The organism is Enterobacter sp. UPMP2052 (assembly GCF_053709675.1).
In genome coordinates this window covers 1-57671 of the sequence record NZ_JBSKJR010000003.1, presented here as the reverse complement: position 1 = coordinate 57671, position 57671 = coordinate 1, and the positions used below count along the sequence as shown (strand labels likewise).

At 55.6% G+C, this 57671-nt stretch carries 51 protein-coding genes (1 of these 51 running past the window's edge); 35 read left to right on the top strand and 16 right to left on the bottom strand.

The genetic code is table 11. The annotated features are described in order from the left end of the window. From ACWKX3_RS12270 to fhuB, 5 genes are all read left to right on the top strand, one after another. On the top strand, positions 1-977 hold the 3' portion of the coding sequence (locus ACWKX3_RS12270) for a fimbrial protein (protein ID WP_454541875.1). The gene continues 4 nt to the left of window position 1, outside the view; the window shows 977 of its 981 coding nt (coding positions 5-981); its start codon lies off the left edge, out of view; it ends in the stop codon at positions 975-977. 206 nt (positions 978-1183) lie between these two features. Further along, positions 1184-3439 carry a ferrichrome porin FhuA gene (gene fhuA / locus ACWKX3_RS12265; RefSeq protein WP_006173651.1) on the top strand — a complete coding sequence of 752 codons (2256 nt, stop codon included), beginning with the start codon at positions 1184-1186 and terminating at the stop codon, positions 3437-3439. Between the two features lie 50 nt (positions 3440-3489). Continuing rightward, positions 3490-4287, top strand: coding sequence for a Fe3+-hydroxamate ABC transporter ATP-binding protein FhuC (gene fhuC, locus ACWKX3_RS12260; protein ID WP_006173646.1), 798 nt, complete (start codon positions 3490-3492; stop codon positions 4285-4287). After that, entirely contained in the window at positions 4287-5177 is an 891-nt protein-coding gene (gene fhuD, locus ACWKX3_RS12255; protein WP_101738208.1) for a Fe(3+)-hydroxamate ABC transporter substrate-binding protein FhuD, read from the top strand. Before fhuC ends, fhuD begins: the two co-directional genes overlap by 1 nt. Next, positions 5174-7156, top strand: coding sequence for a Fe(3+)-hydroxamate ABC transporter permease FhuB (gene fhuB / locus ACWKX3_RS12250; RefSeq protein WP_454541874.1), 1983 nt, complete (start codon positions 5174-5176; stop codon positions 7154-7156). The genes fhuD and fhuB overlap by 4 nt, the downstream gene beginning before the upstream one ends. A gap of 120 nt (positions 7157-7276) precedes the next feature. On the opposite strand, the gene hemL is transcribed toward fhuB, so the two are convergent. Then, the gene (gene hemL / locus ACWKX3_RS12245) at positions 7277-8557 is read right to left on the bottom strand and encodes a glutamate-1-semialdehyde 2,1-aminomutase (protein ID WP_006173639.1); all 1281 of its coding nucleotides are present in this window, start codon (positions 8555-8557) and stop codon (positions 7277-7279) included. Positions 8558-8735: 178 nt separating this feature from the next. On the opposite strand from hemL, the gene clcA reads away from it, so the two are divergent. Both clcA and erpA read left to right on the top strand, forming a co-directional pair. Continuing rightward, positions 8736-10136, top strand: coding sequence for a H(+)/Cl(-) exchange transporter ClcA (gene clcA, locus ACWKX3_RS12240; protein WP_042320453.1), 1401 nt, complete (start codon positions 8736-8738; stop codon positions 10134-10136). Positions 10137-10222: 86 nt separating this feature from the next. Then, complete coding sequence (gene erpA / locus ACWKX3_RS12235; RefSeq protein WP_006173633.1) at positions 10223-10567, top strand: iron-sulfur cluster insertion protein ErpA; 345 nt, start codon at positions 10223-10225, stop codon at positions 10565-10567. A 57-nt stretch (positions 10568-10624) separates the two neighbouring features. On the opposite strand, the gene ACWKX3_RS12230 is transcribed toward erpA, so the two are convergent. From ACWKX3_RS12230 to mtnN, 3 genes are read right to left on the bottom strand one after another with little or no spacing between them, the layout of a single operon-like run. After that, positions 10625-11248, bottom strand: coding sequence for a TRIC cation channel family protein (locus ACWKX3_RS12230; protein WP_006173631.1), 624 nt, complete (start codon positions 11246-11248; stop codon positions 10625-10627). A 33-nt stretch (positions 11249-11281) separates the two neighbouring features. After that, the gene (btuF, locus tag ACWKX3_RS12225) at positions 11282-12082 is read right to left on the bottom strand and encodes a vitamin B12 ABC transporter substrate-binding protein BtuF (RefSeq protein WP_153688934.1); all 801 of its coding nucleotides are present in this window, start codon (positions 12080-12082) and stop codon (positions 11282-11284) included. Further along, complete coding sequence (mtnN, locus tag ACWKX3_RS12220) at positions 12075-12773, bottom strand: 5'-methylthioadenosine/S-adenosylhomocysteine nucleosidase (RefSeq protein WP_058609716.1); 699 nt, start codon at positions 12771-12773, stop codon at positions 12075-12077. The genes btuF and mtnN overlap by 8 nt, the downstream gene beginning before the upstream one ends. Positions 12774-12855: 82 nt before the next feature. On the opposite strand from mtnN, the gene dgt reads away from it, so the two are divergent. From dgt to cdaR, 3 genes are all read left to right on the top strand, one after another. Further along, positions 12856-14370: a dGTPase gene (gene dgt / locus ACWKX3_RS12215; RefSeq protein ID WP_088208902.1), complete on the top strand. Its 1515-nt coding sequence runs from the start codon at positions 12856-12858 to the stop codon at positions 14368-14370. 131 nt (positions 14371-14501) lie between these two features. Next, positions 14502-15941 carry a serine endoprotease DegP gene (gene degP / locus ACWKX3_RS12210; protein WP_006173627.1) on the top strand — a complete coding sequence of 480 codons (1440 nt, stop codon included), beginning with the start codon at positions 14502-14504 and terminating at the stop codon, positions 15939-15941. Positions 15942-16095: 154 nt separating this feature from the next. Then, complete coding sequence (gene cdaR / locus ACWKX3_RS12205; protein WP_454541873.1) at positions 16096-17253, top strand: DNA-binding transcriptional regulator CdaR; 1158 nt, start codon at positions 16096-16098, stop codon at positions 17251-17253. 72 nt (positions 17254-17325) lie between these two features. Here cdaR and ACWKX3_RS12200 read toward each other — a convergent pair whose 3' ends face one another. Then, complete coding sequence (locus tag ACWKX3_RS12200; protein WP_006173625.1) at positions 17326-17715, bottom strand: DUF3461 family protein; 390 nt, start codon at positions 17713-17715, stop codon at positions 17326-17328. Positions 17716-18021: 306 nt separating this feature from the next. Here ACWKX3_RS12200 and ACWKX3_RS12195 point away from each other — a divergent pair, with 306 nt between their 5' ends. Continuing rightward, the gene (locus tag ACWKX3_RS12195) at positions 18022-20310 is read left to right on the top strand and encodes an FdhF/YdeP family oxidoreductase (RefSeq protein ID WP_454541872.1); all 2289 of its coding nucleotides are present in this window, start codon (positions 18022-18024) and stop codon (positions 20308-20310) included. Between the two features lie 57 nt (positions 20311-20367). Here the strand turns inward: ACWKX3_RS12195 and dapD are convergent, their stop codons facing one another. The 3 genes from dapD to map form a co-directional block, all read right to left on the bottom strand. Next, positions 20368-21192, bottom strand: coding sequence for a 2,3,4,5-tetrahydropyridine-2,6-dicarboxylate N-succinyltransferase (gene dapD, locus ACWKX3_RS12190; RefSeq protein WP_008501915.1), 825 nt, complete (start codon positions 21190-21192; stop codon positions 20368-20370). 32 nt (positions 21193-21224) lie between these two features. Further along, complete coding sequence (glnD, locus tag ACWKX3_RS12185) at positions 21225-23900, bottom strand: bifunctional uridylyltransferase/uridylyl-removing protein GlnD (protein WP_101738203.1); 2676 nt, start codon at positions 23898-23900, stop codon at positions 21225-21227. Positions 23901-23962: 62 nt separating this feature from the next. Beyond that, positions 23963-24757: a type I methionyl aminopeptidase gene (gene map / locus ACWKX3_RS12180; protein WP_006173616.1), complete on the bottom strand. Its 795-nt coding sequence runs from the start codon at positions 24755-24757 to the stop codon at positions 23963-23965. 320 nt (positions 24758-25077) lie between these two features. Here map and rpsB point away from each other — a divergent pair, with 320 nt between their 5' ends. The 20 genes from rpsB to tilS all read left to right on the top strand — a co-directional run bounded on the left by rpsB (position 25078) and on the right by tilS (position 48563). Next, positions 25078-25803, top strand: coding sequence for a 30S ribosomal protein S2 (gene rpsB / locus ACWKX3_RS12175; RefSeq protein ID WP_006173614.1), 726 nt, complete (start codon positions 25078-25080; stop codon positions 25801-25803). A gap of 117 nt (positions 25804-25920) precedes the next feature. Continuing rightward, the gene (tsf, locus tag ACWKX3_RS12170; protein ID WP_006173611.1) at positions 25921-26772 is read left to right on the top strand and encodes a translation elongation factor Ts; all 852 of its coding nucleotides are present in this window, start codon (positions 25921-25923) and stop codon (positions 26770-26772) included. 150 nt (positions 26773-26922) lie between these two features. After that, complete coding sequence (pyrH, locus tag ACWKX3_RS12165) at positions 26923-27648, top strand: UMP kinase (protein WP_006173609.1); 726 nt, start codon at positions 26923-26925, stop codon at positions 27646-27648. Between the two features lie 167 nt (positions 27649-27815). Further along, entirely contained in the window at positions 27816-28373 is a 558-nt protein-coding gene (gene frr, locus ACWKX3_RS12160; RefSeq protein WP_006173607.1) for a ribosome recycling factor, read from the top strand. A 97-nt stretch (positions 28374-28470) separates the two neighbouring features. Continuing rightward, positions 28471-29670 carry a 1-deoxy-D-xylulose-5-phosphate reductoisomerase gene (ispC, locus tag ACWKX3_RS12155; protein ID WP_006173606.1) on the top strand — a complete coding sequence of 400 codons (1200 nt, stop codon included), beginning with the start codon at positions 28471-28473 and terminating at the stop codon, positions 29668-29670. A gap of 186 nt (positions 29671-29856) precedes the next feature. Next, a complete protein-coding gene (gene ispU, locus ACWKX3_RS12150) occupies positions 29857-30615 on the top strand; it encodes a (2E,6E)-farnesyl-diphosphate-specific ditrans,polycis-undecaprenyl-diphosphate synthase (RefSeq protein WP_006173604.1) in 759 nt (252 codons plus the stop codon). 12 nt (positions 30616-30627) lie between these two features. Beyond that, positions 30628-31485 carry a phosphatidate cytidylyltransferase gene (gene cdsA, locus ACWKX3_RS12145; protein WP_006173603.1) on the top strand — a complete coding sequence of 286 codons (858 nt, stop codon included), beginning with the start codon at positions 30628-30630 and terminating at the stop codon, positions 31483-31485. A gap of 11 nt (positions 31486-31496) precedes the next feature. After that, the gene (rseP, locus tag ACWKX3_RS12140) at positions 31497-32849 is read left to right on the top strand and encodes a sigma E protease regulator RseP (RefSeq protein WP_006173602.1); all 1353 of its coding nucleotides are present in this window, start codon (positions 31497-31499) and stop codon (positions 32847-32849) included. Between the two features lie 31 nt (positions 32850-32880). Then, entirely contained in the window at positions 32881-35298 is a 2418-nt protein-coding gene (gene bamA / locus ACWKX3_RS12135; protein WP_006173601.1) for an outer membrane protein assembly factor BamA, read from the top strand. A gap of 122 nt (positions 35299-35420) precedes the next feature. Further along, on the top strand, positions 35421-35915 hold the full coding sequence (gene skp, locus ACWKX3_RS12130; RefSeq protein ID WP_042319211.1) for a molecular chaperone Skp: 495 nt from the start codon (positions 35421-35423) through the stop codon (positions 35913-35915). 3 nt (positions 35916-35918) lie between these two features. Next, positions 35919-36944, top strand: coding sequence for a UDP-3-O-(3-hydroxymyristoyl)glucosamine N-acyltransferase (gene lpxD / locus ACWKX3_RS12125; RefSeq protein ID WP_006173599.1), 1026 nt, complete (start codon positions 35919-35921; stop codon positions 36942-36944). Between the two features lie 103 nt (positions 36945-37047). Then, entirely contained in the window at positions 37048-37503 is a 456-nt protein-coding gene (gene fabZ, locus ACWKX3_RS12120; protein ID WP_006173598.1) for a 3-hydroxyacyl-ACP dehydratase FabZ, read from the top strand. Positions 37504-37506: 3 nt separating this feature from the next. Next, the gene (lpxA, locus tag ACWKX3_RS12115; RefSeq protein ID WP_042319209.1) at positions 37507-38295 is read left to right on the top strand and encodes an acyl-ACP--UDP-N-acetylglucosamine O-acyltransferase; all 789 of its coding nucleotides are present in this window, start codon (positions 37507-37509) and stop codon (positions 38293-38295) included. Then, entirely contained in the window at positions 38295-39443 is a 1149-nt protein-coding gene (gene lpxB, locus ACWKX3_RS12110) for a lipid-A-disaccharide synthase (RefSeq protein WP_454541871.1), read from the top strand. The genes lpxA and lpxB overlap by 1 nt, the downstream gene beginning before the upstream one ends. Next, complete coding sequence (rnhB, locus tag ACWKX3_RS12105; protein WP_006173594.1) at positions 39440-40036, top strand: ribonuclease HII; 597 nt, start codon at positions 39440-39442, stop codon at positions 40034-40036. Before lpxB ends, rnhB begins: the two co-directional genes overlap by 4 nt. A 38-nt stretch (positions 40037-40074) precedes the next feature. Then, positions 40075-43557 carry a DNA polymerase III subunit alpha gene (gene dnaE / locus ACWKX3_RS12100; protein WP_058609780.1) on the top strand — a complete coding sequence of 1161 codons (3483 nt, stop codon included), beginning with the start codon at positions 40075-40077 and terminating at the stop codon, positions 43555-43557. 12 nt (positions 43558-43569) lie between these two features. Continuing rightward, on the top strand, positions 43570-44529 hold the full coding sequence (gene accA / locus ACWKX3_RS12095) for an acetyl-CoA carboxylase carboxyl transferase subunit alpha (protein WP_006173590.1): 960 nt from the start codon (positions 43570-43572) through the stop codon (positions 44527-44529). A gap of 100 nt (positions 44530-44629) precedes the next feature. Further along, positions 44630-46762 (top strand): lysine decarboxylase LdcC, encoded by a 2133-nt coding sequence (locus ACWKX3_RS12090; RefSeq protein WP_337285391.1) that lies wholly within the window; start codon positions 44630-44632, stop codon positions 46760-46762. A 65-nt stretch (positions 46763-46827) separates the two neighbouring features. After that, a complete protein-coding gene (locus tag ACWKX3_RS12085; RefSeq protein WP_006173587.1) occupies positions 46828-47217 on the top strand; it encodes a VOC family protein in 390 nt (129 codons plus the stop codon). A gap of 59 nt (positions 47218-47276) precedes the next feature. After that, complete coding sequence (gene tilS / locus ACWKX3_RS12080) at positions 47277-48563, top strand: tRNA lysidine(34) synthetase TilS (RefSeq protein WP_454541870.1); 1287 nt, start codon at positions 47277-47279, stop codon at positions 48561-48563. Positions 48564-48592: 29 nt separating this feature from the next. Here the strand turns inward: tilS and rof are convergent, their stop codons facing one another. After that, positions 48593-48853: a Rho-binding antiterminator gene (gene rof, locus ACWKX3_RS12075; RefSeq protein ID WP_006173581.1), complete on the bottom strand. Its 261-nt coding sequence runs from the start codon at positions 48851-48853 to the stop codon at positions 48593-48595. Continuing rightward, on the bottom strand, positions 48840-49040 hold the full coding sequence (locus ACWKX3_RS12070; RefSeq protein WP_006173580.1) for a YaeP family protein: 201 nt from the start codon (positions 49038-49040) through the stop codon (positions 48840-48842). Before ACWKX3_RS12070 ends, rof begins: the two co-directional genes overlap by 14 nt. Before the next feature lie 196 nt (positions 49041-49236). On the opposite strand from ACWKX3_RS12070, the gene ACWKX3_RS12065 reads away from it, so the two are divergent. Genes ACWKX3_RS12065 through nlpE form a run of 3 tightly spaced genes read left to right on the top strand, consistent with a single transcriptional unit; the run spans position 49237 to position 50935 of the window. Further along, positions 49237-49782 (top strand): YaeQ family protein, encoded by a 546-nt coding sequence (locus ACWKX3_RS12065; protein ID WP_454541869.1) that lies wholly within the window; start codon positions 49237-49239, stop codon positions 49780-49782. Continuing rightward, positions 49779-50201, top strand: coding sequence for an alternative ribosome rescue aminoacyl-tRNA hydrolase ArfB (arfB, locus tag ACWKX3_RS12060; protein ID WP_006173578.1), 423 nt, complete (start codon positions 49779-49781; stop codon positions 50199-50201). The genes ACWKX3_RS12065 and arfB overlap by 4 nt, the downstream gene beginning before the upstream one ends. 35 nt (positions 50202-50236) lie before the next feature. After that, positions 50237-50935, top strand: coding sequence for an envelope stress response activation lipoprotein NlpE (gene nlpE / locus ACWKX3_RS12055; protein ID WP_042319204.1), 699 nt, complete (start codon positions 50237-50239; stop codon positions 50933-50935). Positions 50936-50984: 49 nt separating this feature from the next. Here nlpE and proS read toward each other — a convergent pair whose 3' ends face one another. The 6 genes from proS to metN all read right to left on the bottom strand — a co-directional run bounded on the left by proS (position 50985) and on the right by metN (position 56564). Beyond that, positions 50985-52703 carry a proline--tRNA ligase gene (gene proS, locus ACWKX3_RS12050; RefSeq protein ID WP_006173573.1) on the bottom strand — a complete coding sequence of 573 codons (1719 nt, stop codon included), beginning with the start codon at positions 52701-52703 and terminating at the stop codon, positions 50985-50987. Between the two features lie 112 nt (positions 52704-52815). After that, positions 52816-53523, bottom strand: coding sequence for a tRNA (N6-threonylcarbamoyladenosine(37)-N6)-methyltransferase TrmO (gene tsaA, locus ACWKX3_RS12045; RefSeq protein WP_042319201.1), 708 nt, complete (start codon positions 53521-53523; stop codon positions 52816-52818). After that, on the bottom strand, positions 53520-53924 hold the full coding sequence (rcsF, locus tag ACWKX3_RS12040) for an Rcs stress response system protein RcsF (protein WP_010426664.1): 405 nt from the start codon (positions 53922-53924) through the stop codon (positions 53520-53522). Before rcsF ends, tsaA begins: the two co-directional genes overlap by 4 nt. 106 nt (positions 53925-54030) lie before the next feature. After that, positions 54031-54846 (bottom strand): methionine ABC transporter substrate-binding lipoprotein MetQ, encoded by an 816-nt coding sequence (gene metQ / locus ACWKX3_RS12035; protein ID WP_042319200.1) that lies wholly within the window; start codon positions 54844-54846, stop codon positions 54031-54033. A gap of 40 nt (positions 54847-54886) precedes the next feature. After that, entirely contained in the window at positions 54887-55540 is a 654-nt protein-coding gene (locus tag ACWKX3_RS12030) for a methionine ABC transporter permease MetI (protein ID WP_008501881.1), read from the bottom strand. After that, on the bottom strand, positions 55533-56564 hold the full coding sequence (gene metN / locus ACWKX3_RS12025; protein WP_058609776.1) for a methionine ABC transporter ATP-binding protein MetN: 1032 nt from the start codon (positions 56562-56564) through the stop codon (positions 55533-55535). Before metN ends, ACWKX3_RS12030 begins: the two co-directional genes overlap by 8 nt. Positions 56565-56752: 188 nt before the next feature. On the opposite strand from metN, the gene gmhB reads away from it, so the two are divergent. Then, complete coding sequence (gene gmhB, locus ACWKX3_RS12020; protein ID WP_454541868.1) at positions 56753-57319, top strand: D-glycero-beta-D-manno-heptose 1,7-bisphosphate 7-phosphatase; 567 nt, start codon at positions 56753-56755, stop codon at positions 57317-57319. The last annotated feature ends 352 nt before the right edge of the window (positions 57320-57671 follow it).

The window sequence follows — 57671 nt, the reverse complement described above, 5'->3', positions numbered from 1 at the left end:
GCATAGGGTTGCTGGCTGCTGCGGGGGCGTTGTCGCCTGCGTATGCCAACACAACCTGTGTCGGCAACCAACTGGAGAATGGGGTACTCAATTTTCAACTTCCGGCCATTATCCGAGTGGACCCCGATCTATCGGTGGGCTCCATTATCTATGAAGACAGTATTGAGAGCGGTCGGGTTGAGATGGAGTGCCAGAGCACCGGCAATAAATACAAAGGCTACGTTGCGTTAACCGACAGCGATGCGCGCAACGGGGTTATGGAGGGCGTTTATCAGACTAACGTTCCGGGTATCGGCATCCGTATGGCACAAGCCCGGGACAGCACCGCTACCTTTACCTCTTCAGACATTATCACGCCGATGCATTTTGTCAGTTACGGCGGCAGCGGATGGAGCATCATTGATACTACCTTCCATGGCGCGCTTCAGCTGGTTGTCACGGGAGAGGTGAAAGAGGGGTATCTGGATACGTCCAGGCTGACAGCTGAAGAGAGGTGGGGAAAGGACGTGGTAGCACAGCTGCTGATCTCCCCCGGCAGTGTGCAAATCGTAACGGCATCGCATACCTGCAATCTGGTGGATAAAAATATCTATGTCCCACTGAAAACGGTGAATGCCGGGGATTTTGATAATAACTATTCCGATATTCTCACTGATGAGCGTTTCAAAATCTCCCTGACCGAGTGCTCGGCGGACACCCGTGTGGACTTCCGGTTCACCAGTAGCGGCTCCACCGGGGTAACCAATGGTCACACCCTGAACATTGCTGATAGCGCCCAGGCCGCCTCGGGGATCGGTATCCAGATTCTGGATAAGAACAATACACTGCTGACGTTCGACCAGGACTACACCGCCACCACCAGCACGGGCGATAAAGAGGCTGTGGATATCCCACTGAAGGCGCGGTACATCAAAACGGGGGACGTGAGACCTGGCAAAGTCGATGCCGTAGCCACATTTGATGTGTTCTACCGATAAATGCACCACACCCGCGCCAGCGGGTTAAGTGCGATCAATTTTCTAACCTCATTAACCCTCTCTTTTCATCTGGTTATTTCTTAAACCCTTAATTCTCGTAGGGCCGCTTACTGCTTGCTATGCCGCCAGCGTTTCGCATATTATTCTGCGGTCATAATAATAATTCTCGTTTACGTTATCATTCACTCTTTCATCAGAGAACCATCATGGCGCTTTCCAATACTGCTCAGCCAATTAATACGACGCTGCGTAAAATCGCAGTTGTTGTCGCCACAGCGGTTACCGGCATGTCTGCATATGCACAGGCGGCTGAAACCCCGAAAAAAGAAGACACCATCACCGTTACTGCCGCGCCGGCTGCACAGGAAAGTGCCTGGGGCCCTGCTGCGACGATTGCCGCAAGACAATCCGCTACCGGGACCAAAACGGATACTCCTATTCAAAAAGTTCCGCAGTCCATTTCAGTGGTCACTGCAGAAGAGATGGCGCTGCATCAGCCTAAATCCGTGAAAGAAGCCCTCAGCTATACCCCGGGCGTTGCGGTGGGCACGCGTGGTGCATCCAATACCTATGACTATCTGATCATCCGTGGTTTCGCTGCCGACGGCCAAAGCCAGAACAACTATCTGGATGGCCTGAAGATGCAGGGCAACTTCTATAACGACGCGGTGATCGACCCTTATATGCTGGAGCGCGCTGAAATCATGCGCGGTCCGGTTTCCGTTCTGTACGGAAAAAGCAGCCCTGGCGGCCTGCTGAACATGGTGAGCAAGCGCCCAACCACGGAGCAGCTGCGCGAGATCCAGTTCAAAATGGGCACCGACAACCTGTTCCAGACCGGCTTCGACTTCAGCGATGCGATCGATGACGACGGCGTTTACTCTTACCGTCTGACCGGCGTGGCGCGCTCCAACAATGCGCAGCAGGATGATAAAGGCGAGCAGCGTTACGCCATCGCGCCAGCGTTCTCCTGGCGTCCGGACGATAAAACCACCTTCACCTTCCTCTCTTACTTCCAGAACGAGCCGGAAACGGGCTACTACGGCTGGTTGCCAAAAGAGGGCACGGTTGATCCGCTGCCAAACGGCAGCCGTCTGCCGACCAATTTCAACGAAGGTGCGAAGAACAACACCTATTCCCGTAACCAGAAAATGGTGGGATATAGCTTCGATCACGCCTTCAACGATACCTTTACCGTGCGTCAGAACCTGCGTTATGCGCAGAATAAAACCTCGCAGAACAGCGTGTATGGCTACGGTATGTGCTCCGATCCGCTCTATTCGAGCAATCCGGCAACCAGCCCGTGTGCGAGCGTTCCACAGTCCCAGTGGGGTCATACGCTGACGCGTCAGTACGTCATTGATAATGAGAAGCTGGAAAACTTCTCTGTCGATACCCAACTGCAAAGCAAGTTCGCGACGGGTGCTGTCGATCATACCTTGCTGACCGGCGTTGATTTCATGCGTATGCGTAATGATATCGACTCCTGGTTCGGCTACGCCGGCTCCGTTGCGCCTTCGGATATCTACAACCTGGATCGCGGCGACTTCGATTTCGGTTCGCACCCTGGCCCATCCGGGGCTTATCAGGTGCTGAACAAGCAGAAGCAGACCGGGGTATACGCACAGGATCAGATCGAGTGGGATAAAGTTCTGGTGACGCTGGGCGGACGTTATGACTGGGCGAAACAGGATTCCCTGAATCGCGTTGCCGGCACGACGGATTCCCGTAATGACAAAGAGTTTACCTGGCGTGGCGGTGTTAACTACCTGTTCGATAACGGGGTAACGCCTTACTTCAGCTACAGCGAATCCTTTGAACCTTCTTCTCAGGCAGGTGAGGGCGGTAAGATCTTTGCACCGTCTAAAGGCAAACAGTACGAAGCGGGCGTGAAATACGTGCCAAGCGATCGTCCTGTCGTCGTGACCGGTGCGCTGTACCAGCTTACCAAATCTAACAACCTGATGGCCGATCCGGCGGGGGGCATTTTCTCCGTAGAAGGCGGCGAGATCCGTGCTCGCGGCGTCGAGCTTGAAGCGAAAGCGGCGTTGTCTGCCAGCGTGAACGTTGTCGGTTCTTACACCTACACCGACGCTGAATACACCACCGACACCAATTACAAAGGCAACACGCCGGCTCAGGTGCCAAAACACATGGCGTCAGTATGGGGCGATTACACCCTGTTTGACGGCGCGCTGTCCGGCCTGACCCTGGGAACAGGCGTACGTTACACCGGCTCCAGCAAAGGTGACCCGGCGAACAGCTTCACCGTGGGCAGCTACACCGTGGTGGATGCGCTGGTCCGTTACGATCTGGCGCGTGTTGGCCTGGCGGGTTCCAACGTGGCGCTGCACGTGAACAACCTGTTCGATCGTGAATACGTTGCCAGCTGCTTCAACACCTACGGTTGCTTCTGGGGTGCTGAACGTCAGGTTGTCGCGACTGCGACCTTCCGCTTCTAATCTCTCTTCGGGCACGGTTTTCCGTGCCCTTTTTATTAAAGTTGGCTGACATGCAGGACAATAAAACGCGCTCCGACACCACCTTTGCTCTCAACAACCTCTCCTTTCGCGTACCCGGGCGCACGCTGCTGCATCCGCTCTCTTTGACGTTCCCTGCCGGAAAAGTGACGGGCCTGATTGGTCATAACGGTTCAGGCAAATCAACGTTGCTCAAAATGCTGGGGCGTCATCAGCCGCCGTCGGAAGGCGAGATCCTGCTGGACGGTCAACCGCTGGAGAGCTGGAGCAGTAAAGCCTTTGCCCGCAAGGTGGCGTATCTGCCGCAGCAGTTACCGCAGGCAGAAGGGATGACGGTGCGCGAGCTGGTGGCGATTGGGCGTTATCCGTGGCATGGTGCGCTCGGTCGTTTTGGTGTCGCCGACAGAGAGAAAGTGGACGAGGCGATTGCGCTGGTAGGCTTAAAGCCGCTGGCGCACCGTCTGGTGGATAGCCTGTCCGGCGGCGAACGCCAGCGGGCGTGGATTGCGATGCTGGTGGCGCAGGACAGCCGTTGCCTGCTGCTTGATGAACCGACCTCGGCGCTGGATATCGCCCACCAGGTTGACGTTCTTGCGCTGGTGCATCGCTTAAGCCAGCAGCGTGGCCTGACGGTGATCGCGGTGCTGCATGATATTAATATGGCCGCGCGCTACTGCGACTATCTGGTGGCGCTGCGTGGCGGAGAGATGATTGCCCAGGGCACACCTTCTGAACTGATGCGCAGCGACACGCTGGAACACATTTACGGTATTCCAATGGGTATTTTGCCTCACCCTGCCGGGGCCGCACCGGTGAGCTTCGTCTACTGATGCAGGATCCTATCTCACTTAGCCGCCGCCGTCTGTTAACGGCGATGGCGCTCTCACCCCTGCTGTTCAACATGAACAGGGCTCAGGCGGCTGCGATCGATCCGCACCGCATCGTTGCCCTGGAGTGGCTGCCGGTCGAGCTGATGCTGGCGCTGGGCATCACGCCCTACGGTGTGGCCGATATTCCGAACTATACCCTGTGGGTGAACGAGCCAAAATTACCCGATTCGGTGATCGACATCGGTCTGCGCACCGAACCGAATCTTGAACTGCTCACGCAGATGAAACCATCATATCTGTTCTGGTCAGCGGGATATGGGCCGTCGGAAGAGACGCTGGCGCGTATCGCGCCTGGCCGGGGTTTTTCCTTTAGCGACGGGAAAAAACCGCTGACAATGGCGAAAAATTCCATTAACGAGATGGCGCAGTTCCTGAACCGCGAAGCGGCGGCGAAACGCCATCTTGACGAATTCGATGCCCTGATTGACTCCCTCAAACCGCGCTTTGCCCACCGTGGCGATCGGCCTTTGCTGATGGTCACGCTGCTGGACGCCCGTCATATGCTGGTCTTTGGTAAAAACTGCCTGTTCCAGGAAGTGCTCGATAGCTTTGGGATCCGCAATGCCTGGGAAGGAGAGATGACCTTCTGGGGCAGCACCACCGTGGGTATCGACCGTCTGGCGGCGTTTCGTGATGTTGACGTTCTGTGCTTCGACCACGGCAACGAGCGCGAGATGCAAACCCTGATGGCTACCCCGCTGTGGCAGGCGATGCCGTTTGTGCGTGCGCAGCGTTTCCTGCGTGCGCCAGCGGTGTGGTTCTACGGTGCAACGCTGTCGGCCATGCATTTCGCCCGCGTGCTGGACACGGCGCTGGGAGGCAAAGCATGAGTTCACGTATTGCACGTTTTCCGGCCCTGCTGCTGACGCTGATTTTTATCGCGGCGCTGGCGTTGACCGGGTTCAATCTGTCGACGGCTTTGCCCCGCAGCCAGTGGGGCGCAGCCCTCGCCGCGCCGGATATCGATAACATTCAACAGATGCTGTTCCACTACAGCCTGCTGCCGCGCCTGGCGATTTCGCTGCTGGTGGGGGCCGGGCTGGGGCTTGTCGGCGTCTTGTTCCAGCAGGTGCTGCGTAACCCGCTGGCAGAACCGACGACGCTCGGCGTCGCGACGGGCGCGCAGCTTGGGATCACCATCACGACGCTTTGGGCGCTGCCTGGGGCGTTAACCACGCAGTTTGCCGCGCTTGCCGGAGCATGTGTGGTCGGCGCGCTGGTGTTCGGCGTCGCCTGGGGTAAACGTCTCTCGCCGGTCACCTTGATTCTGGCCGGTCTGGTAGTGAGCCTCTACTGCGGGGCGATTAACCAGCTGCTGGTGCTGTTCCATCACGATCAGCTGCAAAGCATGTTCCTGTGGAGTACCGGCACGCTCACGCAAACCGACTGGAGCGTGGTGCAGCGTCTGTGGCCGCAGCTGATCGGCGGCGTGGTGTTGACGCTGCTGCTGTTACGTCCGCTGACGCTGATGGGGCTGGACGATGGCGTCGCGCGTAATCTCGGGCTGGCGCTGTCGCTGGCGCGTCTGGCCGCGCTGACCCTGGCGATTGTGCTCAGTGCGCTGCTGGTAAACGCGGTGGGCATTATCGGCTTTATCGGGCTATTTGCACCGCTGCTGGCGAAAATGCTCGGTGCGCGCCGTCTGCTGGCGCGCCTGATGCTGGCCCCGCTCATCGGGGCGCTGATCCTCTGGCTTTCCGATCAGCTTATCCTCTGGCTGGCGCGCGTGTGGATGGAAGTCTCGACCGGTTCGGTGACAGCGCTGATCGGCGCGCCGCTGCTGCTGTGGCTGCTGCCACGCCTGCGCAGCATCAGCGCACCGGCCATGGATGCCGGGGATAAAATACATGCAGAGCGTCAGTCGGTGCTGTGGTTTAGCCTGGCCGGGCTGGCGGTGCTGATTATCGCCGCCTTCGCGGCGCTTTCTCTGGGACGTGATGCGACAGGTTGGCACTGGGCGACGGGCGACCTGCTTCACGAACTGTTGCAATGGCGCTGGCCGCGGATCTTCTCCGCGCTGATTGCGGGTGTGATGCTGGCGGTTGCGGGCTGTATTATTCAGCGTCTGACCGGCAACCCGATGGCCAGCCCGGAAGTGCTGGGGATCAGCTCCGGCGCTGCGTTCGGTGTGGTGCTAATGCTGCTCCTCGTGCCGGGAGATGCCTTTGGCTGGCTGATGCCTGCCGGGAGTATCGGCGCGGCGGTGACGCTGCTGATCATTTTGATTGCCTCCGGTCGCGGCGGCTTCTCCCCGCACCGTATGCTGCTGGCCGGGATGGCGCTCAGTACGGCGTTTACGATGCTGCTGATGATGTTACAGGCCAGCGGCGATCCGCGTATGGCGCAGATCCTGACCTGGATCGCCGGCTCTACCTATGGTGCCACCGGCAGCCAGGTGATTCACACCGGGATCGTGATGATCGTGCTGCTGGCCATTGTGCCGCTGTGTCGACGCTGGATGACTATCCTGCCGCTTGGCGGTGAAACCGCGCGTGCGGTGGGGATGGCGCTGACGCCAACGCGGGTGGGGCTGCTGCTGCTGGCGGCATGTCTGACGGCCACGGCGACCATGACCATCGGCCCGCTGAGCTTTGTGGGGTTAATGGCGCCGCATATCGCCAGAATGATGGGGTTCCGCCGGACGATGCCGCACATCGTCATGTCTGCCCTGACGGGCGGCGTGATGCTGGTCTTTGCTGACTGGTGCGGAAGAATGGTGCTGTTCCCGTATCAGATCCCAGCCGGGCTGCTGTCGACCTTTATCGGTGCGCCGTACTTTATTTATCTGCTGAGAAAGCAGAGTCGGTAGGATTAACAGGGAAAGGGTGTAGACCTGAATTCTCCCTCTCCCTGTGGGAGAGGGTGTTTACCTACCTTCTCCCTCTCCCTGTGGGAGAGGGCCGGGGTGAGGGCATCAGGCCGCACATCATTACAGCTTCGCAAACACCTTACGCGCTGCGTCGATGGTCTTATTGATATCCTCTTTGCTGTGCGCCACGGACATAAAGCCCGCCTCAAACGCTGACGGTGCCAGATACACGCCTTCTTCCAGCATCAGGTGGAAGAAGCGCTTGAAGCGTTCCACGTCGCACTTCACCACGTCCTGATAGCAGGTCACGGTTTTCGCCTCGGTGAAGAAGATCCCGAACATGCCGCCAACGTGGTTTACCACCAGCGGAATACCCGCTTCTTCCGCCGCCTCCAGCAGGCCGTCGGCAAGCTGGGTGGTCAGGTCGGTGAGGGTGTTATGAATACCCGGCTGCGCGACCTCGGTCAGGCAGGCAAAGCCCGCCGCCATAGCTATCGGGTTACCGGAGAGCGTTCCCGCCTGGTACACCGGGCCGGTTGGCGCGAGCGCTTCCATTACCTCTTTGCGCCCGCCAAACGCACCTACCGGCATACCGCCGCCGATGATTTTGCCAAGGCAGGTCAGATCCGGGACGACGTCGTAGTAAGACTGCGCGCCCGCCAGCGCCACGCGGAAGCCGGTCATCACTTCATCGATAATCAGCAGCGCGCCAAATTCGTCGCACAGGGCGCGCAGGCCCGGCAGGAACTCGGGCTGAGGCGGAATACAGTTCATGTTGCCCGCGACCGGTTCAACGATAATGCAGGCGATCTCCTGTGGATACTGCTCGAACGCTTCGCGAACGGTGTTGAGATCGTTATAGGTGCAGGTCAGGGTGTGCTTAGCGAAGTCCGCAGGTACGCCCGGAGAGTTTGGCTGGCCGAGGGTCAGCGCGCCGGAGCCGGCTTTCACCAGCAGGCAGTCCGCGTGGCCGTGGTAGCAGCCTTCAAATTTGATGATCTTGTCGCGGCCGGTAAACCCGCGCGCCAGACGGATCGCGCTCATGGTCGCTTCGGTGCCCGAGTTCACCATGCGCACCATGTCCATCGTCGGCACCAGTTCGGTCACCAGCGCCGCCATTTTGACTTCCATCTCGGTCGGCGCGCCGAAGCTCAGACCGCGCTGGGCCGCTTCAATCACCGCGTTGCGGATAGCCGGGTGGTTATGCCCCAGCACCATCGGACCCCAGGAACCGACATAATCGATATAGGCTTTGCCATCGACATCAAACAGGTACGCGCCGTCAGCGCGTTCAATAAACAGCGGCGTTCCACCTACGCCGGTAAAGGCGCGAACCGGCGAGTTCACGCCGCCTGGAATAAGCTCGCGGGCTGCACTGTAGAGGTTTTCTGACTTGCTCATGGCGTGGTTCCTGGTTCGTATAAAATGATTAAGCACACTATTCTAAGTGATCCGCGGAGGGTTATGAAATGTTTGCCCTAATAACGCCTAAACAATTGTTAAGGATTATTCAGAGGACGATGGCGCAGTCTCTGGTAAAATCCTTGCGGCAATTTGTATGACGATAAAAGAACCGGACATGAAATCAGACTCTCCTTCTTTTGAAGAACAACAGTTTACGCGTGCACAGCGACGCATCAGCATTCGTCGATTGCTTAACCGCGATAAGACTCCGCTGGCTATTTTGCTGGCCGCCGCCGTGGTAGGCACCGTTGCGGGGCTGCTGGGCGTGGCGTTCGAAAGGGCGGTCAATAGCGTGCTCAACTGGCGTATCGGCACCATCGCCGGGTATGCGGATCGCGAGTGGCTGGTCTGGGTATGGGCGTTTGGCCTGTCGGCACTGCTGGCGATGGTGGGGTATTTTCTGGTGCGCAAATTCGCGCCGGAGGCGGGCGGATCCGGTATCCCGGAAATTGAGGGGGCGCTCGAAGAGATGCGTCCGGTGCGCTGGTGGCGCGTGATCCCGGTAAAATTCATCGGCGGCATGGGCACGCTCGGGGCGGGCATGGTTCTCGGCAGGGAAGGGCCGACGGTGCAACTCGGGGGTAACGTCGGGCGCATGATCGGCGATCTGTTCCGCATGCGCAGCGCCGAGGCGCGTCATACGCTTCTGGCAACCGGTGCGGCGGCGGGGCTTTCCGCGGCGTTTAATGCGCCGCTGGCGGGCATCCTGTTTATTATTGAGGAGATGCGCGCCCAGTTTCGCTATAACCTGATTTCGATTAAAGCGGTGTTCACCGGCGTAATCATGTCGAGCATTGTCTTTCGGATTTTCAATGGCGAAGGAGCCGTCATTGAAGTCGGCAAGCTGACCAATGCACCGGTCAATACCCTGTGGCTTTACCTGGTGCTCGGGATGATTTTTGGCGTCGTCGGCCCGCTTTTCAACACGCTTATTTTGCGCGCGCAGGATATGTTCCAGCGCATTCACGGCGGCAATACGACCAAATGGGTGCTGGTGGGCGGACTACTGGGTGGGGCCTGCGGCATCCTTGGGTTTATCGAGCCGAATGCGGTTGGCGGCGGGTTCGGGCTGATCCCCATCGCGGTGGCGGGCAATTTCAGCGTTGGGCTGCTGTTGTTTATGTTTATCTCGCGCGTTATTACCACGGTGCTGTGCTTTTCCTCCGGCGCGCCTGGCGGCATTTTCGCCCCCATGCTGGCGCTTGGCACGCTGCTGGGTACCGCGTTTGGCATGGCGGCGGCCTCGGGTTTTCCGGCGTATCATCTCGAGGCAGGGACCTTTGCGGTGGCGGGAATGGGGGCGCTGCTGGCGGCCTCGCTTCGCGCCCCGTTGACCGGGATCGTGCTGGTTCTTGAGATGACCGACAATTATCAGCTCATTTTGCCAATGATCATTACCTGCCTCGGCGCGACACTATTAGCCCAATTCCTCGGTGGAAAACCGCTATACTCCACCATTCTTGCCCGTACCCTGGCGAAACAGGAGGCTGAACAGGCCTCGACGCAGAATACTTGAATGAATTACCAGGGTATTAGATAATGAACAAAAGAATTGGGTGATTTTTACCCAATCGCAGTAAGCAGTATTCATGGGAGCATAAGATGAGTGATGACGTAGCGCTGCCGCTGCAATTTACCGAAGCAGCAGCCAACAAAGTGAAAACCCTGATTGCCGACGAAGACAATCCGGATCTGAAACTGCGTGTCTATATTACGGGCGGCGGCTGTAGCGGCTTCCAGTACGGTTTTACCTTTGACGACCAGGTGAACGATGGTGATATGACTATCGAGAAGCAGGGCGTCGCGCTGGTGGTTGACCCGATGAGCCTGCAATATCTGGTGGGCGGTGCGGTTGACTACACCGAAGGTCTGGAAGGTTCGCGTTTTGTGGTGACCAACCCAAATGCGACAAGCACCTGCGGGTGTGGTTCTTCGTTCAGCATCTAAAGCTGAATGCACATACAGGCCCGGTTAGCGTAGCGCCACCGGGCTTATCAACGACAGTTATCTGGCATTTTCATCCAGCGCAAACGTCGGCAGTTTCAGGTGCCAGCGTATCGCCGCTAAACGTATCACCAGCGTCACCACCATCCCCAGCATCGCCGCATTCTCCAGCGGAACGGCAAAGGTGTAATACGCCGTCGCATGAACGATCCCGCCGATAATACAGGCCGTCGCGTAGATTTCCGTTCGCAGGATCATCGGGACTTCACGCGCCAGAATATCGCGAATGATGCCGCCGCCTACGCCGGTTAACACCCCCATACAGATCGCCACCATCGGGCCGGTTCCGGCAAGGAATGCTTTGTTTACGCCGATGCCCACAAACACGGCCAGGCCGACGGCATCCAGCACCGGAAGCACCCATTTGGGTAGCCTGCGAGGCTGTCGCACCAGGACGATGGTTAACAGACAGGTGACCATCGCCACCACCATATCGGTTGGGTCTTTGACCCAAAATACCGGACCGTTGGCCAGCGCCATGTCGCGGATCGTCCCACCGCCAACCGCCGTGACCACGCCCAGGACTAACACGCCAAACGGATCCATGCGCAGTTTCCCGGCGAGTAACACGCCGGAGATAGCAAAAACGGCTGTGCCAAGTATATCCAGCCAATACACGAGCATCCTGAAATCCTCGAAAGGGGGCCTGTAACGATGTTAATGACTCTCTGCCAGCGCGGCACAGAGTTGTTTTGCGGCGAGGATAATACGCGGGCTGGCGCGTTCAAACCAGTCGCTGTTTAGGGCGATTACCGGAATTTTGAGCTGGCGTTGCCAGAATTGTTCTATTTTAGGAATCTCACTCGCATTTCCGACCACCACAATTGCCTGCGGCTGCCGGGCGAGTACCTGTTCCCGACTGACCTGCGGCCACGGCACGCGGCTTGCGGCAAAGATATTTTCGCCACCGCAGAGTTCAAGTACCTGGTTCTGAATGGAGCCTTTGCCGGTGGTGAACAGCGGCTGGCTGCCAAACTGCAGGAAGACCCGTTTTTTAGCGGGAGTGTCGTATCTGGCTTTCAGCGCCGCATAGTCGCTGAGCATCTGCTGTGCAGCCTGTTCGGCTTTTTTCGGCGTAGGGCTAAAAGGGGCGAGGGCGCGCAGCGCCTGGGCAACTTGCTCGATGCTCACCGCATCTACCCACATCACCTTGATCCCAAGCGACGCAAGCTGGTTAACCTGACGTTCGGCATTGCCGCCGCGCCAGGCCAGCACCAGATCCGGCTTTAGCGCCACAATGCGCTCCAGATTCATTCCCTGCCAGGTGGCGACCTGTTCGATGCCCGCGGCCTGCGCTGGGTAGTCTGAAAAGCTGCTGACGCCGACGGGGACGATCCCGGCCGCGAAGGCCAGTTCGGTATTTGCCGGCGAGAGGGTGATGACGCGCGGCGCAGCGAACAGCCAGGCCGGGGCGAGCAGAAGCAGGGCACTCAGCGCCCTTACGATCCCTTTACCCACGAGCCAGTTTCTGCACCAGGGTTTCCACCATCACCGTGGACTGTTTTGCCGCAACGGCCAGGAACTCGTCGAAGCTCAGGTGCGATTGCTGGTCGGCCACGTCAGAGATGGCGCGAACCACCACGAACGGCACGCTGAAGTTATGGCAAACGTGGGCGATAGCGGTGGCTTCCATCTCAACGGCCACGGCCTGCGGGAAGTTATGGCGAATTTTCGCCAGGCCTACAGAACCGTTGATAAAGGCATCACCGCTGACGATCAGCCCGCGAACCGCGTTGAGGTTCAGCTCAGCGATGCAGTTTTCCGCGGCGGCAACCAGTTTATCGTCGGCTTTAAAGCCTGCCGGGCAGCCCGGAAGCTGGCCGTACTCGTAGCCAAAGGCCGTCACGTCCGCATCGTGATAACGCGCTTCGTCAGACACGACGATATCACCCACTTTCAGCGTCGGCGCCAGACCGCCCGCAGAACCGGTATTAATGATGAGGTCCGGTTTGCAGCGTTCGAGCAGCAGCGTGGCGCCCAGCGCCGCAGCCACTTTACCGATGCCTGATTTCAGCAGAGCAACGTCAACGCCGTTCAGCTGGCCGGTATAGATCTCACAGCCACCCAGCGAAAGGGTCTGACGGTTCTCGATTTTGTCACGCAGCAGCGTAACTTCTTCTTCCATTGCACCAATAATGCCGATTTTCATAGATTTACTCGCGATGTGCCTTGTTAAGGGGCATAGTCTATCATGCGGTTAAGAGGAAACGCATTCTCACGCGGGGGAGCACATGTCACCAATCGATTTTCGAACCAAAATTAACTGGCACCGTCGTTTCCGTTCGCCGCAGGGCGAAAAGAGCGAACATGAGATTTTGCGCATCTTCGAAAGCGACCGTGGGCGCATCATTAACTCTCCGGCGATCCGCCGTCTGCAGCAAAAAACGCAGGTGTTCCCGCTGGAACGTAACGCGGCGGTGCGCACGCGCCTGACGCACTCTATGGAAGTTCAGCAGGTGGGGCGTTACATCGCCAAAGAAATTCTGAGCCGCCTCAAAGAGCAGCGGCTGCTGGAGACCTATCACCTTGACGAGCTGACCGGGCCTTTCGAAAGCATCGTCGAGATGGCCTGCCTGATGCACGATATCGGCAATCCACCGTTTGGTCATTTCGGCGAGGCGGCCATCAATGACTGGTTTAAACAGCGACTCTTCCCCACGGACGCGAGCAGCCAGCCGCTCAGCGACGACCGCTGCGTGGTGCGGGATTTACGCCTGCGCGAAGGGGAAGAGGGGCTAAACGATCTGCGGCGCAAGGTGCGTCAGGATCTGTGTCATTTCGAAGGGAATGCTCAGGGCATTCGTCTGGTGCACACCCTGATGCGCATGAACCTGACGTGGGCACAGGTGGGCTGCATCCTCAAATATACGCGGCCAGCCTGGTGGATGGGGGAAACGCCCGCCACCCACAGCTATCTGATGAAGAAACCGGGTTATTATTTATCCGAAGAAGAGTATATAGCGCGGCTGCGTAATGCGTTGTCATTGACCCCGAACGGGCGCTTTCCATTGACGTGGATTATGGAGGCTGCCGACGACATCTCCTATTGTGTGGCCGACCTCGAAGACGCCGTAGAGAAAAGAATATTTAGCGTCGAAGAACTTTATCAGCATCTTTATGACGCCTGGGGTAAACATGAAAAAGGGTCTTTGTTTGCGCAGGTCGTAGAAAATGCCTGGGAGAAATCGCGTGCGAATACGCTGAGCCGCAGTACGGAAGATCAGTTCTTTATGTATTTGCGGGTCAATACATTAAATAAACTGGTGCCGTATGCCGCCTCGCGTTTTATTGATAACCTGCCGATGGTCTACAGCGGCGAATTTAATCACGCGTTGCTGGAAGATGACAGCAGCTATAGCCAACTGCTTGAGCTCTATAAAAATGTCGCGGTGCGCCACGTTTTCAGCCACCCGGACGTGGAGCAACTGGAGCTGCAGGGGTACCGGGTGATCAGCGGTTTGCTCGACATTTATCAACCCCTGCTGCAATTATCCGTCGATGAATTTAGCGAGCTGGTGGAAAACGAGCGCGTGCGGCGAATTCCGATTGAATCCCGGCTGTATCAAAAACTGTCGACCCGCCATCGTCTGGCCTATGTCGAAGCCATCAGTAAACTGGACCGGAACGCTGCTCAATGGCCGGTGATGGAATATTATTATCGCTGCCGCCTTATTCAGGACTATATCAGCGGCATGACAGATTTGTATGCCTGGGATGAATACCGCAAGCTGATGGCGGTTGAATAAGCCCGGAGTTTTGTAAAGACGACCAATAAATTTTTACTTTTTCCATAAACTTAATCCCGGAACTAAGCGGTATAAAACGAATCTGAGTTACACAGCAATTTTGCGTTATCTGTAAATTGAGATTGAGAAACATGAAAAAAACCACGTTAGCAATGAGTGCACTGGCTCTGAGTTTAGGTTTAGCGCTGTCTCCTCTGTCTGCTACTGCAGCCGAGACCGCGTCTTCGGCAGCAACCGCGCAGCAGATGCCAAGCCTGGCACCGATGCTCGAGAAGGTGATGCCATCGGTGGTGAGTATCAACGTTGAGGGCAGCACCACCGTCAATACGCCGCGCATGCCGCGTAACTTCCAGCAGTTCTTTGGTGATAACTCACCGTTCTGCCAGGACGGTTCGCCATTCCAGAGCTCCCCATTCTGTCAGGGCGGTGGCCCAGGGGATGACGGTCAGGGCGGTGGCGGCCAGCAGCAGAAATTCATGGCGCTCGGTTCGGGCGTTATTATTGACGCCGCGAAAGGCTATGTCGTGACCAACAACCACGTTGTTGATAACGCCAGCACCATCAAAGTGCAGCTGAGCGATGGCCGTAAGTTCGACGCCAAAGTCGTCGGAAAAGATCCGCGCTCGGATATCGCGCTGATCCAGATTCAGGATCCGAAAAACCTGACGGCGATTAAGCTTGCTGACTCTGATGCCCTGCGCGTCGGTGACTACACGGTCGCTATCGGTAACCCGTTTGGTCTGGGTGAAACCGTGACCTCCGGAATCGTTTCTGCGCTGGGCCGTAGCGGCCTTAACGCGGAAAACTACGAAAACTTCATTCAGACGGATGCGGCCATCAACCGCGGTAACTCCGGCGGTGCGCTGGTGAACCTGAACGGCGAGCTGATTGGTATCAACACCGCGATCCTCGCCCCGGACGGCGGCAACATCGGGATCGGCTTTGCTATCCCAAGCAATATGGTGAAAAACCTGACCGCGCAGATGGTGCAGTATGGCCAGGTGAAACGCGGTGAGCTGGGGATTATGGGCACCGAACTGAACTCCGAACTGGCGAAAGCCATGAAAGTTGACGCTCAGCGCGGCGCATTCGTAAGCCAGGTCATGGCGAACTCGTCTGCGGCGAAAGCGGGCATCAAAGCGGGTGATGTGATCACTTCCCTGAACGGTAAGCCGATCAGCAGCTTTGCCGCTCTGCGCGCCGAAGTGGGTTCCATGCCTATCGGCAGCAAAGTGACCCTTGGCCTGCTGCGTGACGGCAAGCCGGTTAACGTGAGCCTGGAGCTGCAGCAGAGCAGCCAGAATCAGGTAGATTCCAGCACCATCTTCAGCGGTATCGAAGGGGCTGAGATGAGCAACAAAGGCCAGGATAAAGGCGTGGTGGTGAATAACGTGAAGGCGAATTCACCGGCTGCCCGTATCGGCCTGAAAAAAGGCGATGTCATCATGGGTGCTAACCAGCAGCCGGTGAAAAACATTGCTGAACTGCGCAAAATTCTCGACAGCAAACCTTCCGTGCTGGCGCTGAATATTCAGCGTGGTGATACCTCTATCTATCTGCTGATGCAGTAATCCCCTCGAGCCCCTGCACACTGCGTGCAGGGGCTTTTCGCTTTTCTGTGACCCTTTCCACAAGTCCATACTTCTCTCCCTGAGTTTGTGCATCTGCACAATGCAGCGCTGTCGGTACTCCCCTATGCTTGAGCTCTGCTCACAGGAGGGTTACATGGCTGGCTGGCATCTCGATACCAAAATGGCGCAGGATATCGTGGCGCGCACCATGCGCATCATTGATACCAATATCAACGTAATGGATGCCCGCGGGCGCATTATTGGCAGCGGCGACCGTGAGCGGATTGGTGAATTGCACGAAAGGGCGCTGCTGGTGCTCTCCCAGGGCCGCGTGGTGGATATCGACGATGCGGTGGCGAAACACCTGCACGGCGTGCGCCAGGGGATCAACCTGCCGCTGCGTCTTGAAGGCGAAATCGTTGGCGTGATCGGCCTGACCGGCGAACCTGAATCGCTGCGTAAATACGGCGAATTGGTGTGCATGACCGCCGAGATGATGCTGGAACAGTCTCGCCTGATGCACCTGCTGGCTCAGGACAGCCGCCTGCGCGAAGAGCTGGTCATGAACCTGATTCAGGCGGAGGAGCACACCCCGGCGCTGAGCGAGTGGGCACAGCGGCTGGGTATCGATCTTAATCAGCCGCGCGTGGTAGCGGTTATTGAAGTGGACAGCGGCCAGCTTGGCGTGGACAGCGCGATGGCGGAGCTGCAACAGTTGCAAAATGCCCTGGCGACGCCGGAGCGCAATAACCTGGTGGCGATCGTCTCCCTGACCGAAATGGTGGTGCTGAAGCCCGCGCTGAACGCGTTTGGCCGCTGGGATGCGGAAGACCACCGCCGCCGCGTGGATCAGCTGATTGCGCGCATGAAAGAGAACGGTCAGCTGCGTTTTCGCGTGGCGTTGGGAAATTACTTCACCGGACCAGGAAGCATTGCCCGATCGTGGCGCACCGCGCGTACCACCATGATGGTGGGGAAGCAGCGTATGCCGGAGAGCCGGAGCTATTTCTATCAGGATCTGATGCTGCCGGTGCTGCTCGACAGCCTGCGCGGCGGCTGGCAGGCCAACGAGCTGGCGCGCCCGCTGGTGCGTCTGAAAGCGATGGATAATAACGGCCTGCTGCGCCGGACGTTGCAGGCGTGGTTCCGCCATAACGTGCAGCCCCTGGCGACGTCAAAAGCGCTGTTTATTCATCGTAATACGCTGGAGTATCGGCTTAATCGAATTTCGGAGCTGACGGGGTTGGATCTGGGGAATTTCGACGACCGGCTGCTGCTGTACGTGGCGCTTCAACTGGATGAGCAGAGATGATGCTGTGCGCGGTTTTCACCCCGGCCCTCTCCCTGTGGGAGAGGGCCGGGGTGAGGGCATCGGGCCGCACCGTTACTTATTGCGCGTAAGCTTCTCAAGATCCGCTTCAATCTCGCTGATCTTATGGGTGACAACGCTTTCCAGATGACGGAGGTCATCCAGGATCTTACGTTTGAGATCGACTTCAGTACGATCGCGCTGGCAGATCTGATCAAGTTCATCGATCACGTAGCGCAGGTTAGGGCTGATTTCCTGAACTTCTTTGTACCCCTGGCCGATCCCGTCGGCTACAACGGTCTTACGCTGGCGCGGGTATTTAAACTTCACGCTTTTGGCGAAAAACTCTCCTTTGTCCTTGTGAAAATAGATTTTCAAAATATCGTTGTTGGCTTCCTGGCGAAGGCTGTAACGATCAATTTCATCAGGATTGGTAATGCCCAGACTTTTCAGATTGTCGTACATAGCGGTACCCTTTATCTCAACATAACCTTTGAATAATTAACGAAAAAATCCCTTTTTGCCACTCTCCGATTCAAAATTCGCGGAGTCGATCCTGATTGCTTCCCGACTGCACGTAAAAGAGCAGGCCAGAAACGGGCGCATCTTTGAAAATCCATACTCAGTATTCGCCTGCCTGCGCTCAGGGAGGGAACAGTAATCTAACTCGTTTATTGTAGTTTTTGGCTACCTCGTCAAGAGGAAATCAATATGAGAGTGAAATTGCTACCGTAGCCGCCATCAGAAATTGTCGGTAAATAAGCAGTCGCAATGAAAAAAGGTGTTCAGGGGATCGGTGGCTATCAGGGCCCGGCAGGGGGTTGGGACGCGGTAAAAGCCGTCGCGGCGTCGGTGTTTTCACAGCGTGCCGTAGCCCGCGATATTATCGCCATGTTTAAGATGAACCAGGTCTCGGGCTTTGATTGTCCGGGGTGCGCATGGCCTGACCCAGGCCATCGGGCATCCATGGAGCTGTGTGAAAACGGCGTGAAGGCCGTTTCCTGGGAGACCACCAGCAAGAAAGCCTCGCCTGCGTTTTTTAGCCGCCATCCGGTTTCTGCCCTCTGGCATTACAGCGACTATGCGCTGGAAAACGTGGGGCGTCTGACCCATCCCATGAAGTATGACGCCGCGACGGACTGCTGGCAGGCGGTGGAATGGGACGTGGCGTTCCGGGAAATCGGCGAGCGCCTTCGCAGCTATGCTTCCCCGGAACAGGTAGAGTTTTATACCTCCGGGCGTACCTCTAACGAGGCGGCGTTCCTGTACCAGCTTTTTGCGCGCGAATACGGCAGCACTAACTTCCCGGATTGTTCCAACATGTGCCACGGCCCCACCAGCGCAGGCCTGACGCGCTCGATTGGCCTGGGAAAAGGGACGGTGGAACTGGACGACTTTGAGCACTGCGATCTGGTGATCTGCATCGGACACAACCCCGGGACCAACCATCCGAGAATGCTGACTACCCTGCGGGAGGTGGCTAAACGCGGCGCCAAAATTATCTCGATTAATCCGCTGACTGAGCGGGGGCTTGAGCGTTTCAGTTTCCCGCAAAGTCCGAAAGAGATGCTTACCGGGCAGGCAACGACGCTGAGCCATCGTTATTACCAGGTCAAAATGGGCGGCGATGCGGCGCTGCTCAAAGGGATAATGAAAGCCCTCATTGAGAGGGACGAAGCCCGGGCCTTGCTAAACCAGTCGCCCTGCCTTGACCATGCGTTTATCGCAGAACATACCGACGGCTATCCGGCGCTGTATCAGGATTTGCGCCAGTGCAAATGGGCTGAGCTGGAGCAGGCAAGCGGGCTGACGCGCAGCCAGATGGAAGACCTGGCGGAAAGCTACAACAAGTCGCGCGCGACGATCGTCTGCTACGGGCTTGGGATCACCCAGCATAAAAACGGCACGGAAAACGTCCAGCAGCTCGTTAACCTTTTGCTGCTCAAGGGCAACATAGGTAAACCCGGCGCGGGGATCTGCCCGCTGCGTGGTCACTCTAACGTGCAGGGTGACCGGTCGGTCGGGATCAACGAAGCCGCGCCGGAAGCGTTCCTGCAGCGTCTGGAAGAGCATTTTTCCATTCAGGTTTCGCGCAAGCACGGGCGTTCCAGCGTGGAGAGTATCCGGGCGATCGAGCGTGGCGATGCCAAAGCGCTTATCTGCATGGGCGGCAACCTGGCAGTGGCCATGCCGGAACCACAGCGCACCTTTGCGGCAATGAAAAAGCTGGATATGCAGGTCCACATAGCCACAAAGCTTAACCGCTCGCACCTGCTGCTGGCGAAGCATAACTACCTGTTACCTGCGCTGGGCAGAACCGAGCGGGATATGCAGGCGACGGGCATCCAGTCCGTGACCGTCGAAGATTCTATGTCGATGGTCCATGCTTCATGCGGCGGGTTAAAGCCAGCCTCGCGCGCGTTAAAGTCAGAGCCTGCTATCGTCGCCGGAATGGCACGCGCCACGCTGCCGAACTCCCCGTTGAACTGGGAGGCGATGTGCGGGAACTATGCGCTGATCCGCGAGGCCATTGAGGCCGTTATCCCGGCGTTTGCCGATTACAACGCGCGTATTGCCCGGCCCGGCGGTTTTCGTATGGACACGCCAGCGTCACGTCGGGAGTGGCACACGCCGAATGGCAAAGCAAACTTTGTTGTCGGGCGCCATGTCTGTGCTGAGCATCCGCATCGGCCTGACGATACGCTGATCCTGGCGACGCTGCGCAGCCACGATCAGTACAACACCACGATCTACGGGCTGAACGATAGGTATCGCGGGATCACCGGTCGCCGTGATGTCGTCTTCCTGAGCAAGGTCGAAGCTACGGCGCGCGGGCTGGTGGAGGGCGATGTCGTCAACGTTCAGGCGCTAAATGAAGAGGGTATGCCAGCAGAAGGGCGCGAAATGCGGGGGCTGACGGTGGTGATCTACAACATGGCAGCCGGATCGATAGGGGCGTATCTGCCGGAGGCGAATGTCCTGCTGTCGCTGGAGGCGGTCGATAAGGAAAGCCTGACGCCAGCCTACAAAAGCGTGCCGGTCGTTATCGCGAAAGCCTAGTAAAACAAAACCCGCCAGAAGGCGGGTTTTTTTACGTCTGGCGTATTGTCGAACGGATTAATCGATGGTGCGCAGCAGTTCGTTGATGCCCACTTTACCGCGCGTTTTCGCGTCCACTTTCTTCACGATAACCGCACAGTACAGGCTGTATTTGCCATCTTTTGACGGCAGGTTGCCGGAAACCACCACGGAGCCAGCCGGTACGCGGCCATAATGCACTTCGCCGGTTTCACGATCGTAAATACGGGTGCTCTGACCGATGTACACGCCCATGGAGATCACGGAGCCTTCTTCAACGATCACGCCTTCAACCACTTCAGAGCGTGCGCCGATGAAGCAGTTGTCTTCGATGATGGTTGGGTTAGCCTGCAGCGGCTCCAGAACGCCACCGATGCCGACGCCGCCGGAGAGGTGAACGTTTTTACCGATCTGCGCGCAAGAACCCACGGTCGCCCAGGTGTCCACCATGGTGCCTTCGTCAACGTAAGCACCAATGTTCACGTAGGAGGGCATCAGCACGGTATTGCGTGCGATGAACGCGCCCTGACGCACGGCCGCAGGTGGCACCACGCGGAAACCTTCTTTCTGGAAACGCGCTTCGTCGTAGTCCGCGAATTTCATGGGTACTTTGTCGAAGTAGCGGCTTTCTGCTCCGTCGATAACCTGGTTATCGTTGATACGGAAAGAGAGCAGCACGGCCTTCTTCAGCCATTGATGAGTCACCCACTGACCGTCAATTTTCTCTGCGACCCGCAGTGCGCCGGAATCCAGCAGAGAAATCACCTGGTTTACGGCTTCACGGGTAACGGTATCCACATTTGCCGGAGTGATCTCGGCGCGACGCTCAAAGGCGGACTCAATAACGTTCTGTAACTGCTGCATTGTTTACTCTTTCCATTTCACTAAAAAACACGTCACCCTTTATCGTTTGGATTGAGGGCCGCTGTCAACCGTTGTTGTACTTCAAGTTGCAGCTCATTATTAAGGGCACGCCGGTCGGCGGTGGCGATTATAAATAAATCTTCTACTCGCTCGCCAATGGTTGTAATTCGGGCGCCATGAAGCGAAATTCCCAGATCGGCAAAAACCTGGCCGACCCGTGCGAGCAGCCCTGGCTGATCGAGCGCAATGAGTTCGAGGAACGATTTACGGTCGGTATGGGTCGGCAGGAAATTGACCTCGGTATCGACGTTAAAGGGTCGCAGTTTGGCCGGTTGCCTGCGCGGCTGCGGCGGCTGCCAGCTGCGCTGGGTGATCGCCTGTTCCAGCCCAAAGCGTATCGCTTCATGCCTGTCCGACGACAGCGGGCTGCCGTCCGGCTCCAGTACGATAAAGGTATCCATCGCCATGCCGTCGCGGGTGGTGAAAATCTGTGCGTCGTGAACGCTCAGGTTTCGCCTGTCCAGTTCGGCGCAAACGGCGGCAAACAGATAGGGCCGGTCAGGGCTCCAGATGAAGATCTCCGTCCCGCCGCGCGTTGCCTGCGGGCTGAGCAAGATCATCGGCTCTGACAAATTATGTTTAAGCAGATGCCGCGCATGCCAGGCGAGCTGGTTTGGGCTGTGGCGCACAAAGTAGTTGGCGCGACAGCGCGCCCAAATCTGATGCAGCGCCTCTTCGTTAATATTTTCCATACGCAGCAACGCCAGCGCCTGAACCTGATGATGGCGCACGCGCTCGCGCATGTCCGGCGTGTTTTGCATCCCGCGGCGCAGCTGTTTTTCCGTGGCGAAATAGAGCTCGCGCAGCAGGCTTTGCTTCCAGCTGTTCCACAGCGTTTCGTTGGTGGCGCAGATATCAGCCACGGTCAGGCACACCAGATAGCGCAGCCTGTTCTCCGTCTGGACCGCTTCGGCGAACTGCTTAATGACTTCAGGATCCTGAATGTCACGACGCTGAGCGGTAACGGACATCAGCAGATGATGACGCACCAGCCAGGCGACGAGCTGCGTCTCGCGGGAGTTCAGCCCGTGCAGCTCGGCAAATTTGAGAATGTCCTGTGCGCCCAGCACCGAGTGATCGCCTCCGCGCCCTTTGGCGATGTCGTGGAACAGCGCGGCGATGAGGATCAGTTCCGGATGCGCCAGACGCGGCCACAGCTCGACGCACAGCGGATGGCGGGAGCGTGTCTCTTCCTGGGCAAAGCTCTCAAGCTTAAGCATCACGCGGATGGTGTGTTCATCCACCGTGTAGGCGTGGAACAGATCGAACTGCATCTGGCCGACGATATGCGACCACTGCGGCATATAGGCCCACAGCACGCTGTGACGGTGCATGGGCAGCAGGCCGCGGCTGACGGCTCCCGGGTGGCGCAGCATGCTCAGGAACAGGGCGCGTGCTTCCGGGATGTAACACAGCGGCTGGCGCAGGTGACGACGCGCATGGCGCAGGTGGCGCAAGGTCGTGGAGTAGATGCCGGTAATCGTGCTGTTGCGAACCATGGTATAGAACATGCGCAGGATCGCTTCCGGTTCGCGCATAAACAGCGTTTCGTCACGCAGATCGATAAGCGTGCCGCGCAGCTGGAATTCATCATCGATCGGGCGCGGTTTTTCGTCAGCCGTCAGCGCCAGGATCGCTTCATCGAAAAGCTGGAGCAGCATCTGGTTCAGCTCGCTGACGCGGCGGGTGACGCGGAAGAAATCCTTCATCATCTGCTCAACCGGCTCGTTGCCTTCACCACGGTAGTTCAGGCGCTGGGCGACGCTGAGCTGACGATCGAACAGCAGGCGGTTATCGTAGCGGGTGAGTTCCAGATGGAGCGCAAAACGGATGCGCCAGAGCAGGTGTAAACACTCGTTCAGTTCGTTGCGCTCGGCTTCGGTCAAAAAGCCAAAACCGACCATCTCGTCCATCGAGGTGGCGCCAAAATGCCGGCGGGCGACCCACTGCAGCGTATGGATATCGCGCAGGCCGCCAGGGCTGCTTTTGACATCCGGCTCAAGATTGTAGCTGGTGCCGTGGTAGCGCTGGTGGCGCTGATTCTGCTCCTCGACCTTGGCCGCAAAGAATTTTTCCGAGGGCCAGAAACCGTCGCTGAAGACGTGTTTTTGCAGTTCGAGGAACAGCGCAACGTCGCCAATCAGCAGGCGGGTTTCAATCAGGTTGGTCGCGACGGTGAGGTCCGATAGCCCTTCGAGCAGACACTCTTCCAGCGTGCGTACGCTGTGGCCCACTTCGAGCTTCACGTCCCACAGCAGGGTCAGCAGTTCACCCACTTTTTGAGCCTGGTCGTCCGGCAGCCTTTTGCGGCTTAAGATCAGTAAGTCGATATCCGAAAGCGGATGCAGTTCACCGCGGCCATAGCCCCCCACGGCAACCAGTGCCAGGTCGCCAATCTGCCCGAAACCATAGTCGATCCACAGGCGCTGCAGAAGCTGGTCAATAAATTCGGTGCGCGCTTCGATCAGCTGCTCGGCAGAGATACCCGCGTCGAACGCGCTGCCCAGCCAGCGATGGAACACCTCCATGTGGGCTTTGATGTGGGCGCAGGTCAGTTCGTGCGGCGGCCAGACGCCCGGGTTATCAGGCTGGTCGGGGAGGGTGGGAAGGGCTGTGTTAGCATACTGTTCGGGTAAAAGATTACTCATCGTGCGCCACCCATAAGAAAAAACTATCGCCATTAAAAAAGCCGGCAATCGCCGGCTTTTTATCACTCAATATTCGTCAGTATCGCCGGGATGGTGTCATCCTTGCGCAACGTCATAATTTCGCAGCCGTTGTCTGTTACCACAATAGTATGCTCGTACTGTGCAGACAAGCTTCTGTCTTTGGTTTTCACCGTCCAGCCGTCTTTCATGGTGCGGATGCGGTAATCGCCTGAGTTGACCATTGGCTCAATGGTGAAGGTCATGCCTTTTTGCAGTACCACGCCGCCGTCATCCGCATCGTAGTGCAGCACCTGTGGCTCTTCGTGGAAGACGCGGCCAATGCCGTGACCACAGTATTCGCGAACCACGGAGAAACCTTCCGCCTCAACGAATTTCTGAATGGCCGCGCCAAGCGTGCGCAGGCGAATGCCCGGCTTGACCATCTTCAGCGCCAGGTAGAGGCTCTCTTGCGTCACTTTGCACAGACGCTCGCCAAGAATGGTTGGCTTGCCGACAATAAACATCTTCGAGGTGTCGCCGTGGTATTCGTCTTTAATGACGGTCACGTCGATGTTGACGATGTCGCCATCTTTCAGCAGTTTTTCGTCATCCGGGATACCGTGGCACACCACTTCATTAATAGAGATGCAGACGGATTTCGGGAAACCGTGGTAGCCGAGGCAGGCGGAGACCGCGTGCTGCTCATTCACGATGTAATCATTACAGATGCGGTCCAGTTCGCCCGTGCTCACGCCCGGTTTGACGAACGGCTCGATCATTTCAAGCACTTCCGCGGCCAGACGACCGGCGACGCGCATCTTTTCAATTTCTTCAGGGGTCTTAATAGAGATAGCCATGTAATCTGTCCATCGGTGTCGATTTTTTCGACAATACTAGTCTGAGTAGGGTCAATGGTATCAGCCCGGCGCGTCCCGTGCCAAATTGAGAATCATTAACAGCACACTCAGCCAACAACTGTTGGTTTCTGGTCGTGTTTTGTGGTATAAAGCGCGCCGGACTTCCGATCCATTTCAGATACACAGTCTGGACGGAAGCGATAATCTCACTATGTGTAACAACACACACGTATCGGCACATATTCCGGGGTGCCCTTCGGGGTCGGTAATATGGGATACGTGGAGGCATAACCCCAACTTTTACTATAGAGGTTTTAAACATGGCAACTGTTTCCATGCGCGACATGCTCAAGGCTGGTGTTCACTTTGGTCACCAGACCCGTTACTGGAACCCGAAAATGAAGCCTTTCATCTTCGGCGCACGTAACAAAGTTCACATCATCAACCTTGAGAAAACTGTACCAATGTTCAACGAAGCCCTGGCTGAGCTGAGCAAGATCTCTTCCCGTAAAGGTAAGATTCTGATGGTTGGTACTAAACGCGCTGCAAGCGAAGCTGTGAAAGAAGCTGCTAACAGCTGCGATCAGTTCTTCGTGAACCATCGCTGGTTGGGCGGCATGCTGACCAACTGGAAAACCGTTCGTCAGTCAATCAAACGCCTGAAAGATCTGGAAACTCAGTCTCAGGACGGTACTTTCGACAAGCTGACCAAGAAAGAAGCGCTGATGCGTACTCGTGAACTGGACAAGCTGGAAAACAGCCTGGGCGGTATCAAAGATATGGGCGGCCTGCCAGACGCGCTGTTCGTTATCGATGCAGACCACGAGCACATCGCAATCAAAGAAGCTAACAACCTGGGTATCCCGGTATTTGCTATCGTTGATACCAACTCCGATCCGGACGGTGTTGACTTCGTTATCCCGGGTAACGACGATGCAATCCGTGCTATCAGCCTGTACCTGGGCGCTGTAGCTGCTACCGTTCGTGAAGGCCGTTCTCAGGATCTGGCTACTCAGGCGGAAGAAAGCTTCGTAGAAGCTGAATAATAAGGTTTTACCCCTTATTAGTACCGTGTATGAATAGGGGCCAATTCTCGGCCCCTTTTTTCAATTTATACTGTTTGGCTTCTGGCCGGGCAGTTCACATCTCCCGAGGATTTAAGAATGGCTGAAATTACCGCATCCCTGGTAAAAGAGCTGCGTGAGCGTACAGGCGCAGGCATGATGGATTGCAAAAAAGCGCTGACCGAAGCGAACGGCGACATCGAGCTAGCAATCGAAAACATGCGTAAATCCGGTGCGATCAAAGCAGCTAAAAAAGCAGGCAACGTGGCTGCTGACGGCGTGATCATCACCAAAATCGACGGCACCTACGGCATCATTCTGGAAGTTAACTGCCAGACTGACTTCGTTGCTAAAGATGGCGGTTTCCAGGCATTTGCGAACAAAGTACTGGACGCAGCTGTTGCGGGCAAAATCACCGACGTTGAAGTGCTGAAAGCACAGTTCGAAGAAGAGCGTGTTGCGCTGGTTGCTAAAATCGGTGAGAACATCAACATCCGTCGCGTATCTTCCCTGGAAGGCGACGTGCTGGGTTCTTACCAGCACGGTGCACGTATCGGTGTTCTGGTTGCGGCTAAAGGCGCTGACGAAGAGCTGGTTAAACAGCTGGCAATGCACATCGCTGCAAGCAAACCAGAATTCGTTAAGCCAGAAGACGTGTCTGCTGAAGTGGTAGAGAAAGAGTACCAGGTTCAGCTGGACATCGCGATGCAGTCTGGTAAGCCAAAAGAAATCGCAGAGAAAATGGTTGAAGGCCGCATGAAGAAATTCACCGGCGAAGTTTCTCTGACTGGCCAGCCTTTCGTAATGGACCCAAGCAAGTCTGTTGCTCAGCTGCTGAAAGAGCACAACGCTGACGTAACTGGCTTCATCCGCTTCGAAGTGGGCGAAGGCATCGAGAAAGTTGAGACTGACTTCGCAGCAGAAGTTGCTGCAATGTCCAAGCAGTCTTAATGATTGAAAAGGAGCCGCCTGAGGGCGGCTTCTTTTTGTCACCCGTCATACAAAATCAGACAGGCTCTACTACCGCTGTGCTGGTTTGCGACATAACATGTCGCCAGAATTAACCCCCATCTTAATCGTTGACAGTCTCAGGAAAGAAACATGGCTACCAATGCAAAACCCGTGTACAAACGCATTCTGCTTAAGCTGAGTGGCGAAGCGCTGCAGGGAACGGAAGGCTTCGGTATTGACGCAAGCATCCTTGACCGCATGGCACAGGAAATCAAAGAACTTGTCGAACTGGGCATTCAGGTTGGCGTGGTCATTGGCGGTGGCAACCTTTTCCGTGGTGCTGGTCTGGCGAAAGCGGGGATGAACCGCGTTGTGGGCGACCACATGGGGATGCTGGCAACCGTCATGAATGGCCTGGCAATGCGTGATGCGCTTCATCGTGCCTATGTGAACGCTCGCCTGATGTCCGCTATTCCGCTGAATGGCGTATGCGATAACTACAGCTGGGCAGAAGCTATCAGCCTGCTGCGCAACAACCGCGTGGTGATCCTCTCCGCCGGTACGGGCAACCCGTTCTTTACCACCGATTCCGCTGCCTGCCTGCGCGGTATCGAGATCGAAGCCGATGTGGTGCTGAAAGCGACCAAAGTGGATGGCGTATTTACCGCCGATCCGGCAAAAGATCCGTCTGCGACCATGTACGATCAGTTGTCTTACAGCGAAGTGCTGGATAAAGAGCTGAAAGTAATGGATCTTGCCGCCTTCACGCTGGCTCGTGACCACAAACTGCCGATCCGTGTCTTCAACATGAATAAGCCTGGCGCGCTCCGTCGCGTCGTCATGGGCGAAAAAGAAGGCACTTTGATCACGGAATAATTTCCGTCGGCGATAAATACAGGTAAGATTCCGCTTTATTTTGTAGTGGTATCTTACCCGGGCGCGCCTTTGGCGTTGTCATGAATTAAACGCGACTATACTTAGCACACCTGTAGCGCTGTGCTGGCGGATAGTCTGCCTGAGACAAGTTTTCAAGGATTCGTAACGTGATTAACGACATCAGAAAAGATGCTGAAGTACGCATGGACAAATGCGTAGAAGCGTTCAAAAACCAAATCAGCAAAATCCGTACTGGCCGTGCTTCTCCAAGCCTGCTGGATGGCATCATCGTAGAATATTACGGTACGCCAACCCCACTGCGTCAGCTGGCGAGCGTCACGGTAGAAGACACCCGTACGCTGAAAATCAACGTATTCGACCGTTCAATGAGCCCGGCGATCGAGAAAGCGATCATGGCCTCTGACCTAGGTCTGAACCCAAGCTCTGCGGGCGCCGACATTCGCGTTCCACTGCCAGCGCTGACCGAAGAACGTCGTAAAGACCTGATCAAAGTGGTGCGTGGCGAAGCTGAGCAGGGTCGTGTTTCTGTGCGTAACGTACGCCGTGATGCGAATGACAAAGTGAAAGCACTGCTGAAAGAAAAAGAGATCAGTGAAGATGATGACCGTCGTTCTCAGGACGACGTGCAGAAAATGACTGACGCAGCGATCAAGAAAATTGATGCGGCGCTGGCAGATAAAGAAGCGGAACTGATGCAGTTCTGATTTCTGTCGTACACTGATAAAACGCCGTTCAGAGAGGCCTTGTGTCTTGCTGGCGGCGTTTTGCTTTTATCGGGTCTAACTTTTTTTCGGGCATCTCATGAAGCATTTAACACTCCTTGGCTCGACCGGCTCTATCGGTTGCAGCACTCTCGACGTCGTTCGCCATAACCCTGAACACTACACCGTGACCGCGCTCGTGGCGGGCAAGAACGTGCAGCGTATGGTCGAGCAGTGCCTGGAGTTTACGCCCCGCTTTGCGGTGATGGATGACGAGGAGAGCGCTCGCCAGGTAAAAGCCCAGCTGCTGGAAAAGGGCAGCCGCACCGAGGTGCTGAGCGGACAACAGGCGGCCTGTGATATGGCGGCGCTGGATGAGGTCGATCAGGTTATGGCGGCTATCGTCGGGGCGGCAGGGCTGTTGCCGACGCTTTCCGCGATTGATGCCGGTAAAGATGTTCTGCTGGCCAATAAAGAGTCGCTGGTCACCTGTGGACGCCTGTTCATGGAGGCGGTAAAAGCGCGTGGCGCACGCCTTTTGCCGGTCGACAGCGAGCACAACGCGATTTTTCAGAGTTTGCCGCAACCTTTTCAACAGAACCTGGGGTACGCTGACCTGGAGCAGAATGGCGTTGTGTCGATTCTGCTTACCGGGTCTGGTGGCCCGTTCCGCGAGACGCCGCTGTCTGAACTGAGCGCAATGACGCCGGATCAGGCATGCCGTCATCCGAACTGGTCGATGGGACGTAAGATCTCTGTCGACTCCGCCACCATGATGAACAAAGGTCTGGAATACATTGAAGCTCGCTGGCTGTTCAATGCGTCAGCGAAACAGATGGAAGTGCTGATCCACCCGCAGTCGGTGATTCACTCCATGGTGCGCTATCAGGATGGCAGTGTGCTGGCACAGTTGGGCGAACCGGATATGCGCACACCGATTGCACACGCCATGGCGTGGCCAGAGCGCGTTAAATCCGGGGTTAAACCGCTCGATTTTTGCAAGCTGAGCGCACTGACCTTTAGCGAGCCTGACTATGAGCGTTATCCCTGCCTCAGGCTGGCGATGACGGCCTTCGATCAAGGGCAAGCTGCGACAACGGCGCTCAATGCGGCCAATGAAATTACCGTTGATGCCTTCCTCAATCAGCAGATTCGTTTTACCGACATCGCCTCGCTTAATTTGACGGTGCTGGAGATGATGGATTTGCGCGAGCCACAAAGCGTGGAGGAGGTGCTGGCGGTCGATGCACAAGCGCGTATTATTGCGCGTAAACAGGTGACACGTCTCGCAAGCTGGTGATAAAGCAAGCGGTAGTGGCTGTGCCATTTGTTAGCGTTGGGCTTCAGTGATATAGTCAGCGCCACCTGATCGCAGGCATTTGACTTTATGTGGTCAGGTAAGCCGTGGTTTGACACGGCTTTTTTATGTACAGGCTTCAGTATTCCTGAGTACCGTTACATCCTTTTCAGGGACTAAAAACGCGTTATGTTGTCTGCGAACCAACCAATAAGCGAGAACTTGCCAGCGCATGGCTGTCGCCATGTTGCAATCATTATGGATGGCAATGGCCGCTGGGCGAAAAGACAAGGGAAGATACGAGCCTTTGGGCATAAAGCCGGGGCGAAATCTGTTCGCCGCGCCGTTTCTTTTGCCGCCAACAACGGCATTGATGCGTTAACGCTCTATGCTTTTAGCAGTGAAAACTGGAATCGACCCGCGCAGGAAGTGACTGCGTTGATGGAACTGTTCGTGTGGGCGCTCGACAGCGAAGTAAAAAGCCTGCACCGCCACAACGTCCGTCTGCGGATTATCGGTGAGACCAGTCGTTTTAACTCACGTTTGCAAGAACGGATTCGCAAAGCAGAAGCGCTGACGGAAAATAACACCGGCCTGACGCTCAACATCGCGGCGAATTACGGCGGACGCTGGGATATTATCCAGGGCGTTCGGCATTTGGCCGAACAGGTTCAGGAAGGGTTACTGAGACCGGACCAAATTGATGAAGAGGCGCTGAATAAGCAAATCTGCATGAATGAACTGGCACCTGTAGATTTAGTAATTAGGACAGGGGGAGAACATCGCATAAGTAACTTTTTGCTTTGGCAAATAGCCTACGCCGAACTTTACTTTACTGATGTTCTTTGGCCCGATTTTGATGAACAAGACTTTGAAGGTGCGCTGCATGCCTTTGCCAATCGTGAGCGTCGCTTCGGCGGCACCGAGCCTGGTGGCGACAAAGCCTGATGGGGGTAGCTTTTGCTGAAGTATCGCCTGATTTCCGCTTTTGTATTAATACCCATTGTCATTGCGGCACTGTTTTTACTGCCACCGGTGGGATTTGCTATTGTGACGCTGGTCGTGTGCATGCTGGCCGCGTGGGAATGGGGACAGCTTAGCGGCTTTACCTCGCGCACTCAGCGAGTCTGGCTGGCGGTGCTCTGTGGCTTTGTGCTGGCTCTGATGCTGTTTACGTTGCCTGAGTATCACCATGATATTCATCAGCCGCTGGTGGCCGGATCCCTGTGGATATCGCTGGCCTGGTGGGTGGCTGCGCTGTTACTGGTGCTTTTCTATCCCGGTTCGGCGGCCATATGGCGTCATTCTAAGGTGCTGCGCCTGATTTTTGGTCTGCTCACCATCGTGCCTTTTTTCTGGGGTATGATTGCCCTTCGCGCCTGGCACTACGACGAAAACCACTACAGCGGCGCGTTATGGCTGCTTTATGTGATGATTCTCGTGTGGGGGGCTGACTCTGGGGCCTATATGTTTGGTAAACTGTTCGGCAAACATAAGCTGGCACCGAAAGTGTCGCCGGGCAAAACCTGGCAGGGCTTTATTGGCGGTCTGTTTACCGCAGCAATCATCTCCTGGGGCTACGGCGTCTGGGCGAATCTTGAGGTTGCGCCGTCAACGCTGCTGGTGTGCTCTATTTTTGCTGCGCTGGCCTCGGTACTGGGCGATCTCACCGAAAGTATGTTCAAGCGTGAAGCAGGGATAAAAGACAGTGGTCACCTTATTCCAGGACACGGCGGTATACTGGACCGTATTGACAGCCTGACGGCAGCTGTTCCAGTGTTTGCTTGCCTGCTTTTACTGGTATTCGGGACGATTTAACGGAAGGTTTTATGCTGAGCATTCTCTGGAATCTGGCGGCGTTCATAGTTGCACTGGGTGTACTGATTACCGTGCATGAATTTGGCCATTTCTGGGTTGCTCGTCGCTGCGGAGTGCGGGTAGAGCGATTCTCGATCGGTTTCGGTAAGTCGCTCTGGAAGCGCACCGACCGGCATGGCACCGAGTTTGTCATTGCGCTTATTCCGCTGGGCGGCTATGTCAAAATGCTCGACGAACGTGTTGAGCCTGTTGCCCCGGAACTTCGCCACAGCGCGTTCAACAACAAGACGGTTGGGCAACGTGCTGCCATCATTGCTGCCGGTCCGGTAGCTAACTTCATCTTTGCTATCTTCGCGTATTGGCTGGTGTTTATCATCGGTGTGCCTGGCGTGCGTCCGGTTGTGGGGGAAATTGCCCCTCACTCCATCGCGGCAAATGCGCAAATTACGTCGGGGATGGAACTTAAAGCCATTGATGGTATCGAAACCCCTGATTGGGATGCTGTGCGACTGCAGCTGGTTTCCAAAATTGGCGATGAGCAGACAACGCTCAGCGTCTCGGATTTTGGATCTGACCAGCGGCAGAAAAAAGTGCTGGATTTACGCCACTGGAGTTTCGAGCCTGACAAAGAAGATCCGGTCGCTGCACTGGGGATTCGCCCGCGTGGCGCGCAGATCGAGCCGGTATTAGCCGAAGTACAAGCGCATTCGGCGGCAAGTAAAGCGGGTTTGCAAGCGGGTGACAGGATCGTTAAAGTCGATGGTCAGCCATTAACAGAGTGGATGACCTTTGTTACTCTGGTGCGCGATAATCCAGGTACATCGCTCGCGCTGGACGTGGAAAGGCAGGGGAGTCCGCTCTCACTGACGCTGATTCCGGATACCAAATCAGGTAGCGGAAAGGCGGAAGGGTTTGCTGGCGTCGTGCCGAAAGTGATCCCACTGCCAGACGAGTACAAGACAATACGCCAGTATGGGCCGTTTAGCGCCATCCTTGAAGCCACGGATAAAACATGGCAACTGATGAAGCTAACGGTCAACATGTTGGGGAAATTGATAACCGGTGATGTCAAACTGAACAACCTCAGTGGGCCTATTTCGATTGCTCAGGGGGCTGGAATGTCAGCGGAGTTCGGGGTGATTTACTATCTCATGTTTCTCGCGCTCATTAGCGTGAACCTCGGGATAATCAACCTGTTCCCGCTTCCCGTTTTAGACGGGGGCCATCTGCTGTTTTTAGCGATTGAAAAGCTAAAAGGCGGACCGGTATCCGAGCGAGTTCAAGACTTTAGTTATCGCATTGGCTCGATTTTGCTGGTGCTGTTAATGGGGCTTGCACTTTTCAATGATTTCTCTCGGTTGTAAGAGAGTTAGTTAGGAAGAACGCATAATAACGATGGCGATGAAAAAGTTGCTCATAGCGTCGCTGCTGTTTAGCAGCGCCACCGTATACGGTGCTGACGGGTTCGTAGTGAAAGATATTCATTTCGAAGGCCTTCAGCGTGTCGCCGTTGGTGCGGCCCTCCTCAGTATGCCTGTGCGCCCCGGCGATACGGTTAATGATGAAGACATCAGTAACACCATCCGCGCTCTGTTTGCCACTGGCAACTTTGAGGACGTCCGCGTCCTGCGCGATGGTGATACGCTGCTGGTTCAGGTAAAAGAACGTCCAACGATCGCCAGTATCACTTTCTCCGGCAACAAGTCGGTGAAAGATGACATGCTCAAGCAAAACCTTGAAGCATCCGGCGTTCGTGTGGGGGAATCTCTGGACCGCACAACCCTTTCAGACATTGAAAAAGGTCTGGAAGATTTCTATTACAGCGTGGGTAAATACAGCGCCAGCGTGAAAGCGGTTGTGACACCGCTGCCGCGTAACCGTGTTGACCTTAAGCTGGTCTTCCAGGAAGGTGTTTCTGCGAAGATCCAGCAGATCAACATTGTGGGCAACCACGCGTTCAGCACTGATGAACTGATCTCAACGTTCCAGTTGCGTGACGAAGTGCCGTGGTGGAACGTCGTTGGCGATCGTAAATACCAGAAGCAGAAGTTGGCGGGCGATCTCGAAACCCTGCGCAGCTACTACCTGGATCGCGGCTACGCGCGTTTCAACATTGATTCGACCCAGGTCAGTCTGACGCCGGACAAAAAAGGGATCTACATTACCATTAACATCACTGAAGGCGAGCAGTACAAGCTTTCAGGTGTTGAAGTCAGTGGTAACCTGGCGGGGCATTCTGCTGAAATCGAATCACTGACGAAGATTCAGCCAGGCGATCTGTACAGCGGGTCTAAAGTGACCAAGATGGAAGACAGCATTAAGAAGCTGCTCGGCCGTTATGGTTATGCTTATCCGCGCGTGCAGACTCAGCCAGAAATTAACGATGCTGAGAAAACCGTTAAGCTTCACGTCAACGTTGATGCGGGCAACCGTTTCTACGTGCGTAAGATCCGTTTTGAAGGGAACGACACCTCCAAAGATTCCGTTCTGCGTCGCGAAATGCGCCAGATGGAAGGGGCATGGCTGGGCAGCGACCTGGTCGACCAGGGGAAAGAGCGTCTGAACCGTCTGGGTTACTTCGAAACGGTTGATACCGATACGCAGCGTGTACCAGGCAGCCCGGACCAGGTGGATGTAGTTTATAAGGTTAAAGAGCGTAACACCGGTAGCTTCAACTTCGGTGTCGGCTACGGTACCGAAAGTGGCGTAAGCTTCCAGGTCGGTGTCCAGCAGGATAACTGGCTGGGTACAGGTTACTCTGTCGGCATCAACGGCACCAAAAACGACTACCAGACCTATTCCGAGTTCTCTGTTACTAACCCATACTTCACCGTTGACGGTGTGAGCCTGGGCGGTCGTATCTTCTATAACGACTTTAAAGCAGACGACGCGGATCTGTCCTCCTATACCAACAAAAGCTACGGTGTAGACGGTACGCTCGGCTTCCCGGTCAACGAATACAACACCCTGCGTGCGGGCTTAGGTTATGTGCATAACGACCTGTCCAATATGCAACCGCAGGTGGCGATGTGGCGTTATCTGGACTCCATCGGTCAGTCAGCGAGTAAGAGCAGCGATAACAACGGCTTTGCCGCCGATGACTTCACGTTCAACTATGGCTGGACGTACAACCGTCTGGACCGTGGCTTCTTCCCGACGCAGGGCTCGCGCGTAAACCTGAATGGTAAAGTGACCATTCCGGGTTCCGATAACGAGTTCTACAAGGTGACGCTGGATACCGCATCCTACTTCCCAATTGATGACGATCACAAATGGGTGGTTTTGGGTCGTACGCGCTGGGGCTACGGTGATGGCCTGGGCGGCAAAGAACTGCCGTTCTATGAAAACTTCTACGCCGGTGGTTCAAGCACCGTTCGTGGCTTCCAGTCCAATAATATTGGTCCGAAAGCGGTTTACTACGGTGGGAATGACAAGGATAACTGCTACAAATCATCTTCTTCCGAAGTGTGTAGCTCTGATGATGCAGTGGGCGGTAACGCCATGGGCGTCGCCAGCCTCGAGTTCATCACGCCGACGCCGTTCATCAGCGACAAGTATGCGAACTCTGTTCGTACCTCCATCTTCTGGGATGCCGGTACGGTGTGGGATACCAACTGGGAGAACACTGCCCAGATGCGTGCAGCAGGTGTTCCGGACTACAGCGATCCGAGCAATATTCGCATGTCTGCAGGTATCGCATTACAATGGATGTCACCGCTGGGGCCGTTGGTCTTCTCCTACGCCCAGCCGTTTAAGAAATATGATGGAGATAAAGCGGAACAGTTCCAGTTTAACATTGGTAAAACCTGGTAATAATCCGCTGCAATGGAATGCGTTGGCAGTGTAGCGCTGACAACCGGCGATCGGTAAAACGATCGCCTTGCCACGCAAAGAACGGTACCTTCGGGTGCCAATGGGATGGTAAGGAGTTAATTGTGAAAAAGTGGTTATTAGCTGCAGGTCTCGGTTTAGCGATGGCAACCTCTGCTCAGGCAGCAGACAAAATTGCAATCGTCAACATGGGTAATTTGTTCCAGCAGGTTGCACAGAAAACGGGTGTTTCTGCGACTCTGGAAAACGAATTTAAAGGCCGTGCTGGCGAACTGCAACGTATGGAAGGCGACCTCCAGACTAAAATGCAGCGTCTGCAGCGTGATGGTTCTACCATGAAAGCGAGCGAGCGCAGCAAGCTGGAAAAAGACGTAATGGCACAGCGCCAGACCTTCTCCCAGAAAGCGCAGGCTTTCGAGCAGGATCGTCAGCGTCGTTCTAACGAAGAGCGCGGTAAACTGGTTACCCGTATTCAGTCTGCTGTTAAAGCAGTAGCAGCCGATCAGAGCATCGATCTGGTTGTGGATGCGAATGCCGTCGCTTTCAACAGCAGCGATGTTAAAGACATCACCGCTGATGTTCTGAAACAGGTTAAATAAGTAATGCCTTCAATTCGACTGGCTGATTTAGCTCAGCAGTTGGATGCAGAATTACACGGTGATGGCGATATCGTCATCACCGCTGTTGCGTCCATGCAATCTGCTAAAGCGGGCAACATTACCTTTATAGTAAGCCCTAAGTACCGTGAACATCTGGCCCAGTGCCAGGCGTCCGCCGTTGTGATGACGCAGGACGATCTTCCGTTTGCCACAGGCGCTGCACTGGTAGTTAAAAATCCCTACCTGACTTACGCACGCATGGCCCAAATTCTTGATACCACGCCGCAGCCGGCGCAAAACATTGCTGCCAGCGCAGCGATCGACCCGACGGCTCAGCTGGGTAACAACGTGGCAGTTGGCGCAAATGCCGTTATCGAATCTGGCGTTGTGCTGGGCGATAACGTGGTCATTGGTCCGGGCTGCTTCGTTGGAAAAAATACCAAAATTGGCGCAGGCTCCCGTCTTTGGGCCAATGTGTCCATTTATCATGACGTTGAGATGGGCGAGAATTGCCTCGTTCAATCCAGCACGGTGATTGGCTCTGACGGTTTCGGCTATGCCAACGATCGTGGCAATTGGGTTAAGATCCCGCAGCTTGGTCGCGTTATTATCGGCGATCGTGTAGAGATCGGCGCATGTACGACCATCGACCGCGGCGCGCTGGACGACACCATCATTGGTAACGGTGTTATCATTGATAACCAGTGTCAGATTGCACATAACGTTGTGATTGGCGACAATACTGCCGTTGCGGGCGGCGTGATCATGGCAGGCAGCCTGAAAATTGGCCGCTACTGCATGATTGGCGGTGCCAGCGTGATCAATGGCCATATGGAAATATGCGACAAGGTGACGGTAACGGGAATGGGCATGGTGATGCGTCCTATTACTGAACCCGGCGTCTATTCCTCTGGCATTCCGCTGCAACCGAACAAGGTATGGCGTAAAACAGCTGCACTGGTGATGAATATTGATGATATGAGCAAGCGACTCAAAGCCATTGAGCGCAAGATCGATCAACAAGACTAAGCGTTCACCCGTTTAACGCTCATTTTCTCGGCCTGTCGGCTTTTTTATAAACCGGCAGGCCGTGTTATTATTGCTACTTAGTACATTTGACAGGAAGAGTATTTTGACTACTGACACTCATACTCTGCATATTGAAGAGATTTTAGAACTTCTGCCGCACCGCTACCCGTTTTTGCTGGTAGACCGTGTGCTGGATTTTGAAGAAGGTCGTTTTCTGCGCGCAGTGAAAAATGTCTCCGTTAACGAGCCGTTCTTCCAGGGGCACTTCCCTGGTAAGCCTATCTTCCCGGGTGTGTTGATCCTGGAAGCCATGGCGCAGGCTACCGGTATCCTTGCGTTTAAAAGCGTAGGTAAACTGGAGCCGGGTGAACTCTATTACTTCGCCGGCATCGACGAAGCGCGATTCAAGCGTCCGGTTGTGCCTGGCGATCAGATGATCATGGAAGTCACTTTTGAAAAAACGCGTCGTGGCCTGACTCGCTTTAAAGGCGTTGCAACGGTTGACGGCAAAGTTGTTTGTGAAGCGACTATGATGTGCGCGCGTAGCCGGGAGGCCTGATACGTGATTGATAAATCCGCCTTTATTCATCCTACCGCGATTGTGGAAACCGGCGCCATTATTGGTGCTAACGTTCACATTGGCCCGTTTTGTGTTGTTGGACCCCATGTTGAAATTGGTGAGGGTACAGTACTGAAATCTCATGTCGTGGTGAATGGTCATACGACTATTGGCTGCAACAACGAGATCTATCAGTTCGCCTCCATCGGCGAAGTTAACCAGGATCTTAAATATGCTGGTGAGCCGACCCGTGTGGAAATCGGCGATCGTAACCGTATTCGCGAAAGCGTCACCATTCATCGTGGAACAACTCAGGGCGGTGGATTGACGAAGGTGGGCAGCGACAACCTCTTTATGGTAAATGCACACATTGCGCATGACTGTACCGTGGGTAATCGCTGTATTCTCGCCAACAACGCAACGCTGGCGGGACACGTATCGGTTGATGATTTCGCAATCATTGGCGGCATGACGGCTGTCCATCAGTTCTGCATCATTGGTGCGCACGTGATGGTCGGCGGATGCTCCGGTGTGGCGCAGGACGTCCCACCTTACGTGATTGCGCAGGGCAACCATGCCACGCCGTTTGGCGTGAACATCGAAGGCCTCAAGCGTCGTGGCTTTAGCCGCGAAGCGATTACAGCGATCCGCAACGCGTACAAACAGTTGTACCGTAACGGTAAAACGCTGGAAGAGGCGAAGCCGGAAATTGCCGAGCTGGCGAATAAGCACCCGGAAGTGAACGCGTTCATGGAATTCTTTGACCGTTCAACAAGGGGTCTGATTCGTTAATGGTCGACAGTCGTCCGCTTACGATAGCCCTGGTCGCCGGAGAAACCTCCGGCGATATTCTTGGTGCAGGTCTCATCCGCGCCCTCAAGGCTCGTGTACCCAATGCGCGCTTTGTGGGTGTGGCAGGCCCGCTGATGCAGGCCGAAGGCTGCGAAGCCTGGTATGAGATGGAAGAGCTGGCCGTGATGGGCATCGTTGAGGTGCTGGGCCGCCTGCGTCGCCTGTTACACATTCGTGCCGATCTCACACGCCGTTTTACCGATCTCAAACCCGATGTGTTTGTCGGTATCGATGCGCCCGATTTCAATATTACCCTCGAAGGGAATCTGAAAAAACAGGGCATCAAAACCATTCACTACGTCAGTCCGTCCGTCTGGGCGTGGCGACAGAAACGCGTTTTCAAAATCGGACGGTCTACCAACCTGGTACTGGCTTTCCTGCCTTTCGAAAAGGCGTTTTACGACAGATTCAACGTGCCATGCCGTTTTATTGGTCACACCATGGCAGATGCCATGCCGCTGGACCCGGATAAAAACGCGGCGCGTGACGTGCTGGGCATCCCCCATGATACCCACTGTCTGGCTCTGCTGCCGGGCAGCCGTGGCGCAGAAGTTGAGATGCTGAGCGCCGATTTCCTGAAAACGGCGCAGATCCTACGCCAGACCTATCCCGATCTTGAAGTGGTGGTGCCGCTGGTTAATGCGAAACGCCGCGAGCAGTTTGAACGCATCAAAGCGGAGGTTGCGCCGGATCTGCACATTCATCTTCTGGATGGAAAGGGCCGTGAGGCGATGGTCGCGAGCGATGCCGCTCTGCTGGCCTCCGGTACGGCCGCGCTGGAGTGTATGCTGGCGAAATGCCCGATGGTAGTGGGTTACCGCATGAAGCCTTTCACCTTCTGGCTGGCGAAACGTCTGGTGAAAACCGACTATGTCTCCTTGCCTAATTTACTCGCCGGGCGCGAGCTGGTAAAAGAGCTGCTGCAGGAAGAGTGTCAGCCGCAGGCGTTAGCCGATGCGCTACTTCCGCTGCTGGCAAATGGCAAGACCAGCCATCTTATGCACGAGACGTTCCGTGAACTGCATCAGCAGATCCGCTGTAATGCCGATGAGCAAGCGGCTGAAGCGGTGCTGGAGTTAGCAAAATGATGGAATTTGTTTATCCACACACGCACCTTGTGGCGGGCGTGGATGAAGTGGGGCGGGGCCCGCTCGTCGGTGCTGTGGTTACTGCAGCGGTAATACTCGACCCTGCTCGCCCGATTGTTGGGCTGAATGATTCAAAAAAATTATCTGAAAAGCGCCGACTGGCGCTCTTTGACGAGATTCAGGAAAAGGCGCTGGCCTGGAGTCTTGGGCGCGCTGAGCCGCATGAAATTGACGAGCTGAACATTCTTCATGCCACCATGCTGGCGATGCAGCGGGCGGTGGCGGGGCTGAAAATAACCCCTGAATACGTCCTGATTGACGGCAACCGCTGTCCGGCACTGCCTGTGCCTTCAATGGCGGTAGTGAAAGGGGATAGCCGGGTCCCGGAAATTAGCGCGGCGTCAATCATTGCTAAAGTGACGCGCGATGCCGAAATGGCTGCGCTGGATCTCACTTATCCCCTGTACGGTTTCGCCCAGCACAAGGGATATCCTACGGCTTTCCATCTGGAAAAGCTGGCTGAACATGGCGCCACCGAACACCACCGTCGTAGTTTTGGTCCGGTAAAACGTGCGCTGGCACGGGTGTCCTGAATCAAGACGCAAGCAATTAAGTAACGCGGAATCTGAAGATGGCTGAACCACGTTTCGTACACCTGCGGGTGCATAGCGACTACTCCATGATCGATGGGCTGGCAAAGACCGGGCCGCTGGTAAAAAAGGCGGCCGCGCTTGGCATGCCTGCGCTGGCGATCACCGATTTTACCAACCTGTGTGGCCTGGTGAAGTTCTACGGAACGGCGCATGGCGTGGGGATGAAACCTATCGTCGGCGCGGATTTTCATGTGCAAAGCGAACTGCTTGGCGATGAGATGACGCAAATCTCCGTGCTGGCGATGAACAACACGGGTTATCAGAACCTTACCCTGCTTATCTCAAAAGCCTATCAGCGCGGCTATGGCGCGCTGGGGCCGTGGATCGACAGAGACTGGCTGGCCGAACTGAATGAAGGCCTGCTGCTGATCTCTGGCGGCCGCATGGGTGACGTCGGCAAATGCCTGCTGCGCGGCAACAGCGCGCTGGTGGACCAGTGCGTGTCGTTCTACGAAGAACATTTCCCGGATCGCTATTACCTTGAGTTGATCCGCACCGGTCGCGCGGATGAAGAGAACTATCTGCATGCCGCCGTAGCCCTGGCGGAACAGCGCGGGCTGCCCGTTGTGGCAACCAACGATGTGCGTTTCCTGGAATCAGGCGATTTTGACGCGCACGAGATCCGCGTCGCTATTCATGACGGCTTCACGCTCGACGATCCGAAACGTCCGCGAAATTACTCCTCGCAGCAGTACATGCGCACGGAAGAGGAGATGTGTGAACTCTTCTCTGATATCCCGGAAGCGCTGGAAAACAGCGTAGAGATTGCCAAGCGCTGTAACGTGACCGTGCGTCTCGGCGAGTATTTTCTGCCGCAGTTCCCGACGGGCGACATGACCACGGAAGATTTCCTGGTTGTGAAATCGAAAGAAGGGCTGGAAGAACGCCTGGAATTTCTCTTCCCGGATGAAGCGGAACGTAAAGAGAAGCGCCCACCCTACGACGAACGTCTGGATATTGAGCTGCAGGTTATCAACCAGATGGGGTTCCCCGGCTACTTCCTGATCGTGATGGAGTTTATCCAGTGGTCGAAGGATAACGGCGTGCCGGTAGGCCCGGGCCGTGGTTCCGGTGCTGGTTCGCTGGTGGCGTACGCGCTCAAAATCACCGACCTCGATCCGCTGGAGTTTGACCTGCTGTTCGAACGTTTCCTTAACCCTGAACGTGTCTCCATGCCCGACTTCGACGTCGACTTCTGCATGGAGAAACGTGACCAGGTGATTGAGCACGTTGCAGATATGTATGGCCGCGATGCGGTATCGCAGATTATTACCTTCGGTACGATGGCGGCGAAAGCGGTTATCCGCGACGTTGGCCGCGTGCTGGGGCATCCGTACGGCTTCGTCGATCGCATCTCCAAGCTGGTGCCGCCCGATCCCGGCATGACGCTGGCAAAAGCCTTTGAAGCCGAGCCGCAGCTGCCGGAAATCTACGAAGCAGACGAAGAAGTTAAAGCGCTGATCGACATGGCGCGTAAGCTCGAAGGCGTCACGCGTAACGCCGGTAAACATGCGGGCGGGGTGGTGATTGCCCCGACTAAAATTACCGATTTTGCGCCGCTCTATTGCGACGAGGCGGGTCATCACCCGGTCACACAGTTCGATAAAAACGACGTGGAATACGCCGGGCTGGTGAAGTTCGACTTCCTCGGCCTGCGCACCCTGACGATCATCGACTGGGCGCTGAAGATGATCAACCCGCGCCGCGAGAAGCAGGGTCTGGAGCCGATAGACATCGCCGCCATCCCGCTGGATGATAAAAAAAGTTTCGACATGCTGCAGCGCTCGGAGACCACCGCCGTCTTCCAGCTTGAATCCCGCGGCATGAAAGACCTGATTAAGCGCCTGCAGCCCGACTGCTTCGAAGATATGATCGCGCTGGTGGCGTTGTTCCGTCCGGGGCCGCTGCAGTCAGGGATGGTGGATAACTTTATCGACCGTAAGCACGGGCGCGAAGAGATTTCCTACCCCGACGTGCAGTGGCAGCATGAAAGCCTTAAACCGGTACTGGAGCCTACCTACGGCATCATCCTGTATCAGGAACAGGTCATGCAGATTGCCCAGGTCCTGTCAGGTTACACCCTTGGCGGCGCGGACATGCTGCGTCGTGCAATGGGTAAGAAAAAGCCTGAAGAGATGGCCAAGCAGCGTTCTATCTTTGAGGACGGGGCGAAAAAGAACGGCATTGACGGCGAACTGGCGATGAAAATCTTCGACCTGGTAGAGAAGTTCGCCGGGTACGGGTTTAACAAATCCCACTCCGCTGCCTATGCACTGGTCTCCTATCAGACGCTGTGGCTGAAGGCCCACTATCCGGCTGAGTTTATGGCGGCGGTGATGACGGCCGATATGGACAACACCGAGAAAGTGGTTGGCCTGGTCGACGAGTGCTGGCGCATGGGGCTTAAGATCCTGCCGCCGGATATCAATTCCGGGCTTTACCATTTCCACGTGAACGAGCACGGGGAGATTGTCTACGGGATCGGCGCGATCAAAGGTGTCGGTGAAGGTCCAATCGAGGCGATCATCGAGGCGCGTAACAATGGCGGCTATTTCCGCGAGCTGTTCGACCTCTGCGCCCGGACTGACACTAAAAAGCTTAACCGCCGCGTGCTCGAAAAACTGATAATGTCCGGGGCGTTCGACAGGCTGGGGCCGCACCGTGCCGCGCTGATGAACTCGCTGGGCGATGCGTTGAAAGCGGCCGATCAGCACGCGAAGGCAGAAGCGATAGGCCAGGCCGATATGTTTGGCGTTCTGGCGGAAGAGCCAGAGCAGATTGAGCAGTCGTATTCCAACTGCCAGCCCTGGCCAGAACAGGTGGTGCTGGATGGTGAGCGTGAAACGTTAGGCTTGTACCTGACGGGGCACCCGATCAACCAGTACATTAAAGAAATTGAGCGCTATGTCGGAGGCAACAGGCTAAAAGACATGCATCCGACAGATCGTGGTAAAATCACCACGGCTGCGGGGCTCGTGATTGCTGCAAGGGTAATGGTCACCAAGCGCGGCAATCGTATTGGCATCTGTACATTGGATGACCGTTCCGGGCGTCTGGAGGTGATGTTGTTCACCGACGCGCTGGATAAATACCAGCAATTGCTGGAAAAAGACCGCATACTTATCGTCAGCGGACAGGTCAGCTTTGATGACTTCAGTGGGGGGCTTAAAATGACCGCCCGCGAAGTGATGGATATTGACGAAGCCCGTGAAAAATATGCTCGCGGGCTTGCTATCTCGCTGACGGACAGGCAAATTGATGACCAGCTTTTAAACCGACTCCGTCAGTCTCTGGAACCCCACCGCTCGGGGACAATTCCAGTACATCTCTACTATCAGAGGGCGGATGCACGCGCGCGGTTGCGCTTTGGTGCAGCGTGGCGTGTCTCTCCGAGCGATCGTTTACTGAACGATCTCCGTGGCCTCATTGGTTCGGAGCAGGTGGAACTGGAGTTTGACTAATACAGGAATACTATGAGTCTGAATTTCCTTGATTTCGAACAGCCGATTGCAGAGCTGGAAGCGAAAATCGATTCTCTGACAGCCGTAAGCCGTCAGGATGAAAAACTGGATATAAACATCGACGAGGAAGTGCATCGTCTGCGCGAAAAAAGCGTAGAGCTGACGCGCAAAATCTTCGCCGATCTTGGCGCATGGCAGATTGCCCAGCTGGCGCGTCATCCTCAGCGCCCGTACACCCTGGATTATGTCCGCCTGGCGTTTGATGAATTTGACGAACTGGCAGGCGATCGCGCTTACGCAGACGATAAAGCTATCGTCGGCGGGATTGCGCGTCTCGACGGGCGTCCGGTGATGATCATTGGTCATCAGAAAGGTCGCGAAACCAAAGAGAAAATCCGTCGTAACTTTGGTATGCCTGCTCCAGAAGGCTACCGTAAGGCCCTGCGTCTGATGGAGATGGCTGAGCGTTTTAATATGCCTATCATCACCTTCATCGACACCCCGGGGGCATACCCGGGTGTTGGCGCGGAAGAGCGCGGTCAGTCTGAAGCCATCGCACGCAACCTGCGTGAGATGTCTCGCCTGCGCGTACCGGTCATCTGCACCGTTATCGGTGAAGGGGGTTCTGGTGGTGCGCTGGCGATTGGCGTGGGCGATAAAGTGAATATGCTGCAGTACAGCACCTATTCCGTTATCTCCCCGGAAGGCTGTGCGTCCATTCTGTGGAAAAGCGCCGATAAAGCGCCGCTGGCAGCAGAAGCGATGGGCATCATTGCCCCGCGTCTGAAAGAGCTGAAGCTTATCGACTCCGTGATCCCAGAGCCGTTGGGCGGTGCGCACCGTAAGCCTGAAGCGATGGCCGCGTCCCTGAAAGCACAGTTGCTGGCCGATCTGGCCGATCTGGACGTGCTGAGCAAAGAAGAGTTGCTCGACCGTCGTTACCAGCGTCTGATGACCTACGGTTACGCGTAAGCGCGACATTTATCTGAAAAGCCGCACAGTGTTGCGGCTTTTTTTATACCTGCGGTTTAGCCGGGCTATGCTTACCTAATGTTTTTCAAGGAGGTAGCCCGTGAATATCATTGCCATTATGGGGCCGCACGGCGTCTTTTATAAAGACGAGCCCATCAAGGAGCTGGAGCAAGCCCTGCAGTCCCGCGGATACCAGCTTATCTGGCCGCATAACAGTGCGGATTTGCTGAAGTTCATTGAACATAACCCGCGCATCTGCGGCGTCATTTTTGACTGGGACGAATACGACCTGGAGCTGTGCAGCGACATCAACAGGTTGAACGAGTATCTTCCGCTGTACGCTTTTATCAATACGCATTCGACAATGGACGTCAGCGCTCACGATATGCGCATGGCGCTGTGGTTCTTTGAATACTCGCTTGGCGTGGCGGAAGACATTGCCACCCGCATTCAGCAGTACACGGGAGAGTATCTCGATAACATCACCCCACCGTTTACCCGCGCGCTTTTTACCTACGTGAAAGAAGGCAAATATACCTTCTGTACGCCGGGGCATATGGCGGGCACGGCGTATCAGAAAAGCCCGGTCGGCTGCCTGTTCTATGATTTCTTCGGCGGCAACACGCTTAAAGCGGATGTATCGATTTCGGTCACCGAGCTGGGCTCTTTGCTCGACCACACCGGCCCGCATCTGGAAGCCGAAGAGTATATCGCCCGCACGTTTGGTGCCGAGCAGAGCTACATGGTGACCAATGGTACCTCGACATCAAATAAAATCGTCGGGATGTACGCGGCCCCAGCCGGAAGCACGCTGCTCATCGACCGTAACTGCCATAAATCTCTGGCGCATTTGCTGATGATGAGCGATGTGGTGCCGATCTGGCTGTCGCCGACGCGTAACGCGCTCGGCATTCTGGGTGGTATTCCGCGCCGTGAGTTTACGCATGCGGCGATTGAAACCAAGGTGGCGTCCGTCCCGCAGGCAAGCTGGCCGATCCACGCGGTGATCACCAACTCCACCTATGACGGTCTGCTCTACAACACCAACTGGATCAAGCAGACCCTGGACGTGCCGTCGATCCACTTTGACTCCGCGTGGGTGCCGTACACCAATTTCCACCCGATTTACGAAGGGAAAAGCGGGATGAGCGGCGAGCGGGTGCCGGGCAAAGTGTTTTTCGAAACGCAGTCGACGCACAAGATGCTGGCGGCGTTTTCTCAGGCCTCGCTGATCCACATTAAAGGCGAATACGACGAGGACACCTTCAACGAAGCCTTTATGATGCACACCACCACCTCGCCAAGTTATCCGCTGGTGGCCTCGATTGAAACGGCGGCGGCGATGCTGCGGGGTAATCCCGGCAAGCGTCTCATCAATCGTTCAGTGGAACGGGCGCTGCATTTCCGCAAAGAAGTTCAGCGGCTAAAAGATGAAGCGGACGGCTGGTTCTTCGACATCTGGCAGCCTGAAGAGATTGATGAGGCTGAGTGCTGGCAGGTCGCGCCCGGCGAAAGCTGGCACGGCTTTCGGGATGCCGACCCGGACCATATGTTCCTCGATCCGGTGAAAGTGACGATCCTGACGCCGGGCATGGACGAGCAAGGGGTGATGAGCGATGAAGGGATCCCCGCCGCGCTGGTGGCGAAGTTCCTCGATGAGCGTGGCGTCGTGGTGGAGAAAACCGGGCCGTACAACCTGCTGTTCCTGTTCAGCATCGGGATCGATAAAACCCGCGCAATGGGGCTGCTGCGTGGTCTGATGGAGTTTAAACGCGCCTACGATCTGAACCTGCGGGTGAAGAACATGCTGCCGGATCTCTACGCGGAAGATCCTGATTTCTATCGCAACATGCGCATTCAGGATCTGGCGCAGGGGATCCACAAATTGATCCGCCAGCACGATCTGCCGCGTCTGATGCTGCAGGCGTTCGACGTTCTGCCTGAGATGAAGCTGACGCCGCACAAGGCCTGGCAGCATCAGGTGAAAGGCGAGGTAGAGACCGTCGAGCTGGAAAACCTGGTCGGGCGCGTGTCGGCCAATATGATCCTGCCGTATCCGCCGGGCGTGCCGCTGCTGATGCCGGGTGAGATGATTGTCGAAGAGAGCCGGGCGGTTCTCGATTTCCTGCTGATGCTGTGTTCGGTTGGGCGACACTACCCTGGTTTTGAGACCGACATTCACGGTGCCAAACGGGATGAAAACGGCGTGTACTGGGTACGGGTCCTAAAATGAAGCTGGCCGCTTGCCAGGCGCAGGTTCCCGGTTGTAACGTTCAGGCATCATGAAAAGGAGAAGCTATGCTGGGTTTAAAACAGGTTCACCATATTGCGATCATTGCCACCGATTACGCGCAAAGTAAGGCTTTCTATTGTGACATTCTCGGCTTTGAGCTGTTAAGCGAGGCGTACCGTGAAGAGCGTGACTCCTGGAAAGGCGATTTGGCGTTAAACGGCCAGTATGTCATTGAGCTGTTCTCCTTTCCTTTCCCGCCTGCGCGTCCTTCTCGTCCGGAAGCCTGTGGCCTGCGCCATCTTGCTTTCAGCGTAGAGGACATTGATAGCGCGGTGAAGCATCTGGAGGCGCACGGCGTGGCATGCGAAGCCATACGTGTCGATCCGTTTACCGGTAAACGTTTCACCTTTTTCAACGACCCGGACGGTCTGCCGCTGGAGCTTTACCAGCAGTAAACGCCGGTATATGTGATAATGCCCGACCAGTTCGGGCATTTTTTTATGTGTAATTGCTTATGACCTCATCTGATATTGCGCAAGCCGTTTCGCCGTACCGCCAGCTGCTGGTGGGGTTTAGCGGTGGGCTGGATTCCACGGTGTTACTTCATCGCCTGATGCACTGGCGCGATCGAGAGCCCGACGTTCAGATTCGGGCTATTCATGTTCATCACGGGTTGAGTCCTTATGCAGATGAGTGGGTTGCGCACTGCGACGCCCTGTGCGCGGCGTGGGCGATCCCGCTGCACGTGGAGCGTGTCTTACTCGAAAATGAAGGGCTGGGCATTGAGGCGCAGGCGCGTAAAGCCCGCTATGCCGCGTTTGCCCGCACTTTAAAGCCCGGCGAGGCGCTGGTGACGGCGCAACACCTTGATGATCAGTGTGAGACATTCCTGCTGGCGCTCAAGCGGGGAAGTGGCCCGGCAGGGTTATCCGCCATGCCTGAGCGTACCGCGTTTGGCGGCACAGAATTACTACGTCCTCTGCTGGGCGAAACGCGCGCGTCTCTTGAAGCCTGGGCGCAGCAGCATCAGCTGAGCTGGATTGAAGATGAGAGCAATCAGGACGACAGCTACGATCGCAATTTCCTGCGTCTGCGCGTCTTGCCGCTGTTGACCCAGCGATGGGGGCACTTTGCTGAAGCGACCGCCCGCAGCGCCGCACTCTGCGCTGAGCAGGAAACGCTGCTGGATGAGTTGCTGAGCGACGCGCTATCCGACCTGACATCCGGTGACGGGGCGCTGGCGATTACGCCGCTTGAGACGATGACCCCGGTGCGGCGCGCGGCGCTTCTGCGCCGCTGGCTGGCCATGCACAATGCGGCTATGCCGTCGCGCGCCATGCTACACCGTATCTGGGAGGAGGTTGCTCAGGCGCGGGAAGATGCCGCCCCGTGTGTGTATCTCAATGGCTTTGAGGTCAGGCGCTACAAAGGCCGGCTGTGGTGGGTAAAATCCACCCCTTCGCTTACCGATGTGGTGCTGGCCTGGCCGTCACCCCATGACGTGCTGGAACTACCTTATCAGAGGGGAACCGTTTCGTTGACCACGCCGGGCCACGTGCGGCTACCCAATGCCGATGAACCTGTTACCGTGCGCTTTAAGGCCAGCGGTGTGCTGCACATTGTCGGGCGCAACGGCGGGCGTAAGCTGAAGAAAATCTGGCAGGAGAACAATGTGCCGCCCTGGCTGCGCGATACCACACCGCTACTGTTTTACGGCGAGACGTTGATTGCGGCGGCGGGCGTATTCGTGACGAAAGACGGGTGGGCAGAAGAGGGGGTTGGTTTTCAGTGGACGGTGTAACGGGCAGCGGGGCTGCCCGTTAATGTTCATCAGGATTCGCTCACCACAACGGTGCCGATTTCCGGGTGACTGAAGCTGGCGATTTTATCCAGGCGAAGCTCGCGCGTCGCGCCGGCATCTTCCACTACCAGGTATTCCACGTTCTTACGTGAAACCAGGTCGCTGGCTTTCGCCTTCAGCACTTCGCCATCTTTGAGTTCCAGCGTCAGTATTAAATGATGCTGGCAGGCGAGTTCGAGGTTGTCATAGTCATCACAATTGATGGGTTGATAAGTTTCATTCATCGACATAATCGCTCACCAGTAGATTCGCTGCAGCATACGCTGCTTTTTCCCTGACCGATTCTGAAAGACTCTCATCAGAGGCCACTTCATTTAGCACTTTGAGTACACAACCCAACGCATCCGGGATATAGCCCAGATCGCCGCTGGCGATTTCCGCATACCGTTTGCGAATTAGCTCACAATAATTGTTCACATCCCCTCCTGCCAGCGCACTGGCTTACTGTGAGATAACATTAAGCCTACGAAGATAAACTCGGTTTAGCAAGGTGACTATACCATACTCATTTAAGCAATATCAGAGCCTTGATAGCGGCCTGTTCATCACCTCGTAACAGCCTTTTGCCGCTATTTTCGCTACACTGTGCGCCTTATACGAAAGGAGTTCTCTCATGGCGCTGAAAGCGACAATTTATAAAGCTGTGGTTAATGTGGCGGATCTCGACCGCAACCAGTTTCTGGATGCGTCACTGACGCTGGCGCGTCATCCGTCTGAAACCCAGGAGCGCATGATGCTTCGCCTGCTGGCGTGGGTGAAGTATGCTGATGACCGTTTGCAATTTACCCGTGGCCTAAGCGCGGAAGATGAACCAGAAGCCTGGCTGCGCAACGATCATCTGGGCATTGATTTGTGGATCGAACTCGGTCTGCCGGATGAACGTCGGATAAAAAAAGCGTGTACGCAGTCAGCGGAAGTGGCGTTATTTGCGTATAATCAACGTGCTGCGGAGATTTGGTGGCAGCAGAACAAGAAAAAAAGTGCGCAGTTTACCAATCTCACCGTCTGGTATCTGGATGACGAGCAGCTGGCGCAGCTGAGCGCGTTCGCCAGCAGGACCATGGTGTTGCAGGCAACTATTCAGGATGGTGCGATCTGGCTCTCTGATTCTCAGAATAATCTGGAAATCCATTTAACCGCGTGGCAACCAGCGTCATGATTGATTTGTCCCGAAACGTCAGCATTCCTGATAACGAGCTGGAGATCACGGCGATCCGCGCGCAGGGCGCGGGCGGACAGCATGTTAACAAGGCTTCAACCGCTATCCATTTGCGCTTTGACATTCGGGCCTCCAGCCTGCCAGAGTATTACAAAGAACGTTTGCTTGCCGCCAGCCATCATCTGATTACCAGCGATGGCGTGATAATTATCAAAGCGCAGGAATATCGCAGTCAGGAACTGAACCGCGAAGCGGCGCTTTCCCGGCTGGTGGCCGTCATAAAAGAGTTAACCGCAGAGCAAAAAAGCCGTCGGGCTACGCGACCAACCCGCGCTTCGAAAGAGCGCCGGTTATCAACGAAGTCGCAAAAATCCTCGGTAAAAGCACTACGCGGAAAAGTTCGTCGCCCTGTGGAGTGACGAAAAGGAACACACTTTTTCATAAGGGATCCATCGTGAAAAAAGCACTATTTTCAGCATTAGCCGTCAGCACGCTGTTCGCACTCTTCGGGTGTAACAACCGTTCGGAAACGCAGGCCTTGCAGGCCGCGCCTACTGAAGCGTTAAAACCGATGCAGCAGAGCTGGCGCGGCGTACTGCCGTGTGCGGATTGCGAAGGAATCGAAACCACGCTCTTCCTGGAAAAAGATGGCACCTGGGTCATGAACCAGCGCTATCAGGGCGCAAAGGAGCCATCTTCTTTTGCGAGCTACGGAAAATGGGCACGTACCGCCGAGAAGCTGGTGCTGACCGATACCACGGGTGATAAAACCTATTTCCGCGCCAAAGGTGAGGGGATGGAGATGCTCGATCGCGAGGGCAACCCGATTGAGTCGCAATTTAATTACACGCTCGCGCCGGTGAAAGCGGCGCTGCCTGCTACGCCAATGGCGATGCGGGGAATGTACTTCTATATGGCGGATGCGGCGATCTTCACCGACTGTGCCACCGGTAAGAAAGTCAGCGTGGCAAACAATGCTCAGCTGGAGCGGGATTATGCCGTCGCGCGCGGGAATGACAGTAAGCCGGTCTTACTGACGGTTGACGGTCACTTTACGCTGGAGCCTAACCCGGATAGCGGTGAGATGGTGAAAACGCTGGTGGTTGATAAAGACGCGAGCTTTGCTGCGGGTAAAGACTGTAGCAGTAAATAGCGTCTTCGTGAGCCAATAAAAAACCCCGCCTGAGCGGGGTTTTTGTTTTTTAGCCTTTGATGGCTTTCATCAGGTAATCAAGAATGTCGCCGGTCTTGATCATCTGTTTCTCGCCGCTACGACGGTATTTGTATTCGATTTCGTCGCTGTCGAGGTTACGATCGCCAATAACGATGGTGTGCGGAATGCCGATCAGTTCCATATCGGCGAACATCACGCCCGGACGCTCTTTACGGTCGTCCATCAGCACGTCAACGCCCTGCGCGCGCAGTTCAGCGTACAGCTTCTCGGCCAGCTCCTGAACGCGGTAAGACTTGTGCATGTTCATTGGCAGGATGGCTACCTGGAACGGCGCAATGTTGTCCGGCCAGACGATACCGCGCTCGTCGAAGTTCTGCTCGATAGCGGCAGCAACCACGCGCGTGACCCCGATACCGTAGCAACCCATGGTCAGCACCTGGTTACGACCATCTTCGCCCTGAACCGCCGCATTCATGGCGCGGGAGTACTTATCGCCCAGCTGGAAGATATGGCCCACTTCGATACCGCGTTTAATCATCAGCGTACCCTGGCCGTCCGGGCTTGGATCGCCCGCCACCACGTTACGGATGTCCGCAACTTCTGGTGTCGCGACGTCACGATCCCAGTTAATGCCAAAGTAGTGCTTGCCGTCGATGTTGGCACCTGCAGAGAAGTCGCTCATTGCAGCAACCGTACGGTCAACAACCACGGGAACGGGCATATTTACTGGCCCCAGCGAGCCAGGACCGGCGTTCACGACGGCACGGATTTCTGCTTCCGTAGCAAACGTCAGCGGGCTGGCGACCTGCGGCAGTTTTTCTGCTTTCACTTCGTTCAGCTCGTGATCGCCGCGCACCAGCAGGGCAACCAGCGGGTATGCGCTGCCTTCGGCCGATTTAACCAGCAGCGTTTTAACCGTTTTCTCAATCGGCAGATTGAACTGCTCAACCAGCTCGGCGATGGTTTTGGCGTTCGGCGTATCAACCAGCGTCATCTCTTCGGTTGCGGCGGCGCGTGGCGCTTTTGGTGCCAGGGCTTCTGCAAACTCGATGTTAGCAGCGTAATCAGAGGAATCAGAGAAGATCACATCGTCTTCGCCGCTCTGCGCCAGAACCTGGAACTCGTGGGATGCGCTACCGCCGATTGAACCGGTATCAGCCTGTACAGCACGAAAATCCAGACCCATGCGGGAGAAGATTTTGCTGTAAGCCTCATACATTTTATCGTAGGTCTCCTGCAGAGATTCCTGAGAGGTATGGAAAGAGTAAGCATCTTTCATCAGGAATTCGCGGGAGCGCATAACGCCAAAACGTGGACGCACTTCGTCACGGAACTTGGTCTGGATCTGGAAGAAGTTCAACGGCAGCTGCTTGTAAGAGCTCAGCTCGTTGCGGATCAGATCGGTAATGACCTCTTCATGCGTTGGACCGAGAACAAACGGACGATCGCCGCGATCGGCAATACGCAGCAGTTCGGGACCGTACTGCTCCCAGCGACCACTCTCCTGCCACAGTTCAGAGGGCTGAACCACGGGCATTAACACCTCGATTGCACCGGCGTTGTTCATCTCTTCACGCACGATGTTTTCGACTTTTTTCAGGACGCGCACGCCGGTCGGCAACCAGGTGTACAACCCGGAGGCCAGCTTGCGGATCATCCCGGCGCGCAGCATCAGCTGGTGGCTGATCACCTCGGCGTCGGCAGGTGTCTCCTTCAGAGTGGAGAGCAGATATTGGCTAGTACGCATGTTGTTACGGTTCCATTTCGACTATTGGAACAGGCTGAAACGCCAGCCTGACACAAAAAAAGTGGTTTAGTTTACCAGTGTGGCAAAGATGCCAAAAGAGAGGAGATTAAAATTACCTGGGTTCCAGGGCAAACACTTCAAAACCGGCCTCGGTGACGCGCCAGCGAACGTTAAAATCCAGCAGCCAGACGGCGTACGTTTTCCCGGACTCCTCTTCTTTGCGGTAGGCGGGACGGGGGTCCTGAGCCAGCACTTCCGTGATAAAGTCCCGCAGACGAGGATAGCGTTTTTCAAGCTGATTGAGCGTGTCCGTCAACGCCGGTGTGAAAGAGACGGGCATGTCCGCATGAGGCGCGTCCTGTGCATAGCTCGCACGGGCCTCCGGCAGGGCCTCAGCAAAAGGCAGATACGGCTTGATGTCGATAACCGGTGTGCCATCCACCAGGTCGAGACTGCCTAACGCCAGTATCACCCGATCCTTTTCACAGCGTATGCCTTTCAGTTCGACCAGCGACATGCCAACCGGGTTTGGACGGAAGGTTGAGCGGGTCGCGAACACGCCCATTCTCGCATTTCCGCCCAGACGAGGAGGGCGAACGGTAGGACGCCAGCCGCCATCCATTGTCTGGTGAAAGACAAAGACAACCCACAGGTGGCTGAACGCCTCAAGTCCGCGTACCGCATCGGCCTGATTATAAGGCGCGATTAAGTGAAGCTCGCCGCTGCCGCTGGTCACCAGACCAGGCTGGCGTGGGACGGCGAACTTCTCTTTATAGGGGGAGCGGATAACGCCTATCTGCTCGAACTGAAACGAACTCATTTCGCCGTAATGTTCAGCGCAGAACCGATGCAAACCGCCTGACGGTAGCAGCCTGGCGTACCGCTGGTCACTTCACAGCTGTGCAGTAGCACCGCGTTGGCTTTCATTTTTGACGCGTTAATCTGCATACGTTTACGCGCTGTCGGGATATTCGGTGGAGAGTCCTGGTTCGTTGCCTGGCAGGATTCGCCGCTGACTTCACCCAGCTCACGGAATGGTTTTCCGACGAGATCGTCTGCTTTGGTAATAATGCGAACCGGGGCAGGTCGAGGGGCTTTTGGTTTCGCTGGCTCCGCTTTTGGCGGGGTTGCAGTGCTTTGAACAGGTTCAACAGGAGATCTGCTTAGCATAGAACAGCCGCTCAGCATGAGTGCTAAAAGACAGATCGGTAAAGCACGCATAATAGTTCCTCAGTGGATAATCAAAACGTCAGATATTGAATCAGTTGCCCGCACAAATGACAAGACGGGCATAAGCCCGTCTTGATGATATTACACTGAAGTCAGATTACCAGCCTTTAACAGCGCCGCCGTTAAACACTTTATTCGCTTCCTGGTAAACTTCTTCTGACTGGTATGCCTGCACGAATTTCTTCACGTTTTCCGCGTCTTTGTTATCTTCGCGGGTAACGATCAGGTTAACGTATGGGGAGTCTTTGTCTTCAACAAAGATACCGTCTTTCGCTGGCGTCAGGCCAATCTGGCTGGCGTAGGTGGTGTTGATCACGGCCAGCGCAATCTGCGCATCGTCCAGTGAACGCGGCAGCTGAGGGGCTTCCAGCTCAACCAGTTTCAGATTTTTCGGATTCTCGGTCACGTCCAGTACGGTCGGCAGCAGACCTACACCCTCTTTCAGTTTGATCAGACCCACTTTTTGCAGCAGCAGCAGGGAACGGCCAAGGTTGGTAGGATCGTTTGGAATGGCCACCTGCGAGCCTGGCTGTAGTTCGTCCAGCGATTTAATCTTCTTGGAGTAACCGGCAATCGGGTAAACAAAAGTATTGCCCGCCGCAACCAGCTTGTAGCCACGGTCTTTGATCTGCTGATCCAGGTACGGTTTGTGCTGGAAGGCGTTGGCGTCGATATCGCCTTTGCTCAGCGCTTCGTTTGGCAGAACGTAATCGTTGAAGGTCACCAGCTCAACGTCCAGGCCATATTTCTCTTTCGCCACTTTCTGGGCGGCTTCTGCAACCTGCTGCTCAGCACCGACAATAACGCCCACTTTAATGTGGTTTGGATCTTTTTCGTCCTGACCGCAACCCACCAGTGCCAGAGAGCCAATTAGCGCGCCAACCGCTGCAAAGGTCTTTAATTTAAACGCCATGTTTTATCCTTAACTCATCGAGTTTGTGTTGTGTGTAACGTTATTTATGCGTAACAGCCCGGACGATGCGATCGCCAGAGAACTGAATTAAATAAACCAGAACAACCAGCAATACCAGAACGGTATTCATTACGGTAGCGTTATAACCAATATAACCGTACTGGTAGCCAATCTGGCCTAAACCGCCGGCACCGACTGCACCACCCATCGCAGAATAGCCCACCAGGGTAATCAGCGTAATGGTGGCTGCGTTTACCAGGCCCGGCAATGCTTCAGGCAGCAGGACTTTACGTACGATCTGCATTGGCGTGGCACCCATTGCGCGGGACGCTTCAATCAGGCCCGTTGGGATTTCAAGCAGGGCGTTTTCCACCATTCGGGCGATAAACGGTGCCGCACCGACGGTCAATGGCACGATAGCCGCCTGCAGACCGATAGAGGTGCCGACGATCACGCGGGTAAACGGAATCATCCAGACCAGCAGAATGATGAACGGGATAGAACGGAAGATGTTCACCAGCGCAGAGAGCGTACGGTAGAGCTTCGCGTTCTCAATGATTTGCCCCGGGCGCGTCACGTACAGCAGCACGCCGACCGGCAGGCCAATCACAAAGCCAAAGAAACCCGATACGAAGGTCATTGCCAGCGTTTCCCAAACGCCGCGAACCAGCAGCCAAATCATCGGCTCAGACATAACCCAGTACCTCTACTTTTACATGATGTTCTTGCAGCCAGGCAATTGCCGCCTGGGTTTCTTCCTGTGTGCCGTGCATTTCCGTCAGCATGATGCCGAACTTCACGCCACCGGCGTAATCCATCTGCGCGCTGATAATGTTGTTATTCACGTTGAAGCGGCGCGCGGTTTCCGACAGCAGCGGCGCATCGACCGACTGGCCGGTAAACTCCATGCGCAGCATCGGGACGCTGTCAGGCGTTGCGTCTGTTTTCAAACGTTCCAGATAATCTTCGGGAATATCCAGATGCAGCGTTGACTGGATAAACTGCTGCGCCAGCGGCGTTTTCGGGTGAGAGAACACTTCGCTCACCGTATCCTGCTCAATCAATTCACCGTTGCTGATCACTGCCACACAATCACAGATGCGTTTCACCACATCCATCTCGTGCGTAATAAGAAGGATGGTCAGCCCCAGGCGACGGTTGATGTCTTTCAGGAGTTCGAGAATCGAACGGGTCGTGGCCGGGTCTAATGCGCTGGTGGCTTCATCGCACAGCAGCACTTTTGGGTTGCTTGCCAGGGCACGGGCAATGGCGACGCGCTGCTTTTGACCGCCGGACAGGTTAGCCGGATAGCTATCATGTTTATCGCCCAGACCTACGAGGTCGAGCAGCTCGGTCACGCGACGCTTCACTTCTTCTTTAGGCGTATTGTCCAGCTCTAGCGGCAATGCGACGTTGCCAAAAACGGTGCGGGAGGCCAACAGATTAAAGTGCTGGAAGATCATGCCGATCTGGCGACGCGCTTTAGTGAGTTCTTTCTCTGAGAGCGCGGTAAGTTCCTGACCGCCAACTTCTACATTGCCCTGGGTTGGGCGTTCAAGCAGGTTAACACAACGGATCAGCGTACTTTTACCTGCACCCGATGCGCCAATGACGCCATAAATTTGACCAGCAGGAACATGCAGGCTGACGTTGTTCAGCGCCTGAATGGTTCGGTTCCCCTGCTGGAACACTTTGGTGATATTGGAAAGTTTAATCATTAGATTATTTTTATCGTATGTAAGTTAGCCGTGGCATTTTGTTCTGCCAGATACGGGTGATGACCGTAAACAAAACGGATGTTAAGGCATCCAGACGTCTAAATCAATCCAACTCTGTGCGATGAGCACTTTATTGCGCTGCGATTCATGAGATACTAGCCGAACATGCCTTTTTCAGGAGCAAACCGGTGGCAAAATCAGTACCCGCAATTTTTCTCGATCGTGATGGCACCATTAATGTGGATCACGGTTACGTTCATGAGATTGATGAGTTCGAGTTTATCGAGGGCGTAATAGAGGCCATGCGCCAGCTGAAAGAGATGGGCTATGCGCTGGTGGTGGTCACCAACCAGTCTGGCATTGCGCGTGGAAAATTTACCGAAGCACAGTTCGAGACGTTAATAGAATGGATGGACTGGTCGCTGGCGGATCGGGGCGTTGACCTTGATGGTATCTACTATTGTCCGCATCATCCCCAGGGAACAGTAGAAGAGTATCGCCAGACGTGTGATTGCCGTAAGCCGCACCCGGGGATGTTTATCTCTGCGCAGGAATTTCTGAATATCGATATGGCCGCCTCTTATATGGTGGGCGACAAGCTGGAAGATATGCAGGCGGCAACGGCGGCGGGTGTGGGGACCAAAATATTAGTGCGCACTGGCAAACCGGTGACCCCCGAAGCAGAAAACGCAGCTGACTGGGTGATTAATAGTCTGGCCGAGCTACCAAAAGAGATAAAAAAGCATCAGAAATAGGCTTTTTGGCGAAAAGGTGAGCGGTTGAAATAAAAATGCATTTTTCCGCTTGTCATTCCTCGGTGGCTCCCTATAATGCGCCTCCATCGACACGGCGGATGTGAATCACTTCACAGACAACCCGGTCGGTTGAAGAGAAAAAATCCTGAAATTCAGGGTTGACTCTGAAAGAGGAAAGCGTAATATACGCCACCTCGCGACAGAGCGCTAAAGCGCGTCGCAACTGCTCTTTAACAATTTATCAGACAATCTGTGTGGGCACTCAAAGTGACATGGATTCTTAATGTCTTCGGACAATAAATGAATACCAAGTCTCTGAGTGAACATACGTAATTCATTACGAAGTTTAATT

Excerpts from the sequence above, each read along its gene's own strand:
- metQ (WP_042319200.1), bottom strand. The coding sequence starts at position 54,846 with ATGGCGTTTAAATTAAAGACCTTTGCAGCGGTTGGCGCGCTAATTGGC.
- arfB (WP_006173578.1), top strand. The coding sequence starts at position 49,779 with ATGATTGATTTGTCCCGAAACGTCAGCATTCCTGATAACGAGCTGGAG.
- ACWKX3_RS12085 (WP_006173587.1), top strand. The coding sequence starts at position 46,828 with ATGCTGGGTTTAAAACAGGTTCACCATATTGCGATCATTGCCACCGAT.
- fhuA (WP_006173651.1), top strand. The coding sequence starts at position 1,184 with ATGGCGCTTTCCAATACTGCTCAGCCAATTAATACGACGCTGCGTAAA.
- tsaA (WP_042319201.1), bottom strand. The coding sequence starts at position 53,523 with ATGAGTTCGTTTCAGTTCGAGCAGATAGGCGTTATCCGCTCCCCCTAT.
- map (WP_006173616.1), bottom strand. The coding sequence starts at position 24,757 with ATGGCTATCTCTATTAAGACCCCTGAAGAAATTGAAAAGATGCGCGTC.
- dgt (WP_088208902.1), top strand. The coding sequence starts at position 12,856 with ATGTCACCAATCGATTTTCGAACCAAAATTAACTGGCACCGTCGTTTC.
- erpA (WP_006173633.1), top strand. The coding sequence starts at position 10,223 with ATGAGTGATGACGTAGCGCTGCCGCTGCAATTTACCGAAGCAGCAGCC.
- clcA (WP_042320453.1), top strand. The coding sequence starts at position 8,736 with ATGAAATCAGACTCTCCTTCTTTTGAAGAACAACAGTTTACGCGTGCA.
- cdaR (WP_454541873.1), top strand. The coding sequence starts at position 16,096 with ATGGCTGGCTGGCATCTCGATACCAAAATGGCGCAGGATATCGTGGCG.
- rcsF (WP_010426664.1), bottom strand. The coding sequence starts at position 53,924 with ATGCGTGCTTTACCGATCTGTCTTTTAGCACTCATGCTGAGCGGCTGT.
- ispU (WP_006173604.1), top strand. The coding sequence starts at position 29,857 with ATGTTGTCTGCGAACCAACCAATAAGCGAGAACTTGCCAGCGCATGGC.
- ACWKX3_RS12200 (WP_006173625.1), bottom strand. The coding sequence starts at position 17,715 with ATGTACGACAATCTGAAAAGTCTGGGCATTACCAATCCTGATGAAATT.
- fhuB (WP_454541874.1), top strand. The coding sequence starts at position 5,174 with ATGAGTTCACGTATTGCACGTTTTCCGGCCCTGCTGCTGACGCTGATT.
- ACWKX3_RS12030 (WP_008501881.1), bottom strand. The coding sequence starts at position 55,540 with ATGTCTGAGCCGATGATTTGGCTGCTGGTTCGCGGCGTTTGGGAAACG.
- fhuD (WP_101738208.1), top strand. The coding sequence starts at position 4,287 with ATGCAGGATCCTATCTCACTTAGCCGCCGCCGTCTGTTAACGGCGATG.
- pyrH (WP_006173609.1), top strand. The coding sequence starts at position 26,923 with ATGGCTACCAATGCAAAACCCGTGTACAAACGCATTCTGCTTAAGCTG.
- dnaE (WP_058609780.1), top strand. The coding sequence starts at position 40,075 with ATGGCTGAACCACGTTTCGTACACCTGCGGGTGCATAGCGACTACTCC.
- metN (WP_058609776.1), bottom strand. The coding sequence starts at position 56,564 with ATGATTAAACTTTCCAATATCACCAAAGTGTTCCAGCAGGGGAACCGA.
- lpxD (WP_006173599.1), top strand. The coding sequence starts at position 35,919 with ATGCCTTCAATTCGACTGGCTGATTTAGCTCAGCAGTTGGATGCAGAA.
- lpxB (WP_454541871.1), top strand. The coding sequence starts at position 38,295 with ATGGTCGACAGTCGTCCGCTTACGATAGCCCTGGTCGCCGGAGAAACC.
- glnD (WP_101738203.1), bottom strand. The coding sequence starts at position 23,900 with ATGAGTAATCTTTTACCCGAACAGTATGCTAACACAGCCCTTCCCACC.
- dapD (WP_008501915.1), bottom strand. The coding sequence starts at position 21,192 with ATGCAGCAGTTACAGAACGTTATTGAGTCCGCCTTTGAGCGTCGCGCC.
- mtnN (WP_058609716.1), bottom strand. The coding sequence starts at position 12,773 with ATGAAAATCGGCATTATTGGTGCAATGGAAGAAGAAGTTACGCTGCTG.
- accA (WP_006173590.1), top strand. The coding sequence starts at position 43,570 with ATGAGTCTGAATTTCCTTGATTTCGAACAGCCGATTGCAGAGCTGGAA.
- ACWKX3_RS12230 (WP_006173631.1), bottom strand. The coding sequence starts at position 11,248 with ATGCTCGTGTATTGGCTGGATATACTTGGCACAGCCGTTTTTGCTATC.
- ACWKX3_RS12065 (WP_454541869.1), top strand. The coding sequence starts at position 49,237 with ATGGCGCTGAAAGCGACAATTTATAAAGCTGTGGTTAATGTGGCGGAT.
- proS (WP_006173573.1), bottom strand. The coding sequence starts at position 52,703 with ATGCGTACTAGCCAATATCTGCTCTCCACTCTGAAGGAGACACCTGCC.
- degP (WP_006173627.1), top strand. The coding sequence starts at position 14,502 with ATGAAAAAAACCACGTTAGCAATGAGTGCACTGGCTCTGAGTTTAGGT.
- fhuC (WP_006173646.1), top strand. The coding sequence starts at position 3,490 with ATGCAGGACAATAAAACGCGCTCCGACACCACCTTTGCTCTCAACAAC.
- rof (WP_006173581.1), bottom strand. The coding sequence starts at position 48,853 with ATGTCGATGAATGAAACTTATCAACCCATCAATTGTGATGACTATGAC.
- ACWKX3_RS12195 (WP_454541872.1), top strand. The coding sequence starts at position 18,022 with ATGAAAAAAGGTGTTCAGGGGATCGGTGGCTATCAGGGCCCGGCAGGG.
- ispC (WP_006173606.1), top strand. The coding sequence starts at position 28,471 with ATGAAGCATTTAACACTCCTTGGCTCGACCGGCTCTATCGGTTGCAGC.
- tilS (WP_454541870.1), top strand. The coding sequence starts at position 47,277 with ATGACCTCATCTGATATTGCGCAAGCCGTTTCGCCGTACCGCCAGCTG.
- tsf (WP_006173611.1), top strand. The coding sequence starts at position 25,921 with ATGGCTGAAATTACCGCATCCCTGGTAAAAGAGCTGCGTGAGCGTACA.
- rpsB (WP_006173614.1), top strand. The coding sequence starts at position 25,078 with ATGGCAACTGTTTCCATGCGCGACATGCTCAAGGCTGGTGTTCACTTT.
- rnhB (WP_006173594.1), top strand. The coding sequence starts at position 39,440 with ATGATGGAATTTGTTTATCCACACACGCACCTTGTGGCGGGCGTGGAT.
- rseP (WP_006173602.1), top strand. The coding sequence starts at position 31,497 with ATGCTGAGCATTCTCTGGAATCTGGCGGCGTTCATAGTTGCACTGGGT.
- bamA (WP_006173601.1), top strand. The coding sequence starts at position 32,881 with ATGGCGATGAAAAAGTTGCTCATAGCGTCGCTGCTGTTTAGCAGCGCC.
- hemL (WP_006173639.1), bottom strand. The coding sequence starts at position 8,557 with ATGAGCAAGTCAGAAAACCTCTACAGTGCAGCCCGCGAGCTTATTCCA.